This window comes from Pseudomonas congelans (assembly GCF_900103225.1).
Classification (GTDB): Bacteria; Pseudomonadota; Gammaproteobacteria; order Pseudomonadales; family Pseudomonadaceae; genus Aquipseudomonas; species Aquipseudomonas congelans.
Genome location: NZ_FNJH01000002.1, coordinates 733,731 through 788,156, shown reverse-complemented (window position 1 = coordinate 788,156; position 54,426 = coordinate 733,731). Strand labels below are relative to the sequence as shown.

General features: G+C 59.8%; 57 protein-coding genes and 1 riboswitch (2 of these 58 running past the window's edge). Of the genes, 26 read left to right on the top strand and 31 right to left on the bottom strand.

The window, feature by feature from the left end; translation table 11 throughout:
• Positions 1–96, top strand: the 3' portion of a protein-coding gene (locus BLR20_RS10660; RefSeq protein WP_003318212.1) for a PA4642 family protein. 192 nt of this gene lie to the left of the window's left edge; 96 of the gene's 288 nt are visible here — the last part of the coding sequence; its start codon lies beyond the left edge, outside the window; its stop codon occupies positions 94–96.
• Between the two features lie 310 nt (positions 97–406).
• Here BLR20_RS10660 and BLR20_RS10655 read toward each other — a convergent pair whose 3' ends face one another.
• A complete protein-coding gene (locus BLR20_RS10655) occupies positions 407–1,240 on the bottom strand; it encodes an amino acid ABC transporter permease (RefSeq protein ID WP_010437696.1) in 834 nt (277 codons plus the stop codon).
• A complete protein-coding gene (locus BLR20_RS10650; RefSeq protein ID WP_010437694.1) occupies positions 1,237–2,058 on the bottom strand; it encodes an ABC transporter substrate-binding protein in 822 nt (273 codons plus the stop codon). Before BLR20_RS10650 ends, BLR20_RS10655 begins: the two co-directional genes overlap by 4 nt.
• 110 nt (positions 2,059–2,168) lie before the next feature.
• On the opposite strand from BLR20_RS10650, the gene BLR20_RS10645 reads away from it, so the two are divergent.
• Entirely contained in the window at positions 2,169–3,065 is an 897-nt protein-coding gene (locus BLR20_RS10645; RefSeq protein WP_054993141.1) for a homocysteine S-methyltransferase family protein, read from the top strand.
• 84 nt (positions 3,066–3,149) lie between these two features.
• On the opposite strand, the gene mqo is transcribed toward BLR20_RS10645, so the two are convergent.
• Both mqo and BLR20_RS10635 read right to left on the bottom strand, forming a co-directional pair.
• Positions 3,150–4,658 (bottom strand): malate dehydrogenase (quinone), encoded by a 1,509-nt coding sequence (gene mqo, locus BLR20_RS10640; protein ID WP_054993142.1) that lies wholly within the window; start codon positions 4,656–4,658, stop codon positions 3,150–3,152.
• 721 nt (positions 4,659–5,379) lie between these two features.
• Positions 5,380–5,613 (bottom strand): hypothetical protein, encoded by a 234-nt coding sequence (locus BLR20_RS10635; protein WP_010437688.1) that lies wholly within the window; start codon positions 5,611–5,613, stop codon positions 5,380–5,382.
• Positions 5,614–5,841: 228 nt separating this feature from the next.
• Here BLR20_RS10635 and BLR20_RS10630 point away from each other — a divergent pair, with 228 nt between their 5' ends.
• Complete coding sequence (locus tag BLR20_RS10630; RefSeq protein WP_003346137.1) at positions 5,842–6,423, top strand: YajG family lipoprotein; 582 nt, start codon at positions 5,842–5,844, stop codon at positions 6,421–6,423.
• Between the two features lie 66 nt (positions 6,424–6,489).
• Here BLR20_RS10630 and BLR20_RS10625 read toward each other — a convergent pair whose 3' ends face one another.
• The gene (locus BLR20_RS10625) at positions 6,490–6,696 is read right to left on the bottom strand and encodes a hypothetical protein (protein WP_003346138.1); all 207 of its coding nucleotides are present in this window, start codon (positions 6,694–6,696) and stop codon (positions 6,490–6,492) included.
• A gap of 273 nt (positions 6,697–6,969) precedes the next feature.
• Positions 6,970–8,133: a 1-acyl-sn-glycerol-3-phosphate acyltransferase gene (locus BLR20_RS10620; RefSeq protein ID WP_054993143.1), complete on the bottom strand. Its 1,164-nt coding sequence runs from the start codon at positions 8,131–8,133 to the stop codon at positions 6,970–6,972.
• Between the two features lie 106 nt (positions 8,134–8,239).
• Here BLR20_RS10620 and BLR20_RS10615 point away from each other — a divergent pair, with 106 nt between their 5' ends.
• The 4 genes from BLR20_RS10615 to BLR20_RS10600 all read left to right on the top strand — a co-directional run bounded on the left by BLR20_RS10615 (position 8,240) and on the right by BLR20_RS10600 (position 10,343).
• Positions 8,240–8,422, top strand: coding sequence for a CPXCG motif-containing cysteine-rich protein (locus BLR20_RS10615; RefSeq protein WP_003318204.1), 183 nt, complete (start codon positions 8,240–8,242; stop codon positions 8,420–8,422).
• The gene (locus BLR20_RS10610) at positions 8,422–8,682 is read left to right on the top strand and encodes a putative signal transducing protein (RefSeq protein ID WP_010437683.1); all 261 of its coding nucleotides are present in this window, start codon (positions 8,422–8,424) and stop codon (positions 8,680–8,682) included. Before BLR20_RS10615 ends, BLR20_RS10610 begins: the two co-directional genes overlap by 1 nt.
• Positions 8,683–8,711: 29 nt before the next feature.
• A complete protein-coding gene (locus tag BLR20_RS10605; protein WP_003365552.1) occupies positions 8,712–9,341 on the top strand; it encodes an SOS response-associated peptidase in 630 nt (209 codons plus the stop codon).
• Between the two features lie 183 nt (positions 9,342–9,524).
• Positions 9,525–10,343: a M48 family metallopeptidase gene (locus BLR20_RS10600; RefSeq protein ID WP_010437680.1), complete on the top strand. Its 819-nt coding sequence runs from the start codon at positions 9,525–9,527 to the stop codon at positions 10,341–10,343.
• 55 nt (positions 10,344–10,398) lie between these two features.
• On the opposite strand, the gene BLR20_RS10595 is transcribed toward BLR20_RS10600, so the two are convergent.
• Both BLR20_RS10595 and BLR20_RS10590 read right to left on the bottom strand, forming a co-directional pair.
• Positions 10,399–10,983, bottom strand: coding sequence for a TMEM165/GDT1 family protein (locus tag BLR20_RS10595; protein ID WP_003365548.1), 585 nt, complete (start codon positions 10,981–10,983; stop codon positions 10,399–10,401).
• Positions 10,984–11,052: 69 nt separating this feature from the next.
• Positions 11,053–11,191: riboswitch (yybP-ykoY riboswitch) on the bottom strand.
• A gap of 38 nt (positions 11,192–11,229) precedes the next feature.
• Positions 11,230–12,228 carry a class I SAM-dependent methyltransferase gene (locus BLR20_RS10590; protein ID WP_054993144.1) on the bottom strand — a complete coding sequence of 333 codons (999 nt, stop codon included), beginning with the start codon at positions 12,226–12,228 and terminating at the stop codon, positions 11,230–11,232.
• A gap of 240 nt (positions 12,229–12,468) precedes the next feature.
• Between BLR20_RS10590 and BLR20_RS10585 the strand changes: the two genes are divergently transcribed.
• The 5 genes from BLR20_RS10585 (at position 12,469) to BLR20_RS10565 (ending at position 21,531) form a co-directional block, all read left to right on the top strand.
• Entirely contained in the window at positions 12,469–13,101 is a 633-nt protein-coding gene (locus tag BLR20_RS10585) for a LysE family translocator (protein ID WP_054993145.1), read from the top strand.
• 168 nt (positions 13,102–13,269) lie between these two features.
• Positions 13,270–14,952, top strand: a complete 1,683-nt coding sequence (locus BLR20_RS10580) for a fatty acid--CoA ligase (RefSeq protein WP_054993146.1) — start codon at positions 13,270–13,272, stop codon at positions 14,950–14,952.
• A gap of 309 nt (positions 14,953–15,261) precedes the next feature.
• Entirely contained in the window at positions 15,262–17,199 is a 1,938-nt protein-coding gene (locus tag BLR20_RS10575) for a DUF1302 domain-containing protein (protein WP_004406890.1), read from the top strand.
• Between the two features lie 28 nt (positions 17,200–17,227).
• Positions 17,228–18,592, top strand: coding sequence for a DUF1329 domain-containing protein (locus BLR20_RS10570; RefSeq protein ID WP_054993171.1), 1,365 nt, complete (start codon positions 17,228–17,230; stop codon positions 18,590–18,592).
• A gap of 209 nt (positions 18,593–18,801) precedes the next feature.
• Positions 18,802–21,531, top strand: coding sequence for a winged helix-turn-helix domain-containing protein (locus tag BLR20_RS10565; RefSeq protein WP_054993147.1), 2,730 nt, complete (start codon positions 18,802–18,804; stop codon positions 21,529–21,531).
• Positions 21,532–21,555: 24 nt separating this feature from the next.
• Here BLR20_RS10565 and BLR20_RS10560 read toward each other — a convergent pair whose 3' ends face one another.
• The 6 genes from BLR20_RS10560 to rutA all read right to left on the bottom strand — a co-directional run bounded on the left by BLR20_RS10560 (position 21,556) and on the right by rutA (position 26,550).
• Positions 21,556–22,737 (bottom strand): cyclic di-GMP phosphodiesterase, encoded by a 1,182-nt coding sequence (locus BLR20_RS10560; protein WP_054993148.1) that lies wholly within the window; start codon positions 22,735–22,737, stop codon positions 21,556–21,558.
• Positions 22,738–22,965: 228 nt separating this feature from the next.
• Complete coding sequence (gene rutF, locus BLR20_RS10555) at positions 22,966–23,502, bottom strand: NADH-dependent FMN reductase RutF (protein ID WP_054993149.1); 537 nt, start codon at positions 23,500–23,502, stop codon at positions 22,966–22,968.
• A gap of 13 nt (positions 23,503–23,515) precedes the next feature.
• Complete coding sequence (gene rutD / locus BLR20_RS10550; protein WP_010437660.1) at positions 23,516–24,295, bottom strand: pyrimidine utilization protein D; 780 nt, start codon at positions 24,293–24,295, stop codon at positions 23,516–23,518.
• Between the two features lie 41 nt (positions 24,296–24,336).
• Entirely contained in the window at positions 24,337–24,720 is a 384-nt protein-coding gene (rutC, locus tag BLR20_RS10545; protein ID WP_003317005.1) for a pyrimidine utilization protein C, read from the bottom strand.
• A gap of 10 nt (positions 24,721–24,730) precedes the next feature.
• Positions 24,731–25,468: a pyrimidine utilization protein B gene (gene rutB / locus BLR20_RS10540; RefSeq protein ID WP_054993150.1), complete on the bottom strand. Its 738-nt coding sequence runs from the start codon at positions 25,466–25,468 to the stop codon at positions 24,731–24,733.
• Positions 25,468–26,550 (bottom strand): pyrimidine utilization protein A, encoded by a 1,083-nt coding sequence (rutA, locus tag BLR20_RS10535; RefSeq protein WP_010437657.1) that lies wholly within the window; start codon positions 26,548–26,550, stop codon positions 25,468–25,470. The genes rutB and rutA overlap by 1 nt, the downstream gene beginning before the upstream one ends.
• Positions 26,551–26,832: 282 nt before the next feature.
• On the opposite strand from rutA, the gene rutR reads away from it, so the two are divergent.
• The 6 genes from rutR to BLR20_RS10505 all read left to right on the top strand — a co-directional run bounded on the left by rutR (position 26,833) and on the right by BLR20_RS10505 (position 33,205).
• Entirely contained in the window at positions 26,833–27,561 is a 729-nt protein-coding gene (rutR, locus tag BLR20_RS10530) for a pyrimidine utilization regulatory protein R (protein ID WP_025991114.1), read from the top strand.
• A gap of 213 nt (positions 27,562–27,774) precedes the next feature.
• Positions 27,775–28,866 carry a BMP family ABC transporter substrate-binding protein gene (locus tag BLR20_RS10525; protein ID WP_054993151.1) on the top strand — a complete coding sequence of 364 codons (1,092 nt, stop codon included), beginning with the start codon at positions 27,775–27,777 and terminating at the stop codon, positions 28,864–28,866.
• Positions 28,863–30,374 carry an ABC transporter ATP-binding protein gene (locus BLR20_RS10520; protein WP_010437651.1) on the top strand — a complete coding sequence of 504 codons (1,512 nt, stop codon included), beginning with the start codon at positions 28,863–28,865 and terminating at the stop codon, positions 30,372–30,374. Before BLR20_RS10525 ends, BLR20_RS10520 begins: the two co-directional genes overlap by 4 nt.
• Entirely contained in the window at positions 30,367–31,476 is a 1,110-nt protein-coding gene (locus tag BLR20_RS10515) for an ABC transporter permease (protein ID WP_032615877.1), read from the top strand. Before BLR20_RS10520 ends, BLR20_RS10515 begins: the two co-directional genes overlap by 8 nt.
• Complete coding sequence (locus BLR20_RS10510; protein ID WP_032615876.1) at positions 31,476–32,402, top strand: ABC transporter permease; 927 nt, start codon at positions 31,476–31,478, stop codon at positions 32,400–32,402. The genes BLR20_RS10515 and BLR20_RS10510 overlap by 1 nt, the downstream gene beginning before the upstream one ends.
• Before the next feature lie 113 nt (positions 32,403–32,515).
• Positions 32,516–33,205: a YiaD family glycine zipper/OmpA-like lipoprotein gene (locus tag BLR20_RS10505; RefSeq protein ID WP_003433676.1), complete on the top strand. Its 690-nt coding sequence runs from the start codon at positions 32,516–32,518 to the stop codon at positions 33,203–33,205.
• Between the two features lie 59 nt (positions 33,206–33,264).
• Here BLR20_RS10505 and BLR20_RS10500 read toward each other — a convergent pair whose 3' ends face one another.
• The 3 genes from BLR20_RS10500 to BLR20_RS10490 form a co-directional block, all read right to left on the bottom strand.
• Positions 33,265–34,188 (bottom strand): acyltransferase, encoded by a 924-nt coding sequence (locus BLR20_RS10500; protein WP_054993152.1) that lies wholly within the window; start codon positions 34,186–34,188, stop codon positions 33,265–33,267.
• Positions 34,189–34,251: 63 nt separating this feature from the next.
• Positions 34,252–36,342, bottom strand: coding sequence for a phosphate acetyltransferase (gene pta, locus BLR20_RS10495; RefSeq protein ID WP_003408730.1), 2,091 nt, complete (start codon positions 36,340–36,342; stop codon positions 34,252–34,254).
• A 78-nt stretch (positions 36,343–36,420) separates the two neighbouring features.
• Positions 36,421–36,726, bottom strand: coding sequence for a DUF3565 domain-containing protein (locus BLR20_RS10490; RefSeq protein WP_162235655.1), 306 nt, complete (start codon positions 36,724–36,726; stop codon positions 36,421–36,423).
• Between the two features lie 14 nt (positions 36,727–36,740).
• Between BLR20_RS10490 and BLR20_RS10485 the strand changes: the two genes are divergently transcribed.
• The 3 genes from BLR20_RS10485 (at position 36,741) to BLR20_RS10475 (ending at position 39,107) form a co-directional block, all read left to right on the top strand.
• Entirely contained in the window at positions 36,741–37,226 is a 486-nt protein-coding gene (locus tag BLR20_RS10485; RefSeq protein WP_003365497.1) for an FKBP-type peptidyl-prolyl cis-trans isomerase, read from the top strand.
• A 131-nt stretch (positions 37,227–37,357) separates the two neighbouring features.
• Positions 37,358–37,846 (top strand): glutathione peroxidase, encoded by a 489-nt coding sequence (locus BLR20_RS10480; RefSeq protein WP_010437644.1) that lies wholly within the window; start codon positions 37,358–37,360, stop codon positions 37,844–37,846.
• 157 nt (positions 37,847–38,003) lie between these two features.
• Positions 38,004–39,107 carry an NADH:flavin oxidoreductase gene (locus BLR20_RS10475; RefSeq protein WP_054993153.1) on the top strand — a complete coding sequence of 368 codons (1,104 nt, stop codon included), beginning with the start codon at positions 38,004–38,006 and terminating at the stop codon, positions 39,105–39,107.
• Here the strand turns inward: BLR20_RS10475 and BLR20_RS10470 are convergent.
• Positions 39,076–40,296, bottom strand: a complete 1,221-nt coding sequence (locus tag BLR20_RS10470) for a glycosyltransferase family 4 protein (RefSeq protein WP_054993154.1) — start codon at positions 40,294–40,296, stop codon at positions 39,076–39,078. The two genes, BLR20_RS10475 and BLR20_RS10470, sit on opposite strands and share 32 nt — an antisense overlap.
• A gap of 342 nt (positions 40,297–40,638) precedes the next feature.
• On the opposite strand from BLR20_RS10470, the gene BLR20_RS10465 reads away from it, so the two are divergent.
• Entirely contained in the window at positions 40,639–41,067 is a 429-nt protein-coding gene (locus tag BLR20_RS10465) for a flagellar protein FlhE (protein ID WP_235809997.1), read from the top strand.
• 41 nt (positions 41,068–41,108) lie between these two features.
• Here BLR20_RS10465 and BLR20_RS10460 read toward each other — a convergent pair whose 3' ends face one another.
• The 3 genes from BLR20_RS10460 to cysZ all read right to left on the bottom strand — a co-directional run bounded on the left by BLR20_RS10460 (position 41,109) and on the right by cysZ (position 43,521).
• Positions 41,109–41,609, bottom strand: a complete 501-nt coding sequence (locus BLR20_RS10460) for a hypothetical protein (RefSeq protein ID WP_054993155.1) — start codon at positions 41,607–41,609, stop codon at positions 41,109–41,111.
• A gap of 621 nt (positions 41,610–42,230) precedes the next feature.
• On the bottom strand, positions 42,231–42,575 hold the full coding sequence (locus BLR20_RS10450; RefSeq protein WP_010437630.1) for a hypothetical protein: 345 nt from the start codon (positions 42,573–42,575) through the stop codon (positions 42,231–42,233).
• A 184-nt stretch (positions 42,576–42,759) separates the two neighbouring features.
• On the bottom strand, positions 42,760–43,521 hold the full coding sequence (gene cysZ / locus BLR20_RS10445; RefSeq protein ID WP_010437628.1) for a sulfate transporter CysZ: 762 nt from the start codon (positions 43,519–43,521) through the stop codon (positions 42,760–42,762).
• A gap of 376 nt (positions 43,522–43,897) precedes the next feature.
• Here cysZ and trxB point away from each other — a divergent pair, with 376 nt between their 5' ends.
• Positions 43,898–44,860, top strand: coding sequence for a thioredoxin-disulfide reductase (trxB, locus tag BLR20_RS10440; protein ID WP_003316986.1), 963 nt, complete (start codon positions 43,898–43,900; stop codon positions 44,858–44,860).
• A 271-nt stretch (positions 44,861–45,131) separates the two neighbouring features.
• On the opposite strand, the gene BLR20_RS10435 is transcribed toward trxB, so the two are convergent.
• The 7 genes from BLR20_RS10435 to BLR20_RS10405 all read right to left on the bottom strand — a co-directional run bounded on the left by BLR20_RS10435 (position 45,132) and on the right by BLR20_RS10405 (position 49,032).
• Positions 45,132–45,473 (bottom strand): HopJ type III effector protein, encoded by a 342-nt coding sequence (locus tag BLR20_RS10435; RefSeq protein ID WP_054993156.1) that lies wholly within the window; start codon positions 45,471–45,473, stop codon positions 45,132–45,134.
• Positions 45,466–45,765: a DUF1244 domain-containing protein gene (locus BLR20_RS10430; RefSeq protein ID WP_010437625.1), complete on the bottom strand. Its 300-nt coding sequence runs from the start codon at positions 45,763–45,765 to the stop codon at positions 45,466–45,468. The genes BLR20_RS10435 and BLR20_RS10430 overlap by 8 nt, the downstream gene beginning before the upstream one ends.
• Before the next feature lie 42 nt (positions 45,766–45,807).
• The gene (gene folX, locus BLR20_RS10425) at positions 45,808–46,179 is read right to left on the bottom strand and encodes a dihydroneopterin triphosphate 2'-epimerase (RefSeq protein ID WP_003316983.1); all 372 of its coding nucleotides are present in this window, start codon (positions 46,177–46,179) and stop codon (positions 45,808–45,810) included.
• Positions 46,179–46,742: a GTP cyclohydrolase I FolE gene (folE, locus tag BLR20_RS10420; RefSeq protein WP_010437624.1), complete on the bottom strand. Its 564-nt coding sequence runs from the start codon at positions 46,740–46,742 to the stop codon at positions 46,179–46,181. The genes folX and folE overlap by 1 nt, the downstream gene beginning before the upstream one ends.
• 21 nt (positions 46,743–46,763) lie before the next feature.
• Positions 46,764–47,474, bottom strand: coding sequence for a dihydromonapterin reductase (folM, locus tag BLR20_RS10415; RefSeq protein ID WP_010437623.1), 711 nt, complete (start codon positions 47,472–47,474; stop codon positions 46,764–46,766).
• Between the two features lie 234 nt (positions 47,475–47,708).
• Complete coding sequence (locus tag BLR20_RS10410) at positions 47,709–48,275, bottom strand: putative antibiotic biosynthesis monooxygenase (RefSeq protein WP_010437622.1); 567 nt, start codon at positions 48,273–48,275, stop codon at positions 47,709–47,711.
• A gap of 151 nt (positions 48,276–48,426) precedes the next feature.
• Complete coding sequence (locus tag BLR20_RS10405; RefSeq protein WP_003365472.1) at positions 48,427–49,032, bottom strand: hypothetical protein; 606 nt, start codon at positions 49,030–49,032, stop codon at positions 48,427–48,429.
• 206 nt (positions 49,033–49,238) lie between these two features.
• On the opposite strand from BLR20_RS10405, the gene BLR20_RS10400 reads away from it, so the two are divergent.
• The 3 genes from BLR20_RS10400 (at position 49,239) to BLR20_RS10390 (ending at position 51,484) form a co-directional block, all read left to right on the top strand.
• Positions 49,239–49,691, top strand: a complete 453-nt coding sequence (locus tag BLR20_RS10400) for a flavodoxin (RefSeq protein WP_032615865.1) — start codon at positions 49,239–49,241, stop codon at positions 49,689–49,691.
• A 111-nt stretch (positions 49,692–49,802) separates the two neighbouring features.
• The gene (locus BLR20_RS10395; protein WP_032615863.1) at positions 49,803–50,714 is read left to right on the top strand and encodes an SDR family oxidoreductase; all 912 of its coding nucleotides are present in this window, start codon (positions 49,803–49,805) and stop codon (positions 50,712–50,714) included.
• A gap of 212 nt (positions 50,715–50,926) precedes the next feature.
• On the top strand, positions 50,927–51,484 hold the full coding sequence (locus BLR20_RS10390; RefSeq protein ID WP_054993157.1) for a hypothetical protein: 558 nt from the start codon (positions 50,927–50,929) through the stop codon (positions 51,482–51,484).
• Between the two features lie 231 nt (positions 51,485–51,715).
• Here the strand turns inward: BLR20_RS10390 and BLR20_RS10385 are convergent, their stop codons facing one another.
• The 3 genes from BLR20_RS10385 to BLR20_RS10375 form a co-directional block, all read right to left on the bottom strand.
• A complete protein-coding gene (locus BLR20_RS10385; protein ID WP_010437617.1) occupies positions 51,716–52,519 on the bottom strand; it encodes a SirB1 family protein in 804 nt (267 codons plus the stop codon).
• 81 nt (positions 52,520–52,600) lie between these two features.
• Entirely contained in the window at positions 52,601–53,473 is an 873-nt protein-coding gene (locus BLR20_RS10380) for an alpha-amylase family protein (RefSeq protein ID WP_054993158.1), read from the bottom strand.
• A gap of 31 nt (positions 53,474–53,504) precedes the next feature.
• Positions 53,505–54,426 carry the 3' end of a bacteriophage N4 adsorption protein A gene (locus tag BLR20_RS10375; protein ID WP_054993159.1) on the bottom strand. 1,043 nt of this gene lie beyond the right edge of the window, so only the last 922 of its 1,965 coding nucleotides appear in the window; the start codon falls outside the window, past its right edge; it ends in the stop codon at positions 53,505–53,507.

Sequence of the window (54,426 nt, the reverse complement as noted above, 5' to 3'; positions counted from 1 at the left end):
GGCAAGGACGAGCACGGTAACGACTTCATCGCCCTGATCAAGGATCAGCGCAACGCTGATGAATACATCGAACTGATCGAGAAAGCCCGTACGTAATTGTCGTTTGACTGTCGTGCCAATGCTCCGCATTGCCAGGGCTGGACGCAGAGCGTCCGGAACTGCATTCCCACGCGGAGCTCTCAGTCGTTATACACACGTCCTAGAACGCCCGGAATAACGGGCTTCCGAGCTTCTGCCCAGAGGGCGTGGGAGCGAACTTGTTCGCGAAGACGGTGTTTTAGTCGATGCATTTTCGGCAATTATACGACCCCCTTCGCGAACAAGTTCGCTCCCACGGCCTTCGGCCAGAATCAAAAACAGACTTGCGTATAACACTGAGCGCAAAGCGTAAGGATGAACGCTGCAGTTATTTGCGCGCCTGATACGCCTTGCCGTAATGCCGTTCCAGTCGTGACTGCAATAACTCCAGCCCGATCGACATGATCCAGTACAGCACCGCTGCGGTGGTCAGCATTTCGATGTATCGATAGCTGGAGCGGCCGTAAGACTGCGCGAGAAACATCACTTCCCAGACGCCCATCACTGAAATCAGTGAAGAGTCCTTGAGCATGGAGATGAACTGGTTGGTGGTCGGTGGAATGATCGTGCGCATGGCCTGGGGCAGGGTGACACGCCAGAAGATCTGCGCCGGGCGCAAGGCCAGAGCCATTGCGGCTTCACGCTGTCCGGCAGAGACGCCGATGATCCCCGCACGGAAAATCTCGCTCAGGTACGCCCCGTAGTTGAGCGACAGCGCGATCACCCCCGCTGTGATGGCTCCGGGGACGATGCCGAGTTGCGGCAGACCGAGATAGATCAGCAGGATCTGGATCAACAGCGGTGTGCCGCGAAAGAACGAGGCGTAAAAGCTGGCGATGCCGAACGCCACCGCGCTGCTGGAAAGCCGCGCGAGTGCAGTGACAAAGCCGAGCGCGACCGAGACCACGATCGAACACACCGACACGAACAGCGTCAGCGCCGCGCCCTGCAGAAAACCGTTAGGGGCCAGATGCAGCCCGATCAGGTTCGGCAGTTTGTCGAGGATGATCGACAGCTTCAGATCGAAGCTCAGGAAGAAGCCGGCGAACAGCACGAACATGACCAGCCAGGTCAGGTAAAGCCGTGTGCGGAAGCCGAAAACTCGCTTGAGCAGGCTCTGTTCGGCCTGCTCTGGTGGGCGCTGGGGCTGGAAAGAAGTCATTTGCTGATGTCAGCACCGATCCACTTTTGCGACAGCTTGCTCAGGGTGCCGTCGCTCTTGAGTTCGGCGAAGACTTCGCGAACCTTGGCGTCCCATTCCGGATCGTCTTTTTCGATGGCCACGGAGTTGGGTTCTTCATACAGCGACTCGCCCGCCAGCTTAAAGCGTTTGTCCTGATCCAGGCGCGGCTTCGCTGTCACCAGATTGGTGAGTATCGCGTCCAGCCGCTTGCCAGCACCCAGCCCGAGGTCTTGAAAGGCCACGTTGTCGTTGTCGTACGGGGCGATCTGCACGTCTTCGAACGGGTACTGCAGTGGCTTGTCTTCGGCGCCATCGATGACCAGATTCTTGTTCAGGTAGCTTTCGTAGCTGGAGGCGCTGGTCAGGCCGACCTTCTTGCCGCTCAGGTCCTTGGCCGAATGGATACGATCATCTGTAGCGTTAACCACAATCACCGCTGGCGAGGCGTAATACTCGACCGGGAAGTTGAACACTTCGGCGCGAGCCTTGCTCGGTGTCATCGAGCAGACGCAAATGTCATAACGGCCACTCCAGTGGCCTGCGGCGATCACGTCCCAGGACGGTGTTTCGAGGCGCAACTTGACGCCCAGTTTCTGCGCCACGGCCTTGGCGACGTCGACATCGAAGCCATCCAGTTCATTCTTGTCATTCAGGAACGAGAAGGGCGGGTAACTTTCCATGAGGACGTTGACCAGCTCTTTGTTTTTCTGCACGCGATCCAGCGTGGCGCCGGCCAGAACTTGCGTGGAGGCTGCCAGAGTGACCAGGCCGATGCCCAGCAGAGCGCGATAATTCACAGATGTCCCCTGAAAAAGTGTTTGTAGTTTGATTAAAGGGCCGTATTAAATACGTTATACAAGACTGACTCATAATGAGTTTTTTTCATATACATATAAGCAGATCACATATGACCCAAGGCACAACTGTAATTCTCGATGGCGGCATGGGCCGTGAACTGCAGCGTCGCGGAGCCCCGTTTCGCCAGCCGGAATGGTCGGCGCTGGCATTGAGTGAAGCGCCCGAAGCGGTGAGTTCGGTACACGCCGCTTATATCGAAAGTGGTGCTCAGGTCATTACCAGTAACAGCTACGCCGTCGTGCCGTTTCATATTGGCGAAGAGCGTTTTGCCCGTGAAGGTCAGGCATTGGCAGCGCTGGCCGGGCAACTGGCGCGCGAGTCGGCCGATGCCTCTGGCGGACGCGTCCGCGTGGCGGGCTCCATCCCGCCGCTGTTCGGTTCCTATCGCCCTGACCTGTATCAGCCGGAGCTGGCTGCCGATGTTCTGAAACCACTGGTTGCCGGGCTGTCGCCGTATGTCGACCTGTGGCTGGCCGAAACCCAGAGCTGCATTCTCGAAGCACAGACCATCCGTGCCGGGCTGCCGAATGACGGCAAGCCGTTCTGGCTGTCGTTCACCCTTCAGGACGAGGACACTGACGAGGTTCCGCGTCTACGCTCAGGCGAGCCGGTCGCCGACGCCGCCAGGGCAGCCGCCGCAATGGGCGTCGCCACGCTGTTGTTCAACTGCAGCCAGCCAGAGGTGATCGGCGGCGCACTCGATGCGGCGCGTGAGGTGTTCACGTCGCTGAACGTCGACATTGCCATTGGCGCGTACGCCAATGCCTTCCCGCCGCAACCCAAGGACGCCACGGCCAACGACGGCCTGGATGAGCTGCGCGAAGACCTTGACCCACAGGGCTATCAGCAGTGGGCGGCAGACTGGGTCAAGCGCGGCGCCACGCATATTGGCGGCTGCTGCGGGATTGGTCCGGAGCACATTGCTGTACTGTCCAGAAGCCTCTGACCGGCACGTGTAATAAAGGCAATAAAAAGCCCCGTGGCTGGTGCAAGCTAACGGGGCTTTTGTTACAGCACAGCAGCGGCTGGATCAGGCGAAGCTGTGTTCCTGGCTGCTTTTCTCGACCAGTTCAAGCGCCTCGTCGTTCTGCGTGCTGATACGCTCGTAGAGCGGCGCATCGGTTTCGAGGATTTTCTCCCGGGCCGGAAAAATCTCTTCGAGCTTGGTCGCCCATTGCGTGCGGGTTTTCTCCGGGAAGCAGCGTTCGAGCAGCTCAAGCATGATCGACACGGTCACCGATGCACCCGGCGAAGCGCCGAGCAGGGCGGCCAGTGAGCCGTCCTTTGCGGAAACCAGCTCGGTGCCGAATTGCAGCACACCGCCTTTCTTCGCGTCTTTCTTGATGATCTGCACGCGCTGACCGGCGATTTCGAGACGCCAGTCTTCGGCTTTCGCTTCCGGATAGAAGCGACGCAGTGATTCCAGGCGTTGCTCCATCGACTGCATCACTTCGCTGACCAGGTACTTGGTCAGGTCCATGTTGTCGCGCGCCACCGCCAGCATCGGTTTGATGTTGGCCACGCGTACCGACAGCGGCAGGTCGAGGAACGAGCCGTGTTTCAGGAACTTGGTGGTAAAACCGGCATAAGGTCCGAACAGCAGGGATTTCTTGCCATCGACCACGCGGGTGTCCAGGTGCGGCACCGACATCGGCGGCGAGCCCACGGCGGCCTGGCTGTAGACCTTGGCCTGGTGGTGCTTGACCACATCCGGGTTGTCGCAACGCAGCCACTGGCCGCTGACCGGGAAGCCGCCAAAGCCCTTGCTCTCTTCAATGCCCGACAACTGCAGCAGCGGCAACGCTGCGCCACCGGCACCGAGGAACACGAACTTGGCATCTATCTCGCGCGTGCCGCCGCCATTCACGTCCTTGACGCTGACGATCCAGCCAGCGCCGTTGCGGGTCAGGTTGGTCACGCGGCTGCGGTACTTGATCTGGGTGCCTGGAGCGCTGGTCAAATGCCCGAGCAATTGATTGGTCAGCGCGCCAAAGTTGACGTCGGTGCCGTTCATCATGCGCGTTGCGGCAATTTTTTCGTCCGCAGGCCGGCCAGGCATCATCAATGGCATCCACTCGGCCAGCGTTGCCTTGTCCTCGGTGTACTCCATCGAAGAGAAGGCGTGATGCTTGCTCATGGCTTCAAAGCGGGTCTTGAGGAACGAGACGCCTTTTTCGCCCTGCACGAAGCTCAGGTGCGGAACCGGATTGATGAATGATCGGGCTGACCCAAAGGTGCCCTTGCGTGCCAAGTAGGCCCAGAACTGTTTCGAGACTTCGAACTGGGTGTTGATGTGCACCGCTTTCTTGATGTCTATGGAGCCGTCAGCCGCAGGCGGCGTGTAGTTCAGCTCGCACAGACCGGCGTGGCCGGTGCCGGCGTTGTTCCACGGGTTGGAACTCTCCGCGGCACCGGAATCCATCAGCTCAACGACTTCCAGCGTGATGCCGGGGTCGAGCTCTTTTAGCAATACCGCCAGAGTGGCACTCATGATGCCTGCTCCGACCAGTACTACATCGACTGCTTCGTTATGCGCCATTAACGCGTCTCCAAAATCTGCAGCACCAAATTGACGGCATACGATCCTGAGGCTGTTTGCCAGGTGTTCGTGGGCTGAATCAAGTGTCTACCCTCGTTTGCCTGGCCAGGATCGCCTGACCGATTCTTCGCAATTTTTCGCATCCAAAGCGCAGGTCCCGGTCAGGCCCGGTCATGGTTCATCAAGGCTTCATGAACGCATTTCCAGGCCTGCGAGGCCATTCGACCATCGTCAGGGAGCCCCTTGTGCAACGGGCTCCTGTCGATGGCGTCAGGCTCCGGTCATGGAGGCGCAGTCGCGGTCAGTCCTGTTCAAGAGAGCCGGTTCAGACGCTGATGGTGCATTTACAAACGCGTACCTATTCATTTGCTCGCCACACTCTTGTGAAGTAGTGAAACCCGTTTTTCACGTCCTTTTGGGAACGCGAACCAAACCTCGAAATGGCTGCGATGACAGCGCTGGCAGGTCAGGCGCATAAAGAGTGAGGCGCTGGCCGGCGAGAAAGGTTCGATACGATTCGAGCATTCTTCACCTTTCATCGAGCACACTCGTGCGCAAATGACCTGTGTGGGCGGCTCTCTGTGGGCATTACGAAGGCGCTAATACTGCGATTAGCAGTGCTGCGAGGCCCGATCAGGAGACGTCCTTATAATCGGGGGGAGATTATAGCGATTAAATGGCAGGAATTGATCGCTTTAAATGACTTTTATTCGCTCTCCGGTCAGGCGGTGAGCAACTGGCCGCGCGTTGAGCGTTCGCTACGCTGCGCCATGCGTGCGCTGGCGGGCAGTGGCTGATTCAGCCAGCTGAGCCGTTGCTCGGTCACTTCGACCCATTCCGCACCGGTCGGACGTTGCGCGCAGTGCTTGAACGCACGGCAGACGCCTGCCTGATCGATACGCGCGTAGTGGCGATGCTGGGGGCGTGCAGTGAACAGAGACCGGAACAGATTCATGGCGCAGCTCCTGTGACGTGAATGAGCGTCTGTGCGATGGAGGCGAGTCTGCAGCGCGGATGTGACGTCCTGATTACACCGTGCTGGAGGAATCTTGCCCTGCGTTGCTGCGTGAACCCCGATGCGTGTCGAATGTCCGAGGCTTAACGGTCAGTGGCCTCTGGTTTGCGGCTGTTACAGGCCGCTATACTGCGGCACATTCAGTGTCTGGCCCATGGAGAAATGAGCATGCTGCGTCGCATTTTGTTCGGTTTGCTTGCTGTAAGCAGTTTGACCCTGGTGGGCTGTGCCCACAGTCCGCAACAACTCAGCCCAACGCCCAAGCTCAACGCGCAGCTGGCGGCGGTAGGGCGTGGTCAGCCTGTGGTGGTGCGTGTCGTCGACGGCCGTCCTGGGCCGACGCTGGGCACGCGCGGTGGCATGTACCCGGAAACCAGCGCAATCAGCGTCACCGGTGCCGACATCGTTCCCAAGCTTCAGGCTCAGGCTGAAGCCGCCGTACGCCTGCTGGGCTTTACACCGACCCAGGGCGGCAGCGCTCCGCAGTTGACCGTGACCCTGGCAGACCTCAAGTACCAGTCGCCGAAGGAAGGTCTGTACGTAACTGAAGCCACCATCAGCTCGACGTTCCGCGCTGACGTGCGCAATAACGGCCGCACCTACAGTGGTCGTTATGCCGCATCGCTGGACCAGCGTTTCGGTATGGCGCCGAATCAGGAAACCAACACCAAGCTGGTGAGCGACGTGTTGAGCGACGCACTGACCCGCGTCTTCCAGGACCCGACCATCGGTTCGACCCTGTCGCAGTAAGCATGCGATAAAAAAAGCCCGGCCCCTGTTGAGGGGGCCGGGCTTTTTGCTGTTCAGGGTTTGGTATCAGGCTGCCTGCTGGTAGAAGTCGAGGAAGCTCAAGCCCGTGTCCTGATCCAGATCCGGCAAATCATGATGAACATGCCCGCCCAGTGCGCAGTAGACCAGCCAGTGGCGGTCCTGAACATTGAAGGCCAGGCCATCGATCAACTCCTGCTGCTCATCGCTTGGGGCGATGAGATAAAGGCGATCCTGATTTTTTGCATGCAGCATGACAAGCTCCAAAGAGAGGGAAGTCCGTTTCTCGAGGAGCCACACAATGCAGGCGAAGTATGACGCTGGGGTGACAGTGGCAGAGAATTTTCATGCAGGATATTTCGGGGACTGGATGACCGTGCGGAGCATGGGCATGATACGTGCTCTCCCGTGCACCTATCGTTCCTCACGCTCCAGCGTGGGAACAGCGCTGACGCGCTCAAGGTCGGACGCAGAGCGTCCAGAACGGCGTACCCACGCAGAGCATGGGTACGATAGACGTTCCAGTTCTTAAAGCGCGAGCCCTGCCTTGACGCGGTACTGGTTGCGCACTGGTGTCGCATATTGCTGAATCATGTAAGGGCGATGCTCGATCGGCGTGCCTGCCAGGCGGCTTTCCCACTCTTCCCTGGCGCGGTCGAGCTCATCTGCCGGGAACAGCGCTTCAGCCTTGGGCACTTCAAGCGCCGGATCGGCAGCGCTCCATTGCGCATACGCCAGGTAATGCACCGGGAACAGCCGATAGCCGCCGAGAATCTGCCGGTCCATCTCGATGGCCAGTTGCTTGGTGTCCTCGAAATGCTCGGTGATCGGCGGTGCAAAGTTAACGTGCACACGGCCTTTATAGCCGGTAATCCCCAGTGCAATGCTCACGTCGTCTTCGCCCGGCGTCTTGGTGTAGGCGCCGGTCGTCGCACGAATGTAAAGCTCGCGGGCCTTGGCGCTGTCGCACGGATCATACTCATAGCTGATCGACACCGGGATCAGGTTCAGCGAACGAATCACGTCACCAAACGGCTCATCCTTGCGGCTCATATGGAACATCTTGAGGATCGCCGACTCGGTACGGTCGTCACCGTCCTTGGCGCGGCCTTCGGCCTGAGCGATCCAGATCGACTGGCAGTCCTTGGTGATCGAGTGATTGATATACGCCGACAGCAATTGATAAGCCGCCATCTTCTCGCGCCGCCCAATGATCGAGCGGTGCACGATGAAGCTCTTGTTCAGGCGCATCAGGTCGCTGACGAATGGCTTTTGCAGCAGGTTGTCGCCAATCGCGATGCGCGGAGTGGGCAGACCTGCGTGGTACACGGCATAGTTGACGAACGCCGGGTCCATAACGATATCGCGATGGTTGGCCAGAAACAGGTAGGCGCAACCGGACTTCAGTTGTTCGACGCCGGTGTAGGTGACCCCGTCCGTGGCGCGTTCGATGGTGTGGTCGACGTAATATTCAACCTTGTCCTGCAGCGTGGCGACCGAGTCGATACCGGCGAACTCGCGGCGCAGCTTGCGTGCCAGGGTTGGCTGCAGCAGCCAGCCGAATGCGCCCGCAAGGCGGGGAAAGCGAAATCGGGTCAGAATGGCGAGAAAGGCTTTGTCGCTCAGCAGACGTGCCAAGACGGCGGGGACTTCTGCATCGTTGTAAGGTCGGATGGCATCAAATTCGCCCATCATGCTCTCTTGTTTGAATCGAATAGGGTAAAAAGAAGACGGATTTGTTAAAACTGCCTTCTGAAGAATGGGTCAATTATACGCATAACTGACCCCGGAGACCGTGATGCAGGAATTACAGAGTTACGACTGCCCTTATTGCGGCGAACCTGTCGAAGCCGTGCTGGACCTTTCCGGTGGCGATCAACAGTACATTGAAGACTGTCCGGTCTGCTGCCGCCCGATCGTTTTCGACCTGCAGACCGACGGCGAAGACTGGAATCTGGACGTTCGCAGCGAGAACGAGTGATGCAGAAGATCTACGAGCCCGAGAACCTGATGGAGGCCGAGTTGCTGCTGGCGATGCTTGCCAGCGAAGGCATCGACGCGCATCTGGCCGGTCGCGATCTGCTCGGGGCGATGGGCGAGCTGCCGGGGCTGGGGCTTCTGGCACTCAAGGTCGAAGATGCGCAGGTCGCTCGCGCACGAGCGTTGATCACTGCGTACAATAGCGCCTCGCCCCTGTCTGGCGATGAGCCGGACGACTTCCCCGATGTACTGGTGTGCTGAGCACCTTCAAACGAGTCTGATTACCCCCCATGTGTGGACGCTACGCCCTGTTTCGCTGGACCCCCGCCTTTGCCGCCTTGCCCGGTTTTCCTGCCGATCAGCAGGCGCAATGGAATATTTCGCCAGCCGACTGGGTATTGATCATGCGTGCTGCCGAGAACGCTGACGGTATCGAACTGGTGCGTGCGCGCTGGGGCCTGACGCCGGCCTGGCTCACCGACCTGTCGAAAACGCCTGCCCATGCCCGCGCCGAGACCGTGGCCGAGCAGCCGATGTTTCGCGATGCCTTCACCCATCGCCGCTGTCTGCTCCCCGCCAACGGCTTTTACGAATGGCGGGGCACGGTGCGCAAGCGTCCGTTCTGGCTGACGCCGGGGGAGGGCGCCGCGCTGTTTTTCGCCGCGATCTGGGAAGCCTATCCGGTGCAGGGGCATACTTACCTGAGCGTCGCGGTGGTCACCCAGGCGGCTGCGACCCAGCGTCGGCCGCTGATTCTGGATGCCAAGGGCCAGAAAGACTGGCTGGCCGCCGACACGCCGCTGCCGACCCTGCAAGCGTTGCTGGCTGCCCCGCAGACGGCGCTGCGTGAAAGGCCTCTGGCCAATCTGGTCAATGATCCCAAGCTGAATGCGCCCGAGTGCCTCACGCCATTAAGCTAGTCGGGCAGGGCAAAAAGCACCGAATCGGACAAATCCGATATCCGCGTTGAAGTACATCTGATACAAACTGGACACACCTGCGGGAACCATCCACCCCTGTCAAAGACCAAGATGCCAGTTGGCCGGTATCTGGCGCAGAGGTCTGCCCCGGGACTGACCGTTTCATAGACAAGGAGATACACCATGCGTCCTTCATTTGCCTTCTGTGCCTTGAGCGCTGCGTTGCTGCTCGGCGGGTGTCAGGCAGTCAATACCACGAGTGGCGACTCGGTCGGTGTGGAGCGCAAACAGTACATGTTCAGCATGCTCTCCACGGATGAAGTCAACAAAATGTACGCCCAGTCCTACCAGCAGACCGTTGGCGAGGCGACCAGCAAAGGGGTGTTGGACACCACCAGTGCCAATGCCAAGCGGGTTCATGCAATCGCCGATCGACTGATTGCCCAGGCGCCCAAATTGCGACCTGATTCGGCGCAGTGGCAGTGGGAAGTCAACCTGATCAAAAGTGACGAGCTGAACGCCAACTGTGGTCCTGGCGGCAAGATCATTGTCTACAGCGGTCTTATCGATACCCTCAAACTGACCGACGATGAGATCGCTGCGGTCATGGGCCACGAGATCGCCCATGCCCTGCGCGAGCACGGGCGTGAAGCGATGTCCAAGGCATACGGTGTTTCAATGGCCAAGCAGGGCGCAGGTGCCTTTCTGGGATTGGGACAGGACAGCCTGGCGCTGGCGGACACGGTGGTCAACTACAGCCTGACGCTGCCCAACAGCCGCAGTAACGAGAACGAAGCCGATCTGCTCGGTCTGGAACTGGCCGCGCGCGCTGGCTACAACCCTAATGCGGCGATTACCCTGTGGCAGAAGATGACCCAGAACTCCGGTGGTTCGCAGCCTGAGTTCATGAGCACTCACCCGGCCTCGGAAAGTCGCATCGCTTCGTTGCAGGCTGCGATACCGAAAGTCATGCCGTTGTACCAGAAAGCCGCTAAATCCTGAGTGGATGAATCGCCGATAGCATTGCGAGTTGTCTTCGCAATGCTATCGGCCCGCATCACACCCAGCCGCTGACCTGCATCGCCTTGTAAACCGCCACCAGCGCCAGCACGAAGAATGCGCAGGCAGCCAGTCGGCGGATCAGGGTCAGCGGCAGCTTCTCGGCGGCGAAATTGCCCGCCAGTACCACCGGCACGTTGGCCAGCAGCATGCCCACCGTGGTGCCCAGAATGACCAGCCACAGATAGGAATACTGCGCCGCCAGCATCACCGTGGCGATCTGCGTCTTGTCACCGATTTCAGCAATGAAGAACGTGATCAGCGTCGTCATGAACGGACCGAACTTGCGTGCCGTGCTGGCTTCGTCGTCATCCATCTTGTCCGGAACCAGTGTCCACAGCGCCGTGGCGGTAAAGCTGGCGGCGAGAATCCAGTGCAGCACTGCGTCCGAGAGATAACTGCTGAACCAGGCACCTACAGCGCCGGCCGCCGCATGGTTGGCCAGGGTTGCGGCGACGATGCCGGCGATGATTGGCCATGGCTTGCGAAAGCGCGCAGCGAGAATGAGCGCGAGCAGCTGCGTCTTGTCACCGATTTCGGCGAGTGCGACCACTGCGGTAGGGATTAAGAATGATTCCAGCATCAGGTTTCCTAAGGGGCGGGCCGACACGGCTATGACACGTACGACCTCCCCGCCCCGGGTAAGGTGTTCGTGTCATAGGTCTTGTCAAACCACCGATCCGTCTGAGCGGATTCCGGGTCGCACGTACCATGATCTGAGGACCAAGTATGTTGATACGTGCCGGACGAGCATGGCGCTCGTGGGAGACTACTCCCCTAGGACGGAGCGGATTCTGCCTCCGCGAAAACGTTTCGGCAAGTGCTTATTTCAGGGGCGTTTGGCGCTGTAGATTTTGAAACCGTTGCCCTGAGCCCTGACTTCGCACTGCCCGACGTGCTCCTCGATCAGCGGCTGATAACGCAGGAAGTTATTCGCCACCAGGCGCAGTTCGCCGCCTGATTTAAGATGTTGGCGTGCTTTTCTCAGCAGGTTTTCCGTTGCCATGTAATCGGTATGAACGCCGACATGAAACGGCGGGTTGCTCAGAATGGTGTTCAACCCCATCGGTGCTGCGTCGATGCCGTCACCGGTCAGCACTTGGGCTTGCAGGCCATTTGCGGCAAGTGTCAGGCGCGAACTTGCGGTGGCAAAGGCATCGACATCAAGCATGATGACTTCGTTGTGAGGGTAACGACGCTTGATGGCCGCCCCCAGCACTCCGGCGCCACAACCGAAGTCGAGCAGGTTGCCGCTGGGCAGCTTGTCGATGTTTTCCAGCAACAGGGCTGAACCACGGTCGAGGCGGCCATGGCTGAAAACGCCGGGCAGGCTGACGACGGTGAGCGGGCCGTCCTGCAATTCGATCTGGTAGGGCCTGGCGAGGCTTTCCAGAGTGACGGCTTGCGGTGCGTGCTCGACGGTGACCTGCCACAGCTGACAGTGACGTGCGCTGTCCAGCTTGCGCGCGCGACCGAACGGGCTCAGTTGCTTGGCAGCCGCTTCGATACCGCCACGTTTCTCGCCGACCAGAAACAGCTCGCGTCCGGCCAGTCGCGAGGCCAGTGCATTGAGCAGGTAGTCGGTCAGGTCACGCGCCTTGGGCAGGAACAGCACGGCGGCTTCAAAGGCGGTCTGTGGCGCCTCGACGCCGAAATCCACGCGTCCTTCAAAACGTGCGTCCAGGGCCGCCTGATCACCGGCGTGCCAGCACCATCCACGTGCGTCCGGCAGTTTTCCGAGCAGGTCATCGGCGGGCAGCCCGACCAACAACAGCGAGCCCTGAAACAGCTCGGCCTGACGGAGTAACACTTCACTGCGCGGGTCCATGGAATGGCTCCTGAAAAAGCGCGCAGTCTAACAGGATATGGTCCAGGAGGACGCGGAGCGTCCGGAACGGCATGCGACGCTGAGCGTCGCACGATAATCGAGATGATCGTTCCGCACTGATGCAGTTCTCGACGCTCTGCGTCGCCAAAAGGACGCATCGCATCAATGTCGGCACCTGTTGCGAGGACATCAGACAGCGTAATCTGCCGGGTCAGATATCAACTCTCCAGGAGGTCCTACATGTACTTGGCAGAATTTCTTACCGTTGCGCTGATTCACCTGCTGGCGGTTGCCAGTCCTGGTCCGGATTTCGCGGTGGTGGTGCGTGAAAGCGTGACCCATGGACGCAAGGCCGGGACCTGGGCGGCGTTGGGCGTCGGCTCGGCGATCTTCCTGCATGTGGGCTATTCGCTGCTGGGGATCGGAATTATCGTTTCCCAGTCCATCGTGCTGTTCAACGCGCTGAAATGGGCAGCCGCTGCGTATCTGCTGTACATCGGCATCAAGGCGTTGCGCGCCAAACCGGCAGTCGCGGCAGGGGAGGCCGCCATCAAGGCCACTCCCGGCGAGCGCACGGCGCGCGGGGCCTACATCAGCGGTTTTGTCACCAATGGCCTGAATCCCAAGGCGACGCTGTTCTTCCTCTCGTTGTTCACCGTGGTGATCAATCCGCACACCCCATTGCTGGTGCAGGGCGGTTACGGCGTGTACCTCGCAGTGGCGACGGCGGCGTGGTTCTGTCTGGTGGCGCGACTGTTCAGCCAGGCCCGGGTGCGCGCAGGATTCGCGCGCATGGGGCACTGGTTCGACCGGGCCATGGGCGGCGTGCTGATCGCGCTGGGCATCAAACTGGCACTGACCGAGGTCCGTTGAACGCTGAAGTCAGGACGCCTATCACCGAGCGTACGCAGCAGTCCGGACGCCCCTTGCAGACAGCGCGGGGCGTCTCGGCAAATCATCCCTTTTACTGATTTCACTGGCAGCCGGAAGCCCTAGAGTGCATATTTTCAGCACGCCTATGGACTTTGAAAAGGGCTTCATATGTTACAGACTCGCGTTCTTGCGCCCGCCGATGGCGCTTATCAGTGCCCTCTGTTGATCAAGCGCCTGCTGTTGTCGGGCGGTCGTTATGAAAAGACGCGCGAAATCATCTACCGTGATTCGGCCCGCTACACCTACGCGACCCTCAACGAACGCATCTGTCGCCTGGCCAACGTACTGACGGCGGCGGGGGTGAAAGCCGGCGACACCGTGGCAGTGATGGACTGGGACAGCCACCGTTATCTGGAATGCATGTTCGCAATCCCGATGATCGGCGCGGTCATCCACACCGTCAATGTGCGGCTTTCTCCAGAGCAGATCGCCTACACCATCAACCACGCCGATGACCGTCTGGTGCTGGTGAACAGCGAGTTCACGGCGCTGTACCAGGCCATGTCCGGACACCTGAACACTGTCGAAAAGACCCTGCTTCTGACCGACCTGCCAGACAAGACCGCCGATCTGCCTAATCTTGTGGGCGAGTACGAGACCTTGCTGGCGGCGGCCAGCCCCGAATACGTGTTCGAGGATTTCGACGAAAACTCGGTCGCCACCACGTTTTACACCACCGGCACCACAGGCAACCCCAAGGGGGTGTATTTCACCCACCGTCAACTGGTGCTGCACACCATGGGCGTGGCGACCATCATGGGTTGTATCGACAGCACCCGGCTGCTGGGCACCGATGACGTCTACATGCCGATCACGCCGATGTTTCACGTGCACGCTTGGGGCATTCCCTACGCGGCAACCATGCTCGGTCTGAAACAGGTGTATCCCGGCCGCTACGAGCCCGAGCTGCTGGTGGAGCTCTGGCGCAGGGAGAAAGTCACCTTCTCCCATTGTGTGCCGACCATTCTGCAAATGCTGCTGAACGCCAAGTCTGCCCAGGACGTCGATTTCGGCGGCTGGAAGATCATCATTGGCGGCAGCTCCCTGACTCGCAGCCTGTACCAGGCCGCCAAATCCCGTGGCATCCAGCTTACTGCCGCCTACGGCATGTCTGAAACCGGACCGCTCATATCCGTAGCGCACATCAATGAAGAGTTGAAAGCGGGCAGTGAAGACGAGCGCATCACCTACCGGATCAAGGCCGGCGTGCCGGGGATGCTGGTGGAAGCTGCCATCATCGATCAACAAGGCAACTTCCTCCCGGCCGACGGCGAAACTCAAGGGGAGCTGGTGTTGCGTGCGCCCTGGCTGACCGGAAGCTACTTTCGCGAGCCAGATAAAGGCGCCGAGTTGTGGGCCGGCGGCTGGCTGCACACCGGCGATGTGGCGACGCTGGACGGCATGGGTTTCATCGATATTCGCGACCGTATCAAGGACGTGATCAAGACCGGTGGCGAATGGGTGTCTTCCCTGGAACTCGAAGATTTGTGCAGTCGCCATCCGGCAGTGCGCGAAGTGGCAGTGGTCGGCATCGCCGATCCGCAATGGGGTGAACGACCGTTTGCCTTGCTGGTTATTCGCGATGGCCACCAGCTCGACGCCAAGGGTTTGAAGGAACATCTCAAGCCCTTTGTCGAGCAAGGTCACCTCAGTAAGTGGGCCATTCCCAGCCAGATCGCGCTTGTTACCGAAATTCCCAAGACCAGCGTCGGCAAGCTGGACAAGAAACGCATGCGCCTGGACATCGTGGAGTGGCAAAGCAGCAACAGTGCCTTTCTCTCGACCCTCTGACACCTTGGGCGTGCCGTATGCGTCGGCGACGGCACGTGTCTGCGCTGCAGGTCCTGCTCTGTGACTTGCCAAATTTGCAAATTACGCCATCCTCCCCGCCACATGTTTTTTGGCGGCTTCCCGGAAACGGGCGGTCCAGAGGCGTTGGTCGTGCAAATCACACTTTAGAGGGATCTAGCGTCAGAGCGTGCTGGCTATAGTCAGCACCGGGAATGGCAAGAACGGACCTGGCGTGTGTGTTGATTCGATGACTGATTCGTTTCTGGATTTCCCCACCGCCATAACAATAAAACACAAGGAGTAGCGTCGATGACAAGCACATCCCCCTTCTGGCGTCGGGCCAGGCTGCCTCTGGCTGTCAGCCTTGCCTCTTCGCTCGCCGGCCCGGCCTTTGCCGTAACCTTCAACGTCGGCGAGATCGAAGGCAGTTTCGACTCGTCGCTGTCGGTGGGCGCGAGCTGGTCGACTGCCAATCCCAACAAGAACCTGATCGGCGCCAACAACGGCGGGCGGGGACTGTCGCAGACATCCGACGACGGTCACTTGAACTTCAAGCGTGGGGAGACGTTTTCGAAGATCTTCAAGGGCATTCATGATCTGGAATTGAAGTACGGCGATACCGGCGTTTTCCTGCGCGGCAAATACTGGTACGACTTCGAGCTCAAGGATGAAAACCGGGAGTTCAAGGACATCAGCGACTCGGGCCGCAAGGAGGGCGCCAAGTCGTCCGGGTTCCAGCTGCTCGACGCTTTCGTCTATCACAACTATTCGATTGCCGATCAGCCGGGCGCGGTGCGCTTCGGCAAGCAGGTCATCAGTTGGGGTGAAAGTACCTTCATTCAGGGCGGCATCAACAGCGTCAACCCGGTCGATGTCTCGGCCTTCCGGCGACCTGGTTCGGAAATCAAGGAAGGCCTGATTCCGGTCAACATGTTCTACCTGTCCCAGAGCCTGACCGACAACCTGTCGGCCGAAGGTTTCTACCAGCTGGAATGGGACCAGACGGTGGTCGACAACTGCGGCACCTTCTTCTCGCAACCCGATGTGATTGCCGATGGCTGCAACAACAACCTGGCGGTATTGCGCAGTCGCAGCGGCCTGAACAGCTCGCTGACGGCGGCCGGTTTGCCAGCTGGCGCGCGGGGTGCGGTGTTCAATTCGCTGTCGCAGCAGGGCGTAGTGTTCGGCAACCCGGATGAGGGCGCGGTGGTGCGCCGGGGCCCTGACCGCGATGCGCGTGACAGCGGTCAGTTCGGTTTCGCCTTGCGTTACAACTTCGAGCCGCTGGACACCGAGTTCGGCGCGTACATGATGAATTACCACAGCCGGGCACCGATTTTCAGCGGGCGCGGTGGGTCGGCTGCATCGTTCAGTCCGCAAGGGCTGGTCGGTTCGCTGGTTCGCAACGGCATTCCTGCCAGCACTGCCGCCGCGCTGGCCCCCAGCCTGCTGCCGGTGGTAGTGGCAGGCAACTCCAGTTACTACGTCGAATACCCCGAAGACATTCGTCTGTACGGCCTGAGCTTCTCGACTACGCTGCCCACCGGCACGGCATGGAGCGGCGAGATCAGCTACCGCCCCAACGCACCGATTCAGGTCAATACCACTGACATCCTCTATTCGGGGATTTCGCCGCTCAACCCCAACGTGTCGCTACTCAGCGGGCAGCCGAATACGGATCAAGCCGGTTATCGCCGCAAAGAAATCACCCAGATGCAGACCACGTTCACCCAGTTCTTCGATCAGGTCATGGGCGCAGAGCGTCTGACGGTGGTCGGTGAAGTGGGCTGGACTCACGTGGGCGGGCTCGAAAGCACCTCGAAAATCCGTTACGGCCGCGATCCGGTGTACGGCCCTGGGCCGCTGCCTGGCGGTCAGTGCGCAACGTTGAACGCCGGCACGCTGACCGGTGCCGAGCAGAACAACCTGACCCGCTACTGCGAAGACGACGGCTTCACCACCGCCAACTCGTGGGGCTACCGCGCCCGCGCCATCTGGGATTACAACAGCGTGTTTGCCGGGGTCAACCTCAAGCCGAGCGTGGCCTGGTCGCATGACGTCAAAGGCTATTCACCCGGCCCTGGCGGCAACTTCGAAGAGGGGCGCAAGGCTGTCAGCCTGGGGCTCGATGCCGAGTACCAGAACACCTACACCGCGAACCTTTCCTACACCAACTTCTTTGATGGCAAGTACACCACGGTCGATGACCGGGACTTCGTGGCGCTGAGCTTCGGCATGAACTTCTAAGAACATGGTTTTCAGGATGACGATGAACATGAAAATAACAAAAAGTCTGTTGCAGGCTGGTGCTCTGGGTATGTCGCTGCTGGCGACGGGTGTGATGGCTGCGGTGTCCGAGTCCGAAGCGGCAAAGCTGGGCACCTCGCTGACGCCAATGGGCGCGGAAAAGGCCGGTAATGCGGCCAACACCATTCCGGCCTGGAGCCCGATGCCGAAGAACGCCGGGGCGGTGGACAGCAAGGGTTTCCTTGCCAACCCGTATGCCAGTGAAAAACCGCTGTTCATCATCACCGCGGCCAATGTCGAGCAGTACAAGGACAAGCTGGCTCCGGGTCAATACGCGATGTTCAAGCGCTACCCGGACAGCTACCGGATTCCGGTCTACCCGACCCATCGCGGCGCTACCGTGCCGGATGACGTGTTCGCCGCGATCAAAAAGAATGCCACCACCACCAAGCTGGTCGGTGGCGGCAGCGGCCTGGAAAACTTCGACACGGCCATACCGTTCCCGATCCCGGCCAGCGGCGTCGAGGTCATCTGGAACCACATCACCCGCTACCGGGGCGGCAGCGTCAAGCGTCTGGTCACCCAGGCCACGCCACAGCCCAACGGCTCCTACAGCCTGGTGTATTTCTCCGATCAGTTCGTGTTTCGCGACAAGATGAGGGATTTCGACCCGAAAAATCCGGGCAACGTGTTGTTCTACTTCAAGCAGGAAGTCACTGCCCCGGCGCGTCTGGCCGGTGGCGTGCTGCTGGTGCATGAAACCCTCGATCAGGTGAAGGAGCCGCGTTCGGCGTGGCTGTACAACGCCGGTCAGCGCCGCGTGCGGCGTGCGCCGCAGGTGTCCTACGACGGGCCGGGTACCGCGTCCGACGGGCTGCGCACTTCCGATAACCTCGACATGTACAACGGTGCGCCGGATCGCTATGACTGGAAACTGATCGGCAAGCAGGAAATGTACATCGCCTCCAACAGCCACAAACTCGACGATCCGACGCTCAAGTATGCCGACATCATCAAGGCTGGCCATATCAACCAGAACCTGACCCGCTACGAACTGCGCCGCGTCTGGCACGTGACGGCCACCCTCAAGGAAGGGCAGCGTCATATCTATGCCAAGCGTGACTTCTTCATCGATGAAGACACCTGGCAGGCCGCCGTCATCGACCATTACGACGGGCGTGGTCAGCTGTGGCGCGTGGCCGAGGCGCACTCGGAAAACTACTACGACAAGCAAGTGCCGTGGTACGCGGTAGAAACGCTGTACGACCTGCAATCGGGTCGCTATGTGGCGCTGGGCATGAAGAACGAAGAGAAGAAAGCCTACGAGTTCGGCTTCACGGCCGGTACCAGCGACTTCACCCCCAACGCGCTGCGTCAGGAAGGGGTTCGTTGATACCTGACCGATACACGCTGTAGATCAGCGCCTGCCCTGTGCGCCTGAAAAGCCCCTTGATCGGGGCTTTTTCAGGTGTGGGAAGCGGCCTCATAAGCTGTAGGAATTTTGTTACAGTCTTTTCGGTGATGACCTTTCAAAAGTAGCGACTTACCCGCTAGTCTCCGAACACCGCGATGCCGAAACAACGATTCCCACACGAGCCGGCCATGACTGATCTGTCCCGAATGCAAGGGTTTGCAGACGGCGCGATTCCTGCGTTGGAAGGGCGATTTTTCCGTCCACCTCTCCCTGAGGGTTATGTTCCCCGTTCGCGCCTGTGTCAGCGTCTCGATGCAGGGCTGGGCGGCCGGCTGCTGCTGGTCTGCGCCCCGGCCGGGTTCGGCAAGAGTTCGCTGGCCGTCGAGTTCTGTCAGGGGTTGCCGGACAACTGGCAAAACGTATGGCTGGGGCTGAGCGCGCGGGACAGCGACCCGGGCCGTTTTCTCGAGCGTTTGCTGGTCAGCCTTCAACAGTTCTTCCCGCACCTGGGCGCGCAGGCGATGGGCCTGCTGAAGATGCGCCAGCGCCACCAGCCGTTTGCCTTCGAGGAGTGGCTCGACAGTCTGCTCGACGAACTGGCCATGCACCTGATGCTGAGCAAGCCGCTGTTGCTGGTGCTCGATGACTATCATCTGGCCCAGGGGCCGGTACTCGATCGCTGCCTGCAATTCCTTCTCAATCATCTGCCGGCCGGGCTGGTGGTCATGGTGACCAGCCGCCAGCGCCCGGACTGGCATCTGGCACGTTTGCGTCTGACGCGGCAGTTACTGGAAATCAACGAACAGGACCTGCGCCTCACGCACGCCGAATCCATGGCAGTGCTGGACCGGCACAGCGGCTCGCTCGACAGCGAGGCGTTGCAAAGCCTGATTCAGCGCAGTGAAGGCTGGGTCGCCGGGCTGCGCTTCTGGTTGCTGGCGGCGTCCGAAGCCGGTGATGAAAGCGCCTTGCCCCAGGCTCTGCGCGGCAGTGAGGTGCTGATTCGCGAGTACCTGCTTGAAGAAGTGATCGACTGCCTGCCTGCCGATGTTCAGGCGTTTCTCTACGACACTGCCTGCCTGGAACGCTTTTGCGCCGAGCTGTGCAATGCTGCGCGGGATTGTCACGACAGCGCCGAGATGCTGCGTTATCTGCAGGCGCATCAGGTCTTTCTGGTGCCGCTGGACGAGCAGGGCCACTGGTTTCGCTACCACCACCTGTTTTCCGATCTGTTGCGCGCTCGTCAGGCGACCGGTGCACCACCGACCCGCCTGCACCTCAATGCCTGCCGCTGGTTCAGCGCTCAGGGCCAACTGGACGAAGCGGTCGAGCAGGCGTTGCGCGCCGGGCACCTGGATGTAGCAGCCAATCTGGTGCAGAACCTCTCCGAAGAACAGCTGCTGGCCGAACAGAATGTCGGCATGCTGCTGCGCTGGAAGATGGATTTGCCGGATGACCTGCTGACCAGTACGCCACGCCTGATCGTGCTCTACGCCTGGGCGCTGGGGCTGGCCTGCCAGCTGGATGCCGCCGAAGAGCTAGCCAATCAACTGAGCCGGTTTCTGCCAGCGCCCTCGGCAACCGCTCAGAAATCCATGCTTGCCCAATGGCTGGCGCTCAGCGGCATCATCGCCCGCGGTCGCGGAGACAGTGAAAAGACTCAGCGCTACTGCACCGAAGCCCTGCTGAGCCTGCCGGAAAAACGCTATGGCCAGCGGCTACTGTGCCTCTCGACACTGGCCAATCTCGCGGTTGCCAACGGTGATCTATGGCGCGCCCGCGTGTTGAATCGCGATGCGCTGGAACTGGCTCAGCGGGTCGCCAATCCGCTGTTCGAGGCGCTGGCGCATTACGACCGTGCCAGAGTCCTGCAGGCCCGGGGCGAAATTCTGCGCGCGCTTGATGAGGTGCGGCAGGGGCAGCAACGCCTCAAAGGTTTGTCCACCGTTCGGCTGTACGCGGTCCGCGCGCGTCTGACGCTGTATGAAGGCTACTTGCTGACCCTGCGCCTGCAGGTGGACGAGGGGCGGGCGTTATTGCTGGCCGGTCTGGCCGAGGCACGCGCCTGTCGCGACATCAGCGTGCTGATCGGTCACTGTGTGATCGCCACCCTGGAAGGTTGCTCCGGCCGGTTTGCCGAAGCCTTCGCCGAACTCGCCGAAGCCGAACGTCTGATGCACATCTGGGATGTGCCGCCGATCTACTACCTGGCGATGATTACCCTGGTCAAATGCGAGCTGTGGCTGTTACAGGGGCGCACGGACCTTGCCGAAGCCTGGCTGCTGCGCCTGACGCAGACCTACAACGGCGTTCTAGGCGCTGCGGCTCCCGAGTGCCATCCACAACTGCCGCAACACATAGAATTGCAGCGTGCCGTACTCGAGCGACTGCAGGGTGACGGCGTTGCCTGCGAGCAGCGCCTGCTGGGACTCGAACGGCGCGCTCATGAGGTGGGGGCGAAACTGCTTGAACTGATCGCCATGACCCAGCAGATCGGCTTGCTGCTGAGCCTGATGCGACGCGACGAGGCGCGGGCATTGTTGCTGCGCAGCCTGCCCGCAGCCTCCGGTGGTGCATTGATACCCTTCAAGGTGTTGCTTGCCGAGCACCCCCAGTGGCTGCATGAGCAACTTCTGCAACTGCCACCCTGCCGGGTTCGAGCTGCATTGCTGGAAAAGCTCCCGGCCTGTTGCACGCCGTCGCCCGAGCCGGCACATGGCAGTGATTGCCTCAGCGTGCGCGAACTGGGCGTGTTGCAATTGATTGCACAGGGCTGTTCCAACCAGGAAATCAGCGAGCAGCTGTTCATCTCCCTGCACACCGTCAAGACCCACGCCAGCCACATCAACAGCAAGCTGGGGGTCGAGCGCCGTACTCAAGCGGTGGCGAGGGCCAAGACACTGGGCTTGCTGGGTTGACGACGCTGGCGTTTACCGGGCCACTCAGGCCGGACTGCCTGCCCACAGCGTGTCGACTTCTTCCAGTCCCCAGTCGGTGGGTTTTTCGATTCTTATGATCCCGTCCGGGTCGGAAGAGCAAGCCAGGTCGATGACTTGCGCGGCGAACGTCTTGCCGGTGCGCGCGGACATGAAAACCTTCACTTTCGGTGTCAGCAGCGACGCCTGACCTTGTTCGACCACCACGCCGAGGCGCCCGCTTTCCAGGCGTACCAGTGTGCCGATCGGGTAAATACCCACGGTCTTGACGAAGCTTTGAAAGACCACATCGTCAAAGTGCCCCTTCCACGACGCCATTTCGCGAATCGAATGGGCAACACCCCAGCCCTTTTTGTAAGGGCGGTCGGAGGTAATCGCGTCATACACATCGCACACCGCGCCCATGCGCGCAAAGATACTGATCTGGTCGCCTTTCAGGCCGTGCGGGTAGCCCGAGCCGTCGACCTTTTCATGGTGATGCAGGCAGACGTCAATAACCGACGCCGCAACGGGCTGTGTCTTCATGAGGATCTTCACGCCCAGTTCGGGGTGGGCCTTCATGATCTCGTATTCGCCACGTGTGAGGCGACCCGGCTTGTTGAGCACCGCCGGGGCAATCAGCATTTTGCCGATATCGTGCATCAGCCCGGCCACGCCCGCCTCACGCACCTGATCGTCAGGCATGCCCATGCGTTTGGCCAGCGCAACCATCAACGCGCAGACCGCCACCGAATGCATGTAGGTGTATTCGTCGGACGTCTTCAGGCGTGACAGGCTGATCAGCGCGTGCGGATGGCGCAGAATCGAGTTGGAGATTTCCTCCACCAGCAACTGCACATTGTCGATATCCATGGCCCGGCCCATGCGCGCTTCGGTAAACATGGACATGACCGCATCTCTGGCCCGCCCGCAGATCACCGTGGCGCGCAGGATTTCCTTTTCGAGACTGGCCGGAGTTGTATCGTCGCTGGCCGATGGTGCTAAGGGCTGGGGGGCCAGGACACGGCTTTTGCCGGTTTCGATCCAGACTTCTTTGGTGCCCGATTGCTGAATGCGCTCAAGCACTTCAACATCATCGAGTACAACTTCGACCAGGCCTATCCAGAATGGATCATTGGTCCAGCGGCGGCAGATTTTGTGGATGTACATGCCCAGGGCAAGATCGGCCACAGGTATCTTTTTCAGCATGCTCAGCCACCAGCGTGCTTAGGCATGGCAGGCGGCGGGTAAGCGCGACGAGCATCCGATGGACTGCTGGCGGGTATCAGCAGAATGCAGGCGCTATTGATCGACATGACTTCACCTCGTGGACTGCAAGGATCATCCTAATCTCAGAATGCCAGTATACGGAGCTGTCATAAAAAATCATGTCTATTTATTCCATTCCGCAAATCCGCCAGTCAGCCGGCAAAACCTTCAGGCCATTGGCGTTTCGACCGGCAGGTGATGATAGCCACGGGCGAAGTACACCAGTGCGTCTGCGCCGTCCTGACGCCTGATATCCACCACCTCGCAGAACAGAATGTCATGCGTGCCGACGCTGACCGACTGGCTCACCTTGCAGTCGAGCGACAGTCTGGCAGTGTCGAGGATCGGCGCGCCGGTCACTCCGGTTTCCCACTGGCTGCAGGCAAAGCGCTCCTGCTGTGAGCTCTTGCCGCCAAACAGGTTGGACAAGTCTTGCTGACCGTTGCCCAGCGTGTTGACGCACAACGTGCCGTTCTCGATGAAGGTGTCATACACCGACGCACTGCGGTTGATACACACCAGCAGTGTCGGCGGTTGATCCGTCACGCTGCACACCGCGGTCGCGGTAAAGCCGGCGCGTCCGCCAGGGCCGTCGGTGGTGATGATGTTGACGGCGGCTGCAAGGCTGGACATCGCATCGCGAAACGCCAACTGGCTGATAGCAGTGATGGGCGGAATGGCGTGAGTTGCAGTGGAGGCAGGCATGGGATGAGTCCTTTCAGGGGTGAATACTGAGAAAAGCGAGCAGGGCGCGCTGGAAGGGCAGTGGATCGGTAATGTTCGAGGCATGGCCGCCATAGTCCAGCAGCACCAGCGTTGCATTGGGCAGAGCGTTGGCCAGGTGCCGGGATTGCTGCCACGGCACCAGCATGTCGTCGCGGTTGGCAATCAGCAGGGTCGGGGTGTGGATGCGTGAAAGATCGGCCTCCACGTCGAAGGTTTCCAGCGCATGGATGCGCCGCAGCAGGTTGTCGGTGTCGGGAAAGTGCGCCAGAGCGTGGGCTTCGTCGTCGGCCAGCCGCGGGCCGTTGGCGGCGATCCAGTCCGCCGGGTAGAGGAACAGCGCCTGGGCCTGCACGTAGGCCTCCGGTCCGCTGTTCAGCAGCAGTTTTTTGCGCACTGAAAAGCAGCGCGCGCTGTGCGGATTCGGACTGCTCCAGGCATTGATCAGTACCTGGCTTTGCAGCAGCTCCGGTCGCAGCAGGGCCAGTTCCAGACCCACCAGGCCGCCCAGTGCATGGCCCATGAAATGGCAGCGCTGGATATCGAGTGAATCGAGCAGGGCCAGCAACTCGATAGCCATGTGCCGGATCGAATAATCCGCCGGCAGCACCGCAGGGCTGCGTCCGCTTCCGGCATGGTCATAGACGAGTACGCGGTAGTCGCGGGTCAGCACTGCCAGGTCATCCGCCCAGTAACGGCCAGACCCGCCCAACCCGGAGCTGAGCACCAGGGTCGGTGCATCGGCATGCTGGCAGGCATGAAACTCATGGAACATGGGTTTTCTCCGGGTGGGCATCAACTGCCCACAGTCGCGATTCAGCCGATGTGGGCGATGCTGGCGATTTCGATCAGCGCCTCGGGTTTGACCAGACCGCACTGGATGCAGTAACGGGCTGGCTTCTCGCCCGCGAAATACTCGGCATACACTTCGTTGACCTTGGCGTAGTCGGCCCAGTCACGAATCATGATCATGTTGAACGTGACATCGTCCATCGTCCCGCCCGCAGTCTCGACCACGCTTTTGATGGCTTCCAGCACGTGACGGGTCTGCGCGGTGGCGTCGCCGACGTGTACCACGTTGTTATCCTTGTCGAACGGCAGCGTCCCCGAGACATAGAGCACGCCGTCGGCCATTGAGCCCGGTACGAACGGCGCGATGGGTTTGCTGGTGCCGGCAGGGATGATCGCTTTCTTGGTCATGCTGGTGTCCTCACGAAGGTTGCCCGACAGGGCTGAAAGTGGTGCAGAAGTCATCGACGCTGGAAACCCAGCCAAAGAAGGTTTCGATGTTGAACAGCGCGGCTTGCTGAGCGAATTCGGGGCCCGCCTGATGGGTCGCGTCAGCCAGCACCACGCCGAAATATTCCAGGTGAAAACCGTCGCGCAGGGTCGACTCGACACAGACATTGGTGGCGATGCCGGTGAACACCAGGTTGCGAATGCCGCGGCTGCGCAGCACGCTGTCGAAGCTGGAATTGAAGAAGCCGCTGTAGCGGATTTTCGGCACCACGATGTCGCCAGGCTGCGGCGTCAGTTCGTCGACCAACTGGTAGTCCCAACCACCCTTGGCGAGCAATTGCCCTTCGAGCTCCGGGCGCTTGCGCATGGTTTTCAGAGCGTTGGACTTGTGCCAGTTCGGTGAGCCGGGACCACCGGCCTCTACATAGGCCGGGTCCCAGCCATTCTGGAAAAAGATCACCGGAATACCTGCTGCACGTGCGGCGGCACAGGCCTTGTTGATATTGGCGATGACCGGCCCGGTGCTGCTGACATCGAACCCGGCGAGGTCCAGATACCCGCCGAGCGATGCGTAGGCGTTCTGCATGTCGACCACCACCAGCGCGGTTTCGCCCGGTTTCATGCGCAGCGGTTCGGGACGGGCGGGTAGCTCGCGGGCGGGCTGCCCGTCCGGCAGGTCAACGCCTGCGACGGTTGCCGAGGTCGTCATCAGACCACCTCCTTGAGCTGCGCGATGTGCTTGCGGCTGGTCATCAATGGCTGGATCTTCTCGCCGAAATCTTCGACCCCTTTGACGAAATCATCGAACGTGAGCATCACGCCTTGAGTCCCCGGCACACTGGCAACCTCGTCGAGCATTCTCGCCACCGTGGCCCACGACCCCACCAGCGTGCCCATGTTGATGTTGACCGCTGAGGTCGGGTCGGCCATCTGCCGCAGGTTGGAACCGGCACTTTTATCCGCCGAACCTTTTTCGCTCAGCCACGCGATGGCTTCCTCATCGGCACCGTCCTTGATGTGCTCCCAGCGAGCCCGTGCGGCTTCGTCGGTATCGTCGGCGATGATCATGAACAGCACGCAGGAGGTGACGTTGCGGCCGGTTTTTTCGTTGGCTTCGATCAGTTTCTGTGCGGTCGGCGCAAAGGCCGTGGGTGTGTTGACGCCTTTGCCGAAGCAGAAGTTGTAGTCGGCGTATTGCGCCGAGAACGCCATGCCCGCTTCACTCTGACCGGCGCAGATCAGCTTCATGTCGCCCTGTGGGCGAGGGCTGACGCGGCAGTCCTGCATGCTGAAATGTTCGCCCTTGAAGTCGCTGCTGCCAGTGGCCCACAGATCGCGCAGCACCTGAGCGTATTCGGCGAGATATTCGTAGCGGGTATGGAAGAACTCGTCGCCCGGCCACAGCCCCATCTGCTCGTATTCCGGCTTCTGCCAGCCGGTGACGAGGTTGATCCCGAAGCGGCCATTGGAGATCGAGTCGATGGTCGAGGCCATACGCGCGGCGATGGCCGGCGGGATGGTCAGGGTGGCAACGGTGGCGAACAACTGGATCCGGCTGGTGACTGCGGCCAGGCCGGCCATCAGCGTGAAAGACTCCAGGTTATGTTCCCAGAACTGCGTCTTGCCGCCGAAGCCACGCAACTTGATCATCGACAGCGCAAAGTCGAAGCCGTAGCCCTCGGCCTTCTGCACGATCTGTTTGTTCAGCTCGAAGGTCGGCATGTATTGCGGAGCGTTGCTGGAAATCAGCCAGCCGTTATTGCCGATGGGGATGAAGATACCAATGTCCATATGAGGCCTCTCTGCGTGGGTCGATGCGTGCCAAAGCGCGACTGGCGGCACTTGAATCGTCTCTCAATCATCTTCTGCATTAAGCGGGCCAAAAATTTTTGTTGTTTTTATTCAAAGGCTTGAAATTTTTTATCGTTTGTTTCAGACCATTTGGTCTGAATCAGAGCACTTGGTTTGTGCAAGGCGCACGCAGATGGGGCAGCGTTGACGGCGCAGGCCATCCGTATCGACAAAACAGCTGCGCCCGTTAAGATGCCCGCTCATTTCGGCATCACTGGATGGATGTGCGTGAACAAGAAACCTCCCCTGGCTGACCCGGCGAACAAGCGCGTGCGCAAGGCCAAGCCAGAGACCGTGGTCAAGACGACCCGCGAGCCCAGTGCGACGTCCCTGAAGCGGCGCATGCGCCTGATGGAAGGCAAGCGCACGCTGATTCTCGATGCGGCGCTGGAGATATTTTCCCGCTATGGCGTGCACGGCAGCAGCCTGGATCAGGTGGCGAGCCTGGCGGACGTCTCCAAGACCAACCTGCTGTATTACTTCAGCAGCAAGGACGACCTGTACCTGAATGTGCTGCGCCAGTTGCTCGAGGTATGGCTGAGCCCGCTGGTGCACTTCACCGCCGACAAGGAGCCGGTGCAGGCGATCAGCGCCTACATCAAGGCCAAGCTGGAGATGTCCCGCGATCACCCGGCCGAGTCCCGGTTGTTCTGCATGGAAGTGATGCAGGGCGCACCGCTGATTCAGGGCGAGTTGCAGCACCCGTTGCGTGACACGGTGCAGGCCAAGGTGGCGGTGATTCAGCACTGGATCGACAGCGGCCAGTTGGCCCCCGTCAACCCGCACCACCTGATTTTCACCCTGTGGGCGACCACCCAGCATTACGCCGACTTTCGCACTCAGGTCGAGGCCGTGACCGGCAAGACGCTGGATGATCCGGCGTTTTTCGAAGAGGTGCTGGCGAGCCTGCGCAGCATGGTTCTGGACGGGATCCTGCCGCGCAAGGCGTGAATGGGCTTCCCCGCACCTGACCCGCGCACTTTGCCCGCGCAGTGCGCGGGCATCCTGCACAAACCAAGTGCTCCGATTCAGACCATTTGATCTGTTTTATTCGTCTCGATGGCGTCAGGTCGTTGTTCCATAGCGCTTTTCCTGTACTGGCATGGATGCTGCTAAAGCCTGCGTGTGCGGTCCTCATCGGCCATTACCCTCAGGAAAACGTCTATGTACAAGAAACTGTTGCCCGGGACATTGTGTGCGGCCGTAGCGTTGGGAGCGGTCAGCCTTGCTCAGGCTGAAGGATTGACCCTCGAAGGGAAGCCGAAAATCGCCATGGTGTATATCAGCCCGCGCAATGATGGCGGCTGGACCCAGGCATTCGACGAAGCACGCGTGAAGCTGGAAAAGGATCTGGACACCAAGATCCAGTACGTAGAGAGCGTGCCCGAGAACGCTGCGGCCATTACGCCAGTGGTCGACCGACTTATCGCACGCGGTGCCAACATCATCGTCGGCACTGCATTCGGCTATTCCGACACCTTTCTTGCACTGGCCAAAAAATACCCGAAAGTCGCGTTCCTCAATGGCTCGGGCACCACCAATGCGCCCAACCTCGAATCGTTTTACGGGCGTACCTACGAAAGCCAGTACCTGTGCGGCATGGCCGCAGGTGCGGCCTCGAAGACCGGCAAGCTGGGCTTCGTCGCCGCCAACCCGTTCGGCCAGGTCAACTGGACCATTAACGCCTATGAACTGGGCGCCCGGCAAATCAATCCGAAGGCCACCGTCACGGTGGTCTATACCGGTGCCTGGAACGACCCGGTCAAGGAACGCGCAGCAACCATGGCGCTGATCGACAACGGGGCCGACGTGGTCGGTCAGCACGTCGACAGCCCGACACCGCAAATCGTCGCTCAGGAGCGGGGCATTCACGGCACCGGGCATCATCGCGACCTGAGCGAGTTCGCCCCCAAGGCGACGGTCTGCTCGTCGCTGTGGGTCTGGGATCGCTTCCTCGGGCCTGAGCTGAAGAAAATCATTGCCGGCAACTGGACGCCGCCGGCCAACGGCGCGCTGCTGTCGATGCAGCAGGGCGGCACCGATATCAAGCTGGCTGCGGACGCGATCATTTCCGATGAAGACCGCAAGAAGATCGAGGCCGAGCGCGCCGAGCTGCTGGCCGGCAGGAAAATCATCTACAGCGGCCCGCTGGCCGATCGTGACGGCAAGGAGCGGGTGGCGGCCGGTCAGCAGTTGTCTGACCCGGACCTGTGGAAAATGGACTGGTTCGTCGAAGGCGTGAAGACTCAGCAATGAGTCAGGTCAATGCGCTGCAACTCACAGGTATCAGCAAATCGTTCGATGGCTTCAAGGCGCTGATCGATGCCGACTTCACCGCCTGTTGGGGGGAAGTGCATGCCCTGCTGGGCGAGAACGGTGCAGGCAAGTCCTCGCTGATGAACATCGCCGCCGGGCTTTACGCACCGGAAACCGGCACCCTGCTGCTGGACGACAACCCGGTCCAGCTTCAGGGGCCCAGGGACGCCAGCCGCTACCGGATCGGCATGGTTCACCAGCACTTCAAGCTGGTGAAGCCGTTCACAGTGGCGCAGAACATTCTCCTGGCGCTGCCCGAACAACCTGGCGAAGGCAGCTATCGCAAGCGTCTGCGTGCGCTGGAGCAGGAAATTGTCGGCAAGGCCGAGGCGCTGGGGTTTGCGATTGACCCGGCGCGTACCGTCGACAGTCTTTCAGTCGCCGAGCAGCAACGCGTCGAGATCCTCAAGGTGTTGTTGGCCGGTGCGCGGATTCTGATCCTCGACGAGCCCACGGCAGTGCTGACCGATCAGGAAGCCGAGCGTCTGCTGCTGACCGTCCAGGCATTCGCCCGGCAGGGCGCGGCGGTGGTTCTGGTCACGCACAAGATGGCTGACGTCAAACGCTATGCCGACCGGGTAACCGTGATGCGTGGCGGGCGCACCGTGCAGACCCTGGACCCGCAGAAGGTGAGTGTCGAGCAACTGGTGCAGCTCACGGTAGGCGAATCGGTGCCGGTTGCCGAGCATCAACCGGCGACACCAGGTGAGGTGCGTTTGCAGGTCAAGGACTTGCGCAGTGTTGGCAGCGGCGCGCTCAACGGCGTCAACCTGACCCTGCACGCCGGGCAGATTTACGGTATCGCAGGCGTGGGCGGCAATGGTCAGGCTGAACTGGCCAATGCACTGATGGGGCTGCCGCAAGCCACCGAGGGCGAAATCCATATGACCGGGTTTGGCGATTTGCGCGGTGCGTCGGCCGATCAGCGCCGGCAGTTGCGCATCGCCTCGATCCCGGCCGACCGCTACGGCGCGGCGCTGGCCGGGTCGCTGTCGGTGGCCGAGAACTTTGCCATCGGCAACATCCACAGCGGGCAGTACGGCTCTTTCTGGCGTCTGGGCTACAAGCGTCTGAAACAGGATGCGCAGCGCGCCGTCGCGGATTTCGACGTACAGGGCGTGCGCTCTCTCGATCAGAAAGCTGCGCTGCTGTCGGGAGGCAACGCACAGAAACTGGTGATCGCCCGCGAGTTCAGCCGCGATCCGCAATTGGTGCTGGTGCACAGCCCGAGCCGGGGCCTGGATGTGCGTGCCACCCAGGCAGTGCATGCCCGTTTGCGAGCGGCACGAGATGCGGGCGCTGCGGTGCTGGTGATCAGCGAGGATCTGGACGAAGTATTGGCCCTGGCTGACCGTGTCGGCGTGATGAACGGCGGGCGCATTGTCGCCGAGTTCGCGCACCCTGCCGACCGGCAAGCCATAGGCAAAGCAATGGTGAGCCATGACTGAATCAGTGCAGCCGATGAAATCCGCACGGCAACCTTTGCTGGCGCGGCGCTACACCCTGGAGCTTCGTCAGCAGACCGGCTGGCTGTTGCAAGCGCTGATCATTGCCCTGGCGTTGCTGATCGGACTGGCGATCTGCACCGTGATTCTGATTCTTGCAGGCGTGCCTGCCGACGAGCTGCTCAACGAGTTCGTCGTGCAGACGGTGTTCGATGCGCAAAACTTCAAGGCAGTGCTGTTTCAGGCATCGCCGATGATCATGGTCGGGCTCGCCGGGTGCATGGCGTTTCGGGCGCGTTTCTGGAACCTGGGTCTGGAAGGCCAGATGATCTGGGGCGCGATTGGCGCTACGGCGATTTCGCTGTTTCAGGTGGGCCCGGAGGCTTTGCGTCTGCCGCTGATGATGGCGGCCGCGGTGGTGTGCGGGTTGTTGTGGAGCCTGGGGCCGGTGCTGTTGAAGCTCAAGTGGCAGGTCAACGAGATCATCTCGACCCTGATGCTCAATTACATTGCCGCCAATTTCCTCCTGCATCTGGTGTACGGCAGTTGGAAAGACCCGCGCGACAACTTTCCCTATTCCCCCGCGTTCCAGAGCTTCGAGCGGTTGCCCGACCTGTTTGCCGGTTATAACGCGGCGATCCCTCTGGCGCTGCTGGTCACCGGTCTGACCCTGTGGTTCGTCGGTGTTTCGCGGGCCGGGCTGTACCTGCGCTTCGTCGATGCCAACCCGAAGGTCGCCGGGGCGGTGGGCGTACCGGTGCGCAAGATGATCATCGGCACCGTTCTGCTTTCGGGTGCGCTGGCGGGGCTCGCAGGTTTTGTCGTGACGTCGGGGCAGGAAGGGCGCCTTACTCAGTCGTTCTATCAGGGCTACGGTTTTTCCGGGATTCTCATCGCCTTTCTGGCCCGCAACAATCCAGTGGCCGCAACCGTGGTCGCGCTGCTGATCGCCATGCTGTTCGTGGCCGGGCGCAACCTGCAGGTGTTCTATCAGATTCCGTTTTCGATGGTGCAACTGATCCAGGCGATCCTGGTGATCTGCGTCGCGTCGTCGGACTTTTTCATCCGCCATCGCCTGCGACGCATTCAGGCAGGAGAACGTTGATGGAGCTTATTTCGCACTGGCTGGGCAGCGCACCGGACTTTGCCGTGCCGTTCGCCCTGGCAGCGCTGGGCCTGATTCTCATCGAGCGCAGCGGTGTGCTGGCGCTGGGCGTCGAAGGACTGATGCTGGTCGGCGCACTGGCGGGCATCGGCATGCAGTTGAGCCTCGGCTCGCCTGGCCTTTCGCTGCTGGCGTCGATGGCGGCCGCGGGTCTGGTGTCGTTGCTGTTTGCGCTGATGGTGCTGGTATTACGGATCAACCAGGTGATCGCCGGGCTGGCGCTGGTGTTCTTTTGTCAGGGCTTGACCGGGCTGCTGGGCACTCTGCTGGGCTGGACCAACCGGCCGGTCAGCGGCCTGCAGGCGGTCGAGTTGTGGCCGTTGTCCGAGCTGCCTGTGGTGGGCCGAGTATTTGTGCAGAACCCGGTGGTGTACCTGACCGTAGTGATTTTCATCGCGGTGGTCTGGCTGCTTGATCGCACGCGTACCGGGCTGCGTCTGCGCGCGGTGGGCGAGAACCCGCAGGCCGCCGATGCCGCAGGCATTTCCGTGCTCGGTTATCGCCTGGCGGCGATTGTCGCCGGTTCTGCGTTGATGGGGCTGGCCGGCGGTTTCATTGCCGTGCTCAGCACCAAGATGTGGATCGCCGACATGACTGGCGGGCGCGGCTGGATCGCGGTCTCGCTGGTGATCTTTGCACGCTGGTCGCCCTGGCGTGCGCTGGCCGGTGCCTTGCTGTTCGGCGGTATCGAGGCGCTGATTCCGCAGTTGGCGGCAACCGGCGTACGCCTGCCTCAGTATTTCGTCTTGATGACGCCCTACGCGGTCACCCTGCTGGTCATGGTCTGGGTGGCGAGCGGCAAGCGTCAATCGAGCAGCCAGCCCGGTGCACTGGGCGAACCTTACATTCGCGAGGAACGCCGCTGAGCGATGCACGCAGAAGCCCGCAAGACGGGCGGTTCAGCACGGGTTAAGGAATTTTTGATAACGGGTATGCTCTAATCCGGTTACTAGCGTTCGTCAAAACCAGGAGCTCCTGAATGTTTACCTCGCGTCGTTTGATCATTGTTGCCACCGCCGTAGCCATGCTGTCCGGCTGTGCGACATCCAATCCCTATGACAATCAGGGCCAGGCACAAAGCTCCGGTGGTATGAGCAAAACGGCCAAGTACGGCGGACTCGGCGCATTGGCCGGTGCGGTCGCCGGCGCGGCCATCGATCACAACCATCGCGGCAAGGGTGCCCTGATCGGCGCTGCAGTGGCGGGTGCTGCATCGGCGGGTTATGGCTACTACGCAGACAAGCAGGAAGCTGCGTTGCGCGAGAGCATGGCCAACACCGGTGTCGAGGTGCAGCGTCAGGGCGACCAGATCAAACTGATCATGCCGGGTAACATCACGTTCGCGACGGACTCTTCGGCGATTGCCAGCAGCTTCTATTCGCCGCTCAACAACCTGGCCAGCTCGCTCAAGCAGTTCAACCAGAACAACATTGAAATCGTCGGTTACACAGACAGCACTGGCAGCCGCCAGCACAACATGGACCTGTCGCAACAGCGCGCCCAGAGCGTCGCGACTTACCTGACCTCGCAAGGCGTCGATCAATCGCACCTGTCAGTGCGCGGTGCAGGCCCTGATCAACCGATTGCCAGCAACGCCGATGTCAACGGCCGCGCCCAGAACCGTCGCGTAGAGGTCAACCTCAAGCCTATCCCAGGTCAGCAGTACTGATCGACACCGCTGCGTCCGCCTGACAGCGGACGCAGAGTGACGGCACGATAGTTGAGATTTTACCGTGCCTCACGCTCGTCTCGCCGTCCCGGATACTGCTCATACAGGCTGTCCAGCAGCCGGTCTTTCTCTTCCCATAGCGCATTGATCCACTGCTGGAATTCCAGACGGTATTCGCCGTCCTGGTCGTAGTTTTTGCCGAGAAACTGCTGCGGGATTTTGATCTCTTGGAAGTGGGCAACCACTTCCTTCACGTTGCCGCACAGCAGGTCCCAGTAGCCGGGTTGTCCGCCAGGGTAGTGGATGGTCACATTGACGATCGATTCCAGTTGTTCGCCCATCGCATCGAGCACGAAGGCAATGCCGCCGGCCTTGGGTTTGAGCAGGTGGCGAAATGGCGAGTTCTGTTGTGCGTGTTTGCCGGCCGTGAAGCGCGTGCCTTCTGCAAAGTTGAAAATTCCCACCGGGTTATGGCGAAACTTCGCGCAGGTGCGGCGGGTGGTTTCCAGGTCCTTGCCTTTCTTTTCCGGGTGTTTGGCAAGGTACGCCTTGGAGTAGCGCTTCATGAACGGAAAGCCCAGCGCCCACCACGCCAGACCGATCACCGGAACCCAGATCAACTCCTGCTTGAGGAAAAACTTCAATGGGCGAATACGTCGGTTGAGCACGTACTGCAAGACCATGATGTCGACCCAGCTCTGGTGATTGCTGGTGACCAGATACGAGTGCTTGTAATCCAGTCCTTCCAGACCGCTCAGGTGCCAGCGCGTATGGCACAGCAGTTTGATCCAGGCATTGTTGTTGCCGATCCAGGTTTCATGGATGTGGCTCATCAGCCAGTCGGTGAAGCGCTGTGCCGCAGAGAAGGGCAGGCAGATCTTGAGGATCGTGACCGCGAACAGCACCGTGCAGCAGACGATGGTGTTCAGCGCCAGCAACAGCGAGGCAATGACGCCGCGTAACGGGGCAGGCAGGAAATCCATGAAGGCGATGGCTCCGCAAGTTATCGGAAGCCGCAGACTGCTCTGCGGCATTCGGGTCAGGTATCAGGACAGCGTGTCGGCCTGTATGGCTGTCAGCGCGATGGTGTAGACAATGTCGTCGACCTGCGCACCGCGCGGCAGATCGTTGACCGGTTTGCGCAGACCTTGCAGCATCGGGCCGAGGCTCACACAGTCGGCACTGCGCTGCACCGCCTTGTACGTGGTATTGCCGGTGTTCAGGTCCGGGAACACGAACACATTGGCGCGCCCTGCGACCGCGCTGTCCGGAGCCAGCTGCCGGGCGACCTGTTCGTTGGCGGCCGCATCATACTGCAGCGGCCCGTCGATCAATAGATCGCGGCGGGTTTCGCGTGCCAGTTGCGTCGCTTCGCGGACCTTCTCGACTTCTTCACCACTGGCCGAGTTGCCGCTGGAATAGCTGATCATCGCCACGCGCGGCGAGATGCCGAACGCAGTGGCCGAGTCGGCGCTCTGCAAGGCAATCTCGGACAGTTCGCTGGCGCTCGGATGCGGATTCATGATGCAGTCGCCGTACATCAGTACCTGCTCTGGAAAGAGCATGAAGAATACTGAAGACACCAGCGTGCAGCCTGGCGCGGTCTTGATCAGTTGCAGGGCCGGCCGGATGGTGTTGGCGGTGGAGTGAATGACGCCGGACACCAGCCCGTCGACCTCGTCCAGCGCGAGCATCACCGTACCGATCACCACCGGATCTTCAAGCTGTTGCTCGGCCATGGGGGCGTTCAGGCTTTTGCTTTTGCGCAGCTCCACCATCGGCGCAACGTAGCGTTCGCGAATCAGGTCCGGGTCAAGAATTTCCAGCCCTTGCGGCAGCTCGATACCGTGCGCCTGCGCAACGGCGTGCACTTCCTCGGGCCTGGCCAGCAACACGCAGCGCGCGATACCACGCGCCTGGCAGATGGCGGCAGCCTGAATGGTCAGCGGCTCGTTGCCTTCAGGCAGCACAATGCGTTTGTTGGCCGCTTGCGCGCGCTGGATCAACTGATAGCGAAATACGGCAGGCGACAGGCGCAGCTCGCGAGGTGTGCCGCAGCGCTGGTGCAGCCAGTTGGCATCCAGATGACTGGCAACGAAATCAGTGATGTTTTCCGCGCGCTCGCGGTCATCGATAGGGATTTCCTTGTTCAACTGATTCAGGCGATTTGCCGTGTCATACGAGCCGCTGCTGACCGACAGCACCGGCAGCCCTGCCTGCAACGCGCCGCGGCAGAGCTCCATGATGCGTGGGTCGGGCACGGTATCGCTGGTCAGCAGCAGGCCCGCCAGCGGTACGCCATTTATGGCCGCAAGGCTCACCGCCAGGATGATGTCGTCGCGGTCGCCCGGCGTCACCACCAGCACCCCAGGCTTGAGCAGTGGAACCGTGTTGAGCACCGTCCGCGCACAAATGATGATTCTGGTCATGCGGCGCTGATCGTAGTCGCCTGCGTTCAGCACCTGCGCGCCGAGCAGCTCGGCTACATCGCGGGTACGCGGCGCGTTGAGTTCGGCGCGATACGGAATACAGCCCAGCAGGCGAAAGTCGCCACTGCGCAGCAACGGCGAGTGCTCTTTCAGGCGCGAGGCAAAGACTTCCATGCTCTCTTCGGTGCGCACCTTGTTGAGTATCACGCCCAGCACCTTGGGGTCCTTGGGGCCGCCAAACAGCTGGGCCTGCAATTCGACCCTGCCCGACAGATCGGCGAGCACTTCGTTTTCCGGGGCAGAGACCAGAATGACTTCGGCATCCAGGCTCTTGGCCAAATGCAGATTGACCCGCGCGGCATAGCTCGCGCTGCGGGTCGGGACCATACCTTCGACTACCAGCACGTCCTTGCCGACAGCTGCCTGCTGATAAAGATTGATGATTTCTTCGAGCAGTTCATCCAGTTGCCCATCACCGAGCATGCGCTCGACATGCGCGAGCCCCAGAGGCTTGGGCGGCTTGAGGCCGTGGGTGCGAGCCATCAGTTCGGTCGAGCGCTCGGGGCCCAGATCGCCTGGGTGGGGCTGGGCGATCGGTTTGAAAAAGCCTACTTTCAAGCCGGCGCGCTCCAGCGTGCGCACCAGTCCCAGGCTGATGGAGGTCAACCCCACGCCAAAGTCAGTGGGGGCGATAAAAAAAGTCTGCATACTGGCTTCTCGATTGAGCAGTGCAAGGGGTCGCAGCACATAGGGAACCGCTGCCGACCGAAAAAGTCCGGAAACCGTCTAACGCGATTTCTCTGCCGCAAGACTATCGTTATCTGCGGCGTTCGCACACCAGCCGCAACAAAACGCCTGACCTCCCATCTGACTGCGTTGCCGCGGGTCCAGCACCCAGGGGCGTGACTGCCACGGAGGATCATGACGCAGGTGCTGGGTGTGACCGCACGACAGGAGCGCGAACCAGTGCCCGTGCTCGTCCTGTCTCAAATCGATAACGATTGAACCTTTCAAAGCGGGCCGTCCGTCAGAGTTGCGTTCGCTTTCGGGCGATTGCTTGGTTAAACTTGCCCGTTCTTCAATCTTAAGCAAAAGGTCTTGTCCCCATGCCGATCGCCGCCAATAAGGCTGTCTCCATTGACTATACCCTGACCAACGACGCTGGTGAGGTCATCGACAGTTCTACCGGTGGTGCGCCGCTGGTTTACCTGCACGGTGCAGGAAACATCATCCCGGGCCTGGAAAAGGCACTGGAAGGCAAGGAAGTAGGCGACCAGCTGAACGTTGCCGTCGAGCCCGAAGACGCCTACGGCGAGTACTCGGCCGAGCTGGTCAGCACCCTGAGCAGCAGCATGTTCGAAGGCGTCGACAAGCTCGAAGTCGGCATGCAGTTTCACGCTTCCGGCCCGGATGGCGGCATGCAGATCGTGACCATCCGTGATCTGGAAGGCGACGATGTCACCGTTGACGGTAACCATCCGCTCGCGGGTCAGCGCCTGAATTTCGACGTGAAGGTTGTTGCCATCCGTGATGCCAGTGAAGAAGAAATGGCTCACGGTCATGTTCACGGTGAAGGCGGTCATCAACACTGATTTGCGCTGCTAAGCTCAGGTACTGAAAAGGCGCCCTGGCTGTTCTGCGATGACGACTTTCGTTACGCGTGCGGTCACGGTGCCTTTTTTCGGGTTGTAGCCTGGGGCGACTTGTTTCAAAAGGGGTTCTCATGAGTGCTTTTCACGACATCAAATTGAAAGCGCTGGGTGGCCAGGAACTGCCGCTGGCGAATTTCAGGAACAAAGTGGTTCTGGTGGTCAACGTCGCGTCCAAATGCGGGCTGACACCGCAGTACGCAGCACTTGAAAACCTCTATCAGCAGTATAAGGACAAGGGCCTGGAGATACTGGGGCTGCCGTGCAACCAGTTTGCCGGGCAGGAACCGGGTACCGAGAAAGAGATTGCCGAGTTTTGCGAGCTCAACTATGGCGTGACGTTCACGCTGGGTGAAAAACTCGACGTCAACGGCCCCAATCGTCACTCGCTTTACCGTCTGCTGGCGGGCGAGGGTGCCGAGTTTCCTGGGGATATCACCTGGAATTTCGAAAAGTTTCTGGTCGGCAAGAACGGTGGTGTAAGCGCACGTTTTTCTCCGCGTACCACGCCGGATGATCCTGCAGTGATCCAGGCCATTGAAAAGGCCCTGGCGCAGAGCTGATCACATGGCCGGGGTAGCATTTCGCGCTCGCCCGGCTTTCTTTCGCGCTCGTCGCTTCTGAACTCAAATCAGCCAGATCAATAGTACTGGGCCACTGCTGACGCCCGGCGATATTCTGCGCGCCTGATGGCAATCGACCATTTCACAGGAGTTGCGCATGTCGGCAGAAGCCTTGTTCACGCCTTTCCGTCTGGGCAGTCTGGAGCTGTCCTCGCGTGTGGTCATGGCTCCCATGACCCGCTCGTTCTCGCCGGGGCATGTGCCCAACTCGAAGGTTGTCGAGTACTACCGGCGGCGCGCGGCGGCAGGTGTCGGGCTGATTATCACCGAAGGGACGACGGTCAATCACAAGGCGTCCAACGGTTATCCGAACGTCCCGCAGTTTTTCGGTGACGCGCCACTGGCGGGCTGGCGCAAAGTGGTCGAGGCGGTGCATGCGGAGGGCGGCAGCATCGTCCCGCAACTCTGGCACGTCGGTGCAGTTCGCCGTCCTGGCACCGAGCCGGACGGCAGCGTGCCTGCCTACGGTCCGATGGACAAGGTCAAGGACGGTCAGGTGCTGGTGCATGGCATGAGCAGGCAGGACATCGACGAGGTCGTGGCGGCCTTTGCCCAGGCTGCCGCCGATGCCAAGGCGATTGGCATGGACGGTGTCGAAATTCATGGCGCTCACGGTTACCTGATCGACCAGTTCTTCTGGGAGGGCAGCAATCAGCGCAATGACGAGTACGGCGGCAGCCCCGCCAACCGTTCACGTTTTGCCCTCGAACTGATCAAGGCCGTGCGCGTCGCAGTGGGGCCGGACTACCCGATCATTTTCCGTTTCTCACAATGGAAACAGCAGGATTACACCGCGCGCCTGGTGCAAACGCCCGAGGCGCTGGGCGAATTCCTGCAGCCTCTGGCCGACGCTGGCGTGGACATCTTTCATTGTTCTACCCGACGTTTCTGGGAGCCCGAGTTTGAAGGCTCTGACCTGAACCTGGCGGGCTGGGCGCGCAAGCTGACCGGCAAACCGACCATTACTGTCGGCAGCGTCGGACTGGACGGCGAGTTCCTGCAATTCATGGTCAACACCGACAAGGTCGCTCAACCGGCCAGCCTGGAGAATCTGCTGAAGCGGCTCGGCAACGATGAGTTCGATCTGGTGGCGGTGGGGCGTGCGCTGCTGGTCGATCCGGATTGGGCACTGAAAGTGCGCGAGGGACGCGAGCAGGACATCCTGCCCTTCAGTCGAGACGCACTGACGACACTGGCCTGATCTTCTTGCTGGCTGCCGGTCTGATCCCTTTGACGGTTGCAGTGTTCTGGCTCGGGCAGGCCTCGCGCAATTGACGCTCGAACTGATCGATGACCGCCGTCCAGCCCTGGCGACTGGCATGTTGCCGGGCATTGAGGCGCACGCGGCGCAGGGTCTCGCTGTCCTCCAGCAACCAGCGCGCCGCGTCGATGAACGCCGCCTCATCACCCGGCATGGCCAACGCACCGTTGTGGCCGTGACGGATGTGCTGTCCGGCTGCGGCTTCATCGTAGGCGACCACGCCCAGGCCTGAGGCGAGTGCTTCGAGAACCACGTTGCCGAAGGTTTCAGTGAGGCTGGGGAACAGAAACATATCGGCCGAGGCATAGTGCGTCGCCAGCACCTCGCCGCGCTGGGTCCCGCAGAAAATCGCATCCGGGATTTGCTGCTCCAGCTGCGGGCGTTGAGGCCCGTCACCAACCACGACCAGTTTCAGATTACGCTGGGGGTAACTGTCCTTGAGCGCCTCGAAGCAGGCTTTGAGCAGGCTCAGGTTTTTTTCGGGGGCAAGGCGGCCAACATGCAGGACCGCTACATCATTGGCTTGCAGACCCCAGCTTTCGCGCAGAGGCTGCGAGCGTCTGGACGGGCTGAACAATTGACTGTCGACGCCGCGCGACAGCAGCTCTATCCTCTCAAAGCCACGCCGCTCCAGCTCGACCTTCTGACTGATACTCGGCACCAGCGTCATGCGCGACCGATTGTGGAACCAGCGCAGGTAGTGCGTCAGCAAGCGGGTGATGAAACCCATGCCGTACTGCTGCGTGTACTGCGGGAAGTTGGTGTGAAAGCCACTGATCACCGCAATCCCCAGACGCCGCGCTGCGCGCAGTGCCGAGAGCCCCAACGGACCTTCCGTGGCGATGTACAGCACATCCGGCCGACGCCGTTGCCAGCGCCGTAGCAGCTTGTGCATCGACGACTGACCCCACTGCAAGCCCGGGTAACCCGGTATCGGCCAGCCCCGGCAGAGCAGCAGGTCCTCTGCAGCACCCGCGCCGATCTCGTCGTTCTGACGTGGCCGGACCAACTCGACCCGATGCCCGCGTAACCGCAACCCTTCGCACAGCCGCCCCAGGGTATTGGCGACGCCGTTGATCTCGGGAGTAAAGGTTTCAGTGATCAGGGTGACATTAAGAATTTGGCTCATGAGAGCAGTGTCGACCGATTACATTTCGGTTATGTGGCGGTTATGTGATGGATTGGTGATAGGGCATCAGGAAAGTGAGCAAGTTGGTTTGAGGGGGCGTGGAGTAGCTAATAGGCAAACGCAGGGTCTGTACAATGAATTTAATAAAGTTCACGATAAAATTTATTGGCTTCCTACAGATGTCTACATTGTTTCCTAAAGGACTGTAGTCCGCTCTAATGCGTATTGATATTCTCTGCTTGCCTAGTAATGTCTGGTTGTCGAACGTGGTAGTTCGTTAACGTTGGCTTGGAATGGCTGGATTTTAGTTGTTCCTGCTTATCAATATACTAGGGAAGTGAAATGAAATTTAACAACAACAATAACAAGTTGAAGCGGTCTCGTGCGGCCTCAGGAATCGCTTTTGCACTTTTAGCCTGTTCCAATCTTGCACTGGCTGGGAACTATCAATCGTCAGTCGCTCTGCCGGTTGTTCATTCAAAAGGCTATGTTCACACTGCTGAGCTGCCAGTAAGCAGGCATGCGCCTGCGGCAGCGACGATCAAAAGTGTCAGTTGGAACTGGAACGTGGTGGGCTGGCCTCAGGGGCTTGAGGTCTATTTGTGCCAAGGCCCCAGCGTATGCCTGAACGTATCACGTCAGCGAACGGGTTCAACAACGTTTTTCGGTAATCAGTTGGCAAGTCGTAAGTTTTATTACACGATGAAGGTTGGAGATACGGGAAGGGTGCCGGTCGCTGGACAGCAAGGGCGAATCACTGTCGATTGGTAATCTTACAAGCGCCCTCCCCGCAGACGGGGAGGGCGTTCAGGCTACCAATTTGCCATATCACGAAAATCGTGAGGAAGAGAGTCGTTAAAGGTTAGTATCTTTTCAAGAATCCTTGCCGCAGGCGTACCTTTCAAATATTCCTCTTCATAAAGGGCTGTTCGCTCTTTTTGCATGCACCCCCCTATTTTCTGAAAGTAAGCGCTAGACTCGGGTGTGACTATCTTGCCCGTGGCGCAGTAACGAATCACGGGGTAATCAGATAGATCCACACCTTCGCCAGTCAATGAATTGTACGCATAGTGTCTGGCCAGGAAGCTTGCTTCCAACGGGCTGCTTTGAGCCTGTGCCATTAGCTTGTGCCTGAGCTCTCCTCCTCCTCGCAGGATTGTCCTTGCGCAATGAGGTGTTTCTTTTTCGTGGACGGCTTTTTGAAGCACGTCAGCGAAGATTTCAGCTGTTGCCGCAGGGGGACGTGTTGTTTTTTGCCGTACACCCAACGGGGTAACGTTAGGGAATGGCGTAGCATTGTCGGTGCGTGTCATTTGAAAGTCCTTCGCGCACGTTTCATTGCCGTAGGCATAGGAACGAAGTCCTTCTCCTCAACGATGGCTCTGCGTTGTTCGATACTCATGCTATCCATGAATCGAGGCGAGCGGAGCATTGTGGAGCTGTCGAGTGTTGCGGGTGCTGCGACTGGAGGTGTCTGTGTGATGGCATCGTTCAACAGGCTGGCAAACCGACCTGAACGGGGTTCGGTTAGTCTTTCGAGGAATGCCGGTCGGTAGGTGGACGGTTGTTCTGTGGCAGATTTTGTTTTTATTTCCATAGCGGTTACTCCTGTTTTTAATCAGGAGAGCAAGGAAGATGCCATATTGAATGGAGAAGTTGTTCCTACGCTGTTACGACCTTTGGTTAGAGGCTGGATAGATATGTCCTACACCGTATTCTTACCTGTAATGTTTTTTCATATGTCGGCAAGTGGTGTCTGGTTGCGGCAAGTCGCTGCCGTCACGCGGAATGAAGTTATATGAGCTGTTTGTAGGAGCGCCGATATACAGCTGTAAGAATTTTCTCTTTTGACACTGAAATGCCGAACAGATAATTCATTATCTGTTCGGCACGCTCTCAGGCGTAGTCGTCACTCGGCCAGTCAAGCAGGGCAATCAGCCCAGATCACGAACCAGCTGGCCGATCACTTCGCCCACTTTGGCCAGATCCGGTGCCGCCAGGCGATGTTCATCGGCATACGAATACGCCACGGTGAACAGGCCGGCGGCGCGGGTGGAATAGGCAGGGGCGTCTTTCTCGAAAACACGGTTTGCTGCTTCGGCAGTCAGCGAAGTGGAGCTGATGACTAAGCGCTCTTCGGGGTCGTTCACACCGTTGATATAAACTTCGTCCGGGTTGATCGACCATTCGGCCAGTTCACTGACCAGAAAGGCGCGGATCTTTTCCTGAACGGTCGCGTTGTCAGCGGCCAGTGCAGCAGGGTTTACTGGGGTATTCATGATTTAACTTCCTTGTTAAGTTCATGTGTCGCCGGATTTCATGGAAGCTGGCTTCACATGAACGGATTGATTGAGACCCCATTCAGCCTCAGGTGGCAGAGTGAGTTGCGGTGCATATTTATAGACGTGAGATTTTTTTCTTCGGTTATGCCGAACCGCATTGCGCGGTCCGGCATGTCGACATTCAGCCGCGTGCGTGGGTCACCGGCAACGCATCCGCGCCACGCTCGCGCACCCAGAACAGCGTTGCACCGGCTACTGCCGCAGGCATCATCAGCAGGTTGACCACCGGGATCAGCAAGGCCACATAGACAATGCCGCCGAAGCTCAGGCTCTGCCAGCGCTTGCTCTTCAGCCAGCCGAGCATTTCGTTCCAGCCCAGTTTGTGGTTATCGGCGGGGTAGTCGATGTACTGGATCGCCATCATCCATACGCCGAACAATAGCCACAGCGGGGCGGCGATGATGTTGGCGACCGGGATGAACGACAGGATGAACAGGCCGAGCATGCGCGGCAACATATAACCCAGCTTGCGCGCTTCGCGGGCCAGCGTTCGGGGCACCATGGCGATCAGTTCGGCCCAGCTGAAATCGGGTGATTCGTCTACGCCGCGAACCACGGCTTCGACCTTTTCGGACAGAAACCCGTTGAACGGTGCGGCGATGATGTTGGCGACCACGGTGAAGGTGAAAAACACCATCAGCAGCACCAGCGCCACGAACAGTGGCCACAGGATGTAACTGAGAAAGCTCAGCCAGTGAGGCAGGGTCGGCATGAACGTATCGACCCACAACTCGAACTGATGCACCGCCAGATAGATCAGGCCGCAGAACAACACCAGATTGATGCTCAATGGCAGTAGAACGAACAAGCGCAAGCCAGGGCTGAGGACCAGTTTCAGGCCCTCTCTCAGGTATTGCGGGCCGGTAAGGGCGGGAGCGGGCATGGGAGTCTCCGAGTGCTTGAAAGGCGTGACCTTACCGGCTTTGTGATGCCCGTGAAAGAGCAGAGCGACGACGGCTTTTGAGCACGCCAGACTTGTGGCGTATCCTTGGCGAAGGAAGACTATCCGAATGGCTCGCCACCCATGGCGCCGCTTTCAAGCGCCCGCGCTATAGAAGTGACCTATAGGGTGGATTGTGAAACGATATTTCCTTAACCTCTGCGGCCCCGATAGGCTGTCCCGCAATCCAGGACCTGTCTTTCAGGTCAGAATTTTCAGGACCTGCCGAACCAAACGACGCTTCCCCAAGCGTTTCGGTGGTCCTTTTTATCCAGCCGTCCCGACCGCGGCGTAAACGGTCGGTCGATAGGAGTGTGTCATGTCAGACGTACGTCATTCCCGAGTGATCATTCTCGGTTCCGGCCCTGCCGGTTACAGCGCTGCGGTCTACGCCGCTCGCGCCAACCTCAAGCCCCTGCTGATCACCGGCATGCAGGCTGGCGGCCAATTGACCACGACTACAGAAGTTGATAACTGGCCAGGCGACCCGCACGGTCTGACCGGCCCCGCACTGATGGAGCGCATGCGTGAGCATGCCGAGCGGTTCGAGACTGAAATCGTCTTCGACCACATTAATTCCGTTGATCTGGCCGGCAAGCCTTTCAGTCTGCAGGGCGATAGCGCAACCTACACCTGCGACGCCCTGATCATTGCCACCGGCGCAAGCGCCCGCTACCTGGGTCTGCCTTCGGAAGAAGCGTTCATGGGCAAGGGTGTCTCTGCCTGCGCCACCTGCGACGGTTTCTTCTATCGCAACCGTGAAGTCGCGGTGGTCGGTGGTGGTAACACGGCGGTGGAAGAAGCGCTGTATTTGGCCAACATCGCCAGCAAAGTGACCCTGGTTCACCGTCGCGAAACCTTCCGTGCCGAGAAGATTCTGATCGACAAGCTGCACGCGCGCGTCGCCGAAGGCAAGATCGAACTCAAGCTCAATGCCACGCTGGACGAAGTCCTGGGTGACAACATGGGCGTGACCGGTGCGCGTCTGAAGAACAACGACGGCAGCAGCAGCGAGCTGAAAGTCGACGGTGTGTTCATCGCGATCGGCCACACGCCGAATACTTCCTTGTTCGATGGTCAGCTGGCCTTGAAGGACGGTTACATGGTTGTGCAGGGTGGTCGCGAAGGCAACGCCACGGCGACCAGCGTCGAAGGCGTGTTTGCAGCCGGCGACGTCGCCGACCACGTATATCGCCAGGCCATTACTTCGGCCGGTGCAGGCTGCATGGCGGCACTGGACGTCGAGCGCTATCTGGACGGGCTGGCTGACGTATCGTTCTGATTTGTGTGAACACCCATCGTTATGCATAGGTTCTGAAGAGTTCGGACACAGGGTGTTCAGGTTTCTGCCCACAGAGCGTGGCCACGGACAGGGCGACGCTCTTCATGTTCGCGAAGACGGTCATACGGATGATGCTGTTTCGGAGAATATACCGACCCTTTCGCGAGCAAGCTCGCTCCCACGGCCTTCGGCCAGAATCAAAAGCAGAGCTGCGTATTAAAACTAGTGCCCAGGTATGGGCACTAGAACGATGTGATTTCAATCCAGCCGATCAAGCCTTGCGCTTGAGCGGTTCGGCTGCAAACTTCACACCCGCCAGACCATTCGTCATCAGCGCACGGATATTGCCGTGGTCGCTGCCTTCAGGCGTGGCTTGCACCGAGCGGTAATGCTCTCCGAACGCCAGCAGTGCCTCTTCGTCAGTCAAGCCTTCCAGTAATGCCAGGCCCAGGGTCTTGCACGACCCTTCGTTTTGCCCGGCAGCATTGTCGACGTCGCCGTTTCTGAAAGGCTGAGGCTGGTAGTCGTAGCCTTCGGCGATGAACGCCAGGGTGTCGGCAAACGTGTGCTCGCCGCTGCGCAGGCTGGCGCGCAGGGAAGTCAGATCAGTCATGTTGTTTGGTTTCCTTGACGAACGCCGCCTGTTGTTCGGCGTTCGCTTCTTTCTGATAGCGGGCTTTCCACTCGCTGTACGGCATGCCATAAACCACTTCACGTGCATCATCGAGGCTGAGGTCGATGTGCTTTTCGTCAGCGGCGGCCTTGTACCACTTGGACAGGCAGTTACGGCAGAAACCGGACAGGTTCATCAGGTCGATGTTCTGGACATCCTTGCGGCTGTCCAGATGTGCGACCAGTCGGCGGAAGGATGCAGCTTCGAGTTCGAGGCGTTCTTGCTCGGTCATGACGGGCTCTTTCAGTAGACGGTTGACGTCATGATAAGAGTTTCAGCGTTGACCGGCGAGCGTGATCGACACCGATTCGGCAAAGCGCAGGGCATGCGGCTTGTCGACTTCCACTTCAGCGTAGGTCACCGCCTCGTGGCTCATCACCAGATCCAGCACTTCCTGGGTCAGTCTTTCCAGCAGGGCAAAGCGATTGCCCTCGACATGCTGGATGATGGCCTTGGTGATGGTGCGATAGTTGAGTGCATGCTCGATGTCGTTATCCCTAACGGCTTCCTGGGCGGCGTAGAGAATCGTCAGGTTGATCAGCACGTCCTGTTTATTGAGGATTTCGTCCTCGTTGATGCCGATGAACGTGCGCAAACGCAGGTCCTTGACCCGGATGCGTGCGGTGCCAGGTTCGAGTCTTGCCATTATTGTCTGCTCCGTCCGATCAATTGCAGAAACTCCATGCGTGTGGTGCTCGAGTCACGGAAGGCGCCCAGCATCACTGACGTGTTCATGGTCGAGTTCTGCTTTTCGACGCCGCGCATCATCATGCACATGTGCTGGGCCTCGATGACCACGGCGACACCGGCGGCTCCGGTGACTTTCTGAATCGCATCGGCGATCTGCTTGGTCAGATTTTCCTGAATCTGCAGACGCCGGGCAAACATGTCGACGATGCGTGCGATCTTCGACAGGCCCAACACCTTGCCGGTCGGAATGTAGGCCACATGCGCCTTGCCTATGAACGGCAGCAGGTGGTGCTCGCAGAGCGAGTACAACTCGATGTTCTGGACGATGACCATTTCATCGTTGTCTGAGGCGAACAGGGCGCCATTGACGATCTCTTCGACGCTCTGGGTGTAGCCGTGACACAGATACTGCATGGCTTTGGAAGCGCGTTTCGGGGTGTCCAGCAGACCTTCGCGGTCTGGATCTTCACCAAGGCCAAGCAGAATGTCTCGATAGTTCTGGGGCAGGGACGAACTCATCAGAATGATCCTCGGGGCGGCTTACTTGACGTGCCGTCCGCCGTTTACGGTCAGTGTTGTGCCGGTGACATAGGTGCTGTCCAGAAGATAACGCAGGCTCTGGTAAATCACCTCTGCACCAGGCTCTATGCCCAGGGCCGACTTGGCCAGGGCGTTGGCGCGGTAAGCCGCATCATCCTTGGGTTGAAACATCAACAGCGCCGGTGCTATGCCGTTGACTTTGACAAACGGGGCGAACCTGGCGGCGAAGGACAGCGTCAGGCTTTCCAGGCCGGCCTTGGTTGCGCAATAGGCGATGTGCTTGCTGCTGCCCTTGCGGGTCACGTCATCGCTGATATGCACAATGTCAGCGACCTCGCTGGCGGTCAGCAACGACTCGCAATGCAGATTGATCAGGTACGGCGCCAGCATGTGCACATTGAACATGCTGCTGAAGTTCACGGCTTCATCGCCCGGTGTTTCTGCCAGCCACTCGGAAGCGTTGTGGACAATGGCCCGCAGACTCGAGGTCTGGGCTTTCAATAGCTCGACAAAGGCCATGATCCCGGCCTCACAGGAAAAATCCCCGTGGATGGCTACTGCTCCAGCCTGGCGCAGTTCCGTCACACTTTCGTGCTCGGTGCGGTAACTGATGATCACCCGTTGACCGTGTTCCAGCAGACGCAAGGCGCAGTGCAGGCCCACGCGCTGGCTGGCGCCGGTGATCAGAATCGGTGCAGAAGAGATTGCCATCGACAGCTCACGTATCGGTTATCCGTATTGGACGGGGATTGTACGGTCGATTGTTTCTTCCGGTTTACAGGCAAAGTTATACCAGAGAATTTTTTTGTACAACCATGGGCATCATGAAACTCGCCGAGGCAGTGCTCGCATGCGCCGAGCACGGGGATACTGAGGAAATGAACGGGGCCGGGCAGCGACCAAGACCTGTACCGAAGGGCAGGGGGTGTACAGGTCTTTATGAGCTTAGCGAGGGGACGGTGATTGCGTCGGGCGTGCCGGTGCAGGCGTGCTCTGTAGCCAGGGCGCCAGCAGGCGCGTGGACAGCGGGATGAACAGATAGACCATCAGCGGGGTGAGCACCGCTGTGCTGACCATGATGCGCGGCAACAGGTCCAGATGATTGAGCAGCGGGCCCAACAGAAAGTTGAAGATCAGCGACACGGGGAAAAACGCCAGCCAGATCGCGACGGCCTGTTTCCAGCGCGGCGGGCGCTGATCGATTGCGCCGAACCAGCCGTCAATGCCGCTGACCCGATGCTCCGAGGGTTGTGCGAAAAGACCGCTGCCACGCACCAGCCAGGAGCGTCGAGAGGCGGAATGCTCCCAGGCGTGCATGGTGTGCTCATCGGTAAAGCGGAAAATGATCTGAAATTCGTCATCGCCGGGCGGAGGAGCCAGTACGCCGGAACCCAGATACCCCGGAAAGTCCGTGGCCAACTGTTCGCCTTCGTGCAGCCAGGCCATCATTTCATGGTAGCGACCCGGCGCCACGCGGCGGGCAACCATCAAGGTGACGGGTGAGGTAGACATTGTATATCTCCGGTAGAGGCGTGAAATTCCCGGGTAGGGAGGTCACATGCCGCGATCCGGGGTGGTGGATCGCGCCAGCTTCACGTGAACAGCAAGCAAGGATTATTCCTGAAACGCTGAGAGACCGGTAGAGCGTTGCCGGGCAGGCGGGTTACTTGTGCAAGGATGGATGTTTGCGACGATGCTCTTGCAGGATGTACTGGCGCAAGCGTTCCGCATCGTCCTTGCCATGTTTGCTGAAATGATAGGCACCGACGTTTTGCCCGATCATTCGCTCCAGCTTGCCGCGCATTGGAATAGGCGCTTGCCCTGGCGGGTTGAACCAGGCGGAAAAGTTTCTCGGCAGCTTGCCTTCCTTGCGGTACTCGAGCAGCACGCCCTTGAACGACAGCTCGTGAACCCAGAGCGCCGTCAGTGCGCCCTTTTCGGTTTCGAGAGGGATCGGCTCTTCAAGCACAAGCCGCCATGGGCGGATCTTCGGGCCTTCCTCGAAAATACTCGGCGCGCCGAGCTCCAGATGCAATGCGTGGAATTCGTCCTCGACCAGGTGCAGAGGGAAATTCATCTGCTGATTCTCGAACTGCGCATGGATCGTGACCTGCTCATGAGCGGCCAGTCGTGTGAGCAGATCCTGAATCTGGATGCCGCCATTGACCAGCAGGCTGCGCGTACTGTCACGTACGTTGAGCTGGGGATTGCGGTGCATGCTCTGGATGAAATCCAGCTCAGCCTGGGTGAGAAGAGAATCAGGTTGCATGGGCGGAGGCTCGGTCTAACCGGTTATTGAGAACAAAGACCATTGATTCCGCAAAGTGTTCTGGCCATCCATCATATTTTTTCATTTAAGTGTTTCAACTCTGCTGTGCTTCTTCGGGCAGACCGAAGGCAGAATGGTCCGTAGAAAATTCAGACGGCATTCTAAGGCATAATGTTTCACTTTTTTAAGTTGCTGCAGGAATAACCATGAAAGTCGCCATTGTGTGTGGAACGGTCTACGGATCGGCCGAAGAAGTTGCCAGACACGCCGCTGCACTGTTGCGTGCCGCCGGCCATGAAACCCTCGTCAATCCGCGGCTCATGCTGCCTGATCTGCTCGCCTTCGAGCCTCAGGCGATACTCGCTGTGACATCGACTACCGGCATGGGGGAGTTGCCCGATAACCTCATGCCTCTTTATTCAGCGCTGCGTGACCGGCTGCCAGGCGAACTGCGCGGATTGCCCGGCGGTGTGATAGCACTGGGCGATGCCAGTTATGGCGACACCTTCTGTGCAGGCGGTGAGCAGATGCGCGAACTGTTCGCTGAAATAGGTGTTACCGAAGTACAGGACATGTTGCGTCTGGACGGAAGCGAAAGCGTCACTCCGGAAACCGACGCCGAGCCGTGGCTGGAAGCGTTCATCAAGCACTTGGGCTGAAAACATCGCGCTGCTTTATCGGGCATGATTCAGCACAGCGCGTGTTGATTGTGACTATGCAGGGCGTGGACGACACTCATCGCAACGTATTCCTGAGGCATGGAGCCTGCGATGAGCGAGTCAGTGCGTTTTGACGATAAAGTCGTGATTGTGACCGGCGCTGGTGGTGGGCTGGGTCGGGCTCATGCGCTGCTGTTTGCGAAACATGGCGCGCGCGTGATGGTCAACGACCTGGGTGTTTCTGCGCATGGCGAAGGGGCCAGCGCGTCTGCCGCCGATCGCGTTGTGGCGGAGATTTGCGCGGCAGGTGGCACTGCTATAGCCAGCCATGATTCGGTGACCGAGGGCCACCGCATCGTGCAGCATGCGCTTGACGCGTTCGGGCGTATTGATGTGCTGGTCAACAACGCCGGCATCCTGCGTGACAAGACCTTCGCCAAAATGGAGGACGCCGACTGGGACCTGGTTTACCGCGTGCATGTCGAGGGGGCCTACAAAGTCACCCGTGCCGCCTGGCCTTATCTGCGCGAGCAGCATTATGGACGGGTGATCTTCACGTCATCGACGTCCGGCATCTACGGCAACTTCGGGCAGTCCAATTACGCGACGGCCAAGCTGGGGCTTTACGGGCTGACCCGCACCCTCGCGCTGGAGGGTCGCAAGAATCACATCTTGGTCAACGCCATAGCGCCAACGGGCGGCACACGCATGACCGAGGGCCTGATCCCTGCCAATGTCTTCGAGCTGCTCAAGCCCGAACTGGTCAGCCCTCTGGTGGTTTACCTGGGCAGCGAGCAATGCCAGAGCAGTGGAGACCTGTTCGAAGTGGGCGGCGGCTGGATCGGCAAGGTCCGTTGGCAGCGCAGTCAGGGAGCCTGCTTCGACCCGCAGACAGGTTTCAGCCCGGATGACGTTGCGGAGCACTGGCAGGCGATTGGTGATTTCGCCAATGCAGCGCACCCTGCCGACACCAGCGAGGCGTTGAAGGAAATGATGGCCAACCTGCAGAAGTACGTTGAATAACCAGCCTCTAGAGTTGATGCAAGACCGTGGGTATCGGTTGAACGTGCGCGCCTGTTCAAGCTGACGGCTTGATTATGTATGAGAAGTTTCACCGAGTTATGTAAGAGTATTCTTGTGGTCCAGTAGGTTGGGTATGGATTTTTGCACGCCTATCAACCATGCCGCGCTGGCTCCGATATGAAGTTCGAACACATTCATATCTGGAGTGACACATGGCCAAATCAATATGGGGCGATTTTCCGCCGGTAAACGTCGCGGCGCCTCCTGAACGAGTCAAGGTCCAGAAGGCCGCGGCACAGGTAACCCAGGTGCTTCAGGAGGTGGGCGAAAGTTCGATCGCGCTCAATGCTCTGGCGATGGAGAAGCGCAAGATGAAGCCGCTGTTCAAGGGCTTCAATCCCGAACAGATAACCCCCAAGGATCTCAACAGGGCGGGGATGATCCTGTACAAGTTCGGCATGATTGATAATCACACCGCCGAGTTGATGAGTCGCGCAGGCGACGAGTTCGACAAAAAAGGCAAAGTGATCGACCCCAGCAAGGAAATCAACGCGCTGGAGTTTTTTGCCAACCGAATCATCGAAATGAAAGAGAAGGCGCTGAACGGCGATCCATACGCCAAGGCGCTATTGCCTGATTACATCAAGACCATCCATATCATGCAGAACCTTCAGGCATTTGCCGACTCGGGCGACAGTTACGAGATGCGCAAGATCAAGGACATGGAAAACAAGGGGCTGATGAAAAGAACGCCGAATGCCAAGGGTTGAGGCACGCTGCATGGCATAAACGCGAAGAGTGCCAAAACCTGCGGGTAATAAAAAAGGCCGCTGCACAGAGAACTGCACGGCGGCCAAACAAAACGCAGGATCAAGGGAGCTTGCAAATCCACGTCGATTTAACGCGCGCAGGTTAACCGCCATCAGACGTCCGAAAAATCCCCGCACAGGATATGCAGCATTACCCGACAGGTAACAATTCGCAGCGAATGAGCAGCGCGCTCAATGAACGCGGTGGTTTACCGCTAAACGGCTCAGGCGCTCGGCAAGCTGGAGTCTTTGCAGTGGGTCTTCACTGAGCAACAGCGCGCGTTCCAGATCGAAGCGTTCGGCCTGCGGGCATTCAAGGAACTGGTACAGACTGGCGCGGGCCAGATGATCACTGCTGGTGGCCTGGCCCAGTTCGACGATGCGGTCGGCGTCCTTCAGCGCCGCGAGGACATTATCGTTGATCTGGTGCAGGTGCCGCAGGTTGCGCGACAACCTCTGCAGCATGCTGATCGGGGTGGCGCGTGTCATGTGCTCGGCGCGCAGTTGCAGGGTCGGGCCAAACTGTCTGATCAACAGCTCGCGGCAGTCAGCGGGATAGAGCCTGCGTCCGCTGCAGGGGTCGAGCAGGTGATCGGCGCCTGGCACGCGCAACAGGAAGTGACCTGGAAAATTCACGCCTTCCATCGCAATGTCCAGTCGCCGCGCGATCTCCAGCGCGATCATTGCCAGTCCCAGTGGCTGGCCTCGACGTTGCTGCACGATCTTGTGCAAAAGGGCCGAATCGGGTTTGGGAGGATTCCAGTCATCCTGCTGAAAACCCAGGGCGTTGAGTTGTCGCAACAGCGGTTGTGCAAGTTCAGGCGCAGGCAGGACAGGCAGCGCCGCGCTTATCTGGCGCTGCAACTGATCCATTTCGTTCATCACCTCATGCCACGCGAAGTGCGCGTCATGTTCGGTCGACACCCATAACGCAGCTTCAAACACCGAGGGCGGTGTCTGTTGCAGGCAGGCCAGGCAATGCTGACGTGGCGTCATTGACCACTCCGTGCGGCTCGAAATCCAGTGCGAAGACTCTTTGTAGCCCCGTGCGCGAATTTCGTCCAGCGCCACTTGTTTCTACTTGCTCAGAGCCTCTATCAGGTCGGGTGTCACATAGTGCGGACCGTCGAACAGGTACAGCGGATAGCCATCGAAGGCTGCGATCTGCGGTTTCAGTTCGGCCGCCGTTGCCGGGCGGAAGCCGCCGCCTACCTGCGGGCGAAAGGCTTCGACGATGATCCTCACGCGATTCTTGCCCAGCCGTTTGCGCAGGGCGTCGGCGTAGGTCCGGGCAACCGGAGCGGTGCGCGCATAGACGCCCACGCCATCCTGAAAGAACACGCCGATATCGTCCGGCAGCCAGGTTTTCAGCCAGTCCGCCGTTGCGTCGGGCCCGATGTTGGCGCCATCGTAGACGCTGATCCATAACGGTCTGGGCAGCTTCGCCAGCAGTGCGGGTAACTCCTTGGCACGACTCCAGCTGGGATCGACCTCGGCGGGGAAGTACCAGCCAGTAACATTGAGCGGCGTTTTCACCTTGGCCAGTTGCGCCGAAAGCACCGCCAGTTGCTCGATATTGTCCCGTGAGCGGGTTTCGCTGAAGTACCCGGCCAGCCCGAGGATCACCTCCTGCGCCCACGGCTCCTTGCCGATCCGTGTCCAGTCCGGCAACACCGGCACACTGGCCATCGAGGTGCCCGGTATGAACGACTGCTCATCGACCGCCGTCCACTGCACGAGCAATTGCCTCGCGCCGAGCCTGTCCCAGTTGCCGCTTATGCCTACCGTTGCGTTATCCGGTTGCCAGACGATGCCGACGACCCCCGGGCCCTTGGGCTGGATCAGCAGATACAGCTCGCTGGTGCCGAGGGCGATCGCCCCCACCAGTAGGGCGGCCACCGAGGTCTTGACCAATGTTGCCTGTCGCAGCAGTGCGGCCAGAGCCTTCAAACATTACTCCCTGATGGATGACGGGCGCGGATCACCACGAAAACGTCATGCGTGCGAAGACGCCTTGTGCACGGTCATCGCCAAATATTTTCTCGCGGTATTGCACAGAGACATCGACGTACGACTGTGGTGCCTTGTATTTGTCCTCACGGAACCAGTACCGCACGCCCGTACCGACGCCTAGCCCGCCAGCGTTTCCGGATGATGTGCTGCTACGGCCCAGGCTGTCGACCTCACTGCGCATCTTTGAATCGTAGTCCACTGCGGCGACCACGTGGGGGAACACCACCAGCCGCGGGCTGATGCTGTCCAGACGGAAGCTGCGCCCGACCTGCCACTCACTGTTGAAGTAGTTGCGCTTGTCCTGCAGATAGCGCCCGCCTTCAGCATACAGCTGCGAAGTCCACCAGCTGGGTACATCGACGCGCAGATCGGTGCCGATGCTCGAGCCGTAGCCCAGGCGCACCAGCCAGTCGCCATCGGCGTTTGAGTTGCCCAGCGGAAAGGTGCGTTCGAAGGCGCCGATCACGTTGACTGCGCTGAACGGCTTGACCCGGATACCGAGCGCGCCCTGCAAAGCGTCCGCGCCTGTGTCGGAGTCGCCTTCCTTGCTCCACAGCGTGTCGGTGATACGCCCGTAAAGCTCGACGAAGCGCGCATTGCGGTAACCGAAGGGGCGCCAGAACACTTCGGTGCTGTTTTGCACGCTGTCATTGCTGCCGCCGGGTGCGCCGCTCAGGCCGCTGCTGGTGCTGGCACCCCGATAAGTCGTGGTGTTGGTCAGGCCCCATTCACGGGACAGATCAGAGACGGCGCGTCGGGTGTCGAACACCTGTTGCACGGGCATCTGCAGATCGCCGGTTTGCTGGTAATCGAGCACGCGTTTGAAGTAGGCGATGGCCTGCGCATCGTCCGACGTGCGCATCGCGCTGTAGGCGGCATCCTGCACTTCA

Coding starts and splice junctions, on each gene's coding strand:
- BLR20_RS10655 (WP_010437696.1), bottom strand. CDS start 1,240: ATGACTTCTTTCCAGCCCCAGCGCCCACCAGAGCAGGCCGAACAGAGC.
- BLR20_RS10645 (WP_054993141.1), top strand. CDS start 2,169: ATGACCCAAGGCACAACTGTAATTCTCGATGGCGGCATGGGCCGTGAA.
- mqo (WP_054993142.1), bottom strand. CDS start 4,658: ATGGCGCATAACGAAGCAGTCGATGTAGTACTGGTCGGAGCAGGCATC.
- BLR20_RS10635 (WP_010437688.1), bottom strand. CDS start 5,613: ATGAATCTGTTCCGGTCTCTGTTCACTGCACGCCCCCAGCATCGCCAC.
- BLR20_RS10630 (WP_003346137.1), top strand. CDS start 5,842: ATGCTGCGTCGCATTTTGTTCGGTTTGCTTGCTGTAAGCAGTTTGACC.
- BLR20_RS10625 (WP_003346138.1), bottom strand. CDS start 6,696: ATGCTGCATGCAAAAAATCAGGATCGCCTTTATCTCATCGCCCCAAGC.
- BLR20_RS10620 (WP_054993143.1), bottom strand. CDS start 8,133: ATGGGCGAATTTGATGCCATCCGACCTTACAACGATGCAGAAGTCCCC.
- BLR20_RS10615 (WP_003318204.1), top strand. CDS start 8,240: ATGCAGGAATTACAGAGTTACGACTGCCCTTATTGCGGCGAACCTGTC.
- BLR20_RS10610 (WP_010437683.1), top strand. CDS start 8,422: ATGCAGAAGATCTACGAGCCCGAGAACCTGATGGAGGCCGAGTTGCTG.
- BLR20_RS10605 (WP_003365552.1), top strand. CDS start 8,712: ATGTGTGGACGCTACGCCCTGTTTCGCTGGACCCCCGCCTTTGCCGCC.
- BLR20_RS10600 (WP_010437680.1), top strand. CDS start 9,525: ATGCGTCCTTCATTTGCCTTCTGTGCCTTGAGCGCTGCGTTGCTGCTC.
- BLR20_RS10595 (WP_003365548.1), bottom strand. CDS start 10,983: ATGCTGGAATCATTCTTAATCCCTACCGCAGTGGTCGCACTCGCCGAA.
- BLR20_RS10590 (WP_054993144.1), bottom strand. CDS start 12,228: ATGGACCCGCGCAGTGAAGTGTTACTCCGTCAGGCCGAGCTGTTTCAG.
- BLR20_RS10585 (WP_054993145.1), top strand. CDS start 12,469: ATGTACTTGGCAGAATTTCTTACCGTTGCGCTGATTCACCTGCTGGCG.
- BLR20_RS10580 (WP_054993146.1), top strand. CDS start 13,270: ATGTTACAGACTCGCGTTCTTGCGCCCGCCGATGGCGCTTATCAGTGC.
- BLR20_RS10575 (WP_004406890.1), top strand. CDS start 15,262: ATGACAAGCACATCCCCCTTCTGGCGTCGGGCCAGGCTGCCTCTGGCT.
- BLR20_RS10570 (WP_054993171.1), top strand. CDS start 17,228: ATGAAAATAACAAAAAGTCTGTTGCAGGCTGGTGCTCTGGGTATGTCG.
- BLR20_RS10565 (WP_054993147.1), top strand. CDS start 18,802: ATGACTGATCTGTCCCGAATGCAAGGGTTTGCAGACGGCGCGATTCCT.
- BLR20_RS10560 (WP_054993148.1), bottom strand. CDS start 22,737: ATGCTGAAAAAGATACCTGTGGCCGATCTTGCCCTGGGCATGTACATC.
- rutF (WP_054993149.1), bottom strand. CDS start 23,502: ATGCCTGCCTCCACTGCAACTCACGCCATTCCGCCCATCACTGCTATC.
- rutD (WP_010437660.1), bottom strand. CDS start 24,295: ATGTTCCATGAGTTTCATGCCTGCCAGCATGCCGATGCACCGACCCTG.
- rutC (WP_003317005.1), bottom strand. CDS start 24,720: ATGACCAAGAAAGCGATCATCCCTGCCGGCACCAGCAAACCCATCGCG.
- rutB (WP_054993150.1), bottom strand. CDS start 25,468: ATGACGACCTCGGCAACCGTCGCAGGCGTTGACCTGCCGGACGGGCAG.
- rutA (WP_010437657.1), bottom strand. CDS start 26,550: ATGGACATTGGTATCTTCATCCCCATCGGCAATAACGGCTGGCTGATT.
- rutR (WP_025991114.1), top strand. CDS start 26,833: ATGTGCGTGAACAAGAAACCTCCCCTGGCTGACCCGGCGAACAAGCGC.
- BLR20_RS10525 (WP_054993151.1), top strand. CDS start 27,775: ATGTACAAGAAACTGTTGCCCGGGACATTGTGTGCGGCCGTAGCGTTG.
- BLR20_RS10520 (WP_010437651.1), top strand. CDS start 28,863: ATGAGTCAGGTCAATGCGCTGCAACTCACAGGTATCAGCAAATCGTTC.
- BLR20_RS10515 (WP_032615877.1), top strand. CDS start 30,367: ATGACTGAATCAGTGCAGCCGATGAAATCCGCACGGCAACCTTTGCTG.
- BLR20_RS10510 (WP_032615876.1), top strand. CDS start 31,476: ATGGAGCTTATTTCGCACTGGCTGGGCAGCGCACCGGACTTTGCCGTG.
- BLR20_RS10505 (WP_003433676.1), top strand. CDS start 32,516: ATGTTTACCTCGCGTCGTTTGATCATTGTTGCCACCGCCGTAGCCATG.
- BLR20_RS10500 (WP_054993152.1), bottom strand. CDS start 34,188: ATGGATTTCCTGCCTGCCCCGTTACGCGGCGTCATTGCCTCGCTGTTG.
- pta (WP_003408730.1), bottom strand. CDS start 36,342: ATGCAGACTTTTTTTATCGCCCCCACTGACTTTGGCGTGGGGTTGACC.
- BLR20_RS10485 (WP_003365497.1), top strand. CDS start 36,741: ATGCCGATCGCCGCCAATAAGGCTGTCTCCATTGACTATACCCTGACC.
- BLR20_RS10480 (WP_010437644.1), top strand. CDS start 37,358: ATGAGTGCTTTTCACGACATCAAATTGAAAGCGCTGGGTGGCCAGGAA.
- BLR20_RS10475 (WP_054993153.1), top strand. CDS start 38,004: ATGTCGGCAGAAGCCTTGTTCACGCCTTTCCGTCTGGGCAGTCTGGAG.
- BLR20_RS10470 (WP_054993154.1), bottom strand. CDS start 40,296: ATGAGCCAAATTCTTAATGTCACCCTGATCACTGAAACCTTTACTCCC.
- BLR20_RS10465 (WP_235809997.1), top strand. CDS start 40,639: ATGAAATTTAACAACAACAATAACAAGTTGAAGCGGTCTCGTGCGGCC.
- BLR20_RS10460 (WP_054993155.1), bottom strand. CDS start 41,609: ATGACACGCACCGACAATGCTACGCCATTCCCTAACGTTACCCCGTTG.
- BLR20_RS10450 (WP_010437630.1), bottom strand. CDS start 42,575: ATGAATACCCCAGTAAACCCTGCTGCACTGGCCGCTGACAACGCGACC.
- cysZ (WP_010437628.1), bottom strand. CDS start 43,521: ATGCCCGCTCCCGCCCTTACCGGCCCGCAATACCTGAGAGAGGGCCTG.
- trxB (WP_003316986.1), top strand. CDS start 43,898: ATGTCAGACGTACGTCATTCCCGAGTGATCATTCTCGGTTCCGGCCCT.
- BLR20_RS10435 (WP_054993156.1), bottom strand. CDS start 45,473: ATGACTGATCTGACTTCCCTGCGCGCCAGCCTGCGCAGCGGCGAGCAC.
- BLR20_RS10430 (WP_010437625.1), bottom strand. CDS start 45,765: ATGACCGAGCAAGAACGCCTCGAACTCGAAGCTGCATCCTTCCGCCGA.
- folX (WP_003316983.1), bottom strand. CDS start 46,179: ATGGCAAGACTCGAACCTGGCACCGCACGCATCCGGGTCAAGGACCTG.
- folE (WP_010437624.1), bottom strand. CDS start 46,742: ATGAGTTCGTCCCTGCCCCAGAACTATCGAGACATTCTGCTTGGCCTT.
- folM (WP_010437623.1), bottom strand. CDS start 47,474: ATGGCAATCTCTTCTGCACCGATTCTGATCACCGGCGCCAGCCAGCGC.
- BLR20_RS10410 (WP_010437622.1), bottom strand. CDS start 48,275: ATGTCTACCTCACCCGTCACCTTGATGGTTGCCCGCCGCGTGGCGCCG.
- BLR20_RS10405 (WP_003365472.1), bottom strand. CDS start 49,032: ATGCAACCTGATTCTCTTCTCACCCAGGCTGAGCTGGATTTCATCCAG.
- BLR20_RS10400 (WP_032615865.1), top strand. CDS start 49,239: ATGAAAGTCGCCATTGTGTGTGGAACGGTCTACGGATCGGCCGAAGAA.
- BLR20_RS10395 (WP_032615863.1), top strand. CDS start 49,803: ATGAGCGAGTCAGTGCGTTTTGACGATAAAGTCGTGATTGTGACCGGC.
- BLR20_RS10390 (WP_054993157.1), top strand. CDS start 50,927: ATGGCCAAATCAATATGGGGCGATTTTCCGCCGGTAAACGTCGCGGCG.
- BLR20_RS10385 (WP_010437617.1), bottom strand. CDS start 52,519: ATGACGCCACGTCAGCATTGCCTGGCCTGCCTGCAACAGACACCGCCC.